Source organism: Clostridium sp. UBA7791 (genome assembly GCF_002480755.1).
GTDB classification, from domain to species: Bacteria; Bacillota; Clostridia; order Clostridiales; family Clostridiaceae; genus Clostridium_J; species Clostridium_J sulfidigenes.
In genome coordinates, this window is sequence record NZ_DLCT01000005.1 from 777260 (window position 1) to 834930 (window position 57671).

58 protein-coding genes (2 of these 58 running past the window's edge) are annotated in these 57671 nt (G+C 31.1%); 57 read left to right on the top strand and 1 reads right to left on the bottom strand.

Annotated features, from left to right (window positions below; all coding sequences use genetic code 11):
- The 53 genes from B3Z56_RS09110 to B3Z56_RS09370 all read left to right on the top strand — a co-directional run.
- Nucleotides 1–4012, top strand: the 3' portion of a protein-coding gene (locus B3Z56_RS09110) for a PolC-type DNA polymerase III (RefSeq protein ID WP_346876468.1). It extends 320 nt beyond the left edge of the window; the window shows 4012 of its 4332 coding nt (coding positions 321–4332); its start codon lies beyond the left edge, outside the window; the stop codon is at nt 4010–4012.
- Between the two features lie 121 nt (nt 4013–4133).
- Nucleotides 4134–4265, top strand: coding sequence for a hypothetical protein (locus B3Z56_RS09115; RefSeq protein ID WP_346848367.1), 132 nt, complete (start codon nt 4134–4136; stop codon nt 4263–4265).
- A gap of 271 nt (nt 4266–4536) precedes the next feature.
- Entirely contained in the window at nt 4537–4998 is a 462-nt protein-coding gene (gene rimP, locus B3Z56_RS09120; RefSeq protein ID WP_150843841.1) for a ribosome maturation factor RimP, read from the top strand.
- 16 nt (nt 4999–5014) lie between these two features.
- Complete coding sequence (nusA, locus tag B3Z56_RS09125) at nt 5015–6100, top strand: transcription termination factor NusA (RefSeq protein ID WP_035132801.1); 1086 nt, start codon at nt 5015–5017, stop codon at nt 6098–6100.
- Nucleotides 6101–6116: 16 nt separating this feature from the next.
- Nucleotides 6117–6386 (top strand): RNase P modulator RnpM, encoded by a 270-nt coding sequence (gene rnpM, locus B3Z56_RS09130; RefSeq protein ID WP_035132803.1) that lies wholly within the window; start codon nt 6117–6119, stop codon nt 6384–6386.
- Nucleotides 6376–6690 (top strand): ribosomal L7Ae/L30e/S12e/Gadd45 family protein, encoded by a 315-nt coding sequence (locus tag B3Z56_RS09135; protein ID WP_346848368.1) that lies wholly within the window; start codon nt 6376–6378, stop codon nt 6688–6690. The genes rnpM and B3Z56_RS09135 overlap by 11 nt, the downstream gene beginning before the upstream one ends.
- Nucleotides 6691–6707: 17 nt before the next feature.
- The gene (gene infB, locus B3Z56_RS09140; protein WP_346848369.1) at nt 6708–8792 is read left to right on the top strand and encodes a translation initiation factor IF-2; all 2085 of its coding nucleotides are present in this window, start codon (nt 6708–6710) and stop codon (nt 8790–8792) included.
- Nucleotides 8793–8810: 18 nt separating this feature from the next.
- The gene (gene rbfA / locus B3Z56_RS09145; RefSeq protein ID WP_035132809.1) at nt 8811–9173 is read left to right on the top strand and encodes a 30S ribosome-binding factor RbfA; all 363 of its coding nucleotides are present in this window, start codon (nt 8811–8813) and stop codon (nt 9171–9173) included.
- Nucleotides 9163–10137: a bifunctional oligoribonuclease/PAP phosphatase NrnA gene (locus tag B3Z56_RS09150; protein WP_346848370.1), complete on the top strand. Its 975-nt coding sequence runs from the start codon at nt 9163–9165 to the stop codon at nt 10135–10137. The genes rbfA and B3Z56_RS09150 overlap by 11 nt, the downstream gene beginning before the upstream one ends.
- Nucleotides 10124–11011 carry a tRNA pseudouridine(55) synthase TruB gene (gene truB, locus B3Z56_RS09155; RefSeq protein ID WP_346878626.1) on the top strand — a complete coding sequence of 296 codons (888 nt, stop codon included), beginning with the start codon at nt 10124–10126 and terminating at the stop codon, nt 11009–11011. Before B3Z56_RS09150 ends, truB begins: the two co-directional genes overlap by 14 nt.
- An 11-nt stretch (nt 11012–11022) precedes the next feature.
- Nucleotides 11023–11988, top strand: coding sequence for a bifunctional riboflavin kinase/FAD synthetase (locus B3Z56_RS09160; protein ID WP_346848371.1), 966 nt, complete (start codon nt 11023–11025; stop codon nt 11986–11988).
- A 146-nt stretch (nt 11989–12134) separates the two neighbouring features.
- Nucleotides 12135–12398: a 30S ribosomal protein S15 gene (rpsO, locus tag B3Z56_RS09165; RefSeq protein WP_035132815.1), complete on the top strand. Its 264-nt coding sequence runs from the start codon at nt 12135–12137 to the stop codon at nt 12396–12398.
- A 109-nt stretch (nt 12399–12507) separates the two neighbouring features.
- Nucleotides 12508–14616, top strand: coding sequence for a polyribonucleotide nucleotidyltransferase (locus B3Z56_RS09170; protein ID WP_346878627.1), 2109 nt, complete (start codon nt 12508–12510; stop codon nt 14614–14616).
- Between the two features lie 188 nt (nt 14617–14804).
- On the top strand, nt 14805–15080 hold the full coding sequence (locus B3Z56_RS09175; protein WP_035132817.1) for a YlmC/YmxH family sporulation protein: 276 nt from the start codon (nt 14805–14807) through the stop codon (nt 15078–15080).
- A 13-nt stretch (nt 15081–15093) separates the two neighbouring features.
- The gene (gene dapG / locus B3Z56_RS09180) at nt 15094–16281 is read left to right on the top strand and encodes an aspartate kinase (protein WP_346876473.1); all 1188 of its coding nucleotides are present in this window, start codon (nt 15094–15096) and stop codon (nt 16279–16281) included.
- Nucleotides 16282–16334: 53 nt separating this feature from the next.
- Entirely contained in the window at nt 16335–17177 is an 843-nt protein-coding gene (locus B3Z56_RS09185) for a ClpP family protease (RefSeq protein WP_346878628.1), read from the top strand.
- 153 nt (nt 17178–17330) lie between these two features.
- The gene (locus tag B3Z56_RS09190; protein WP_346878629.1) at nt 17331–19640 is read left to right on the top strand and encodes an FtsK/SpoIIIE family DNA translocase; all 2310 of its coding nucleotides are present in this window, start codon (nt 17331–17333) and stop codon (nt 19638–19640) included.
- Between the two features lie 75 nt (nt 19641–19715).
- A complete protein-coding gene (gene rimO / locus B3Z56_RS09195; RefSeq protein WP_346878630.1) occupies nt 19716–21035 on the top strand; it encodes a 30S ribosomal protein S12 methylthiotransferase RimO in 1320 nt (439 codons plus the stop codon).
- Between the two features lie 238 nt (nt 21036–21273).
- Nucleotides 21274–21816, top strand: a complete 543-nt coding sequence (gene pgsA / locus B3Z56_RS09200) for a CDP-diacylglycerol--glycerol-3-phosphate 3-phosphatidyltransferase (RefSeq protein WP_346848509.1) — start codon at nt 21274–21276, stop codon at nt 21814–21816.
- A gap of 164 nt (nt 21817–21980) precedes the next feature.
- Nucleotides 21981–23015, top strand: coding sequence for a recombinase RecA (gene recA / locus B3Z56_RS09205; RefSeq protein ID WP_035128736.1), 1035 nt, complete (start codon nt 21981–21983; stop codon nt 23013–23015).
- A gap of 389 nt (nt 23016–23404) precedes the next feature.
- Complete coding sequence (gene rny, locus B3Z56_RS09210; RefSeq protein ID WP_051823775.1) at nt 23405–24958, top strand: ribonuclease Y; 1554 nt, start codon at nt 23405–23407, stop codon at nt 24956–24958.
- A gap of 198 nt (nt 24959–25156) precedes the next feature.
- The gene (locus B3Z56_RS09215; protein WP_035128739.1) at nt 25157–25426 is read left to right on the top strand and encodes a stage V sporulation protein S; all 270 of its coding nucleotides are present in this window, start codon (nt 25157–25159) and stop codon (nt 25424–25426) included.
- A 375-nt stretch (nt 25427–25801) separates the two neighbouring features.
- A complete protein-coding gene (locus tag B3Z56_RS09220) occupies nt 25802–26995 on the top strand; it encodes a pyridoxal phosphate-dependent aminotransferase (RefSeq protein ID WP_346848378.1) in 1194 nt (397 codons plus the stop codon).
- A gap of 23 nt (nt 26996–27018) precedes the next feature.
- A complete protein-coding gene (locus B3Z56_RS09225; protein WP_035128745.1) occupies nt 27019–27273 on the top strand; it encodes an HPr family phosphocarrier protein in 255 nt (84 codons plus the stop codon).
- A 68-nt stretch (nt 27274–27341) separates the two neighbouring features.
- Complete coding sequence (locus B3Z56_RS09230; protein ID WP_346848379.1) at nt 27342–28316, top strand: tyrosine-type recombinase/integrase; 975 nt, start codon at nt 27342–27344, stop codon at nt 28314–28316.
- 69 nt (nt 28317–28385) lie between these two features.
- Nucleotides 28386–28874, top strand: coding sequence for a hypothetical protein (locus B3Z56_RS09235; protein ID WP_346848380.1), 489 nt, complete (start codon nt 28386–28388; stop codon nt 28872–28874).
- 163 nt (nt 28875–29037) lie between these two features.
- Nucleotides 29038–29802 (top strand): SPOR domain-containing protein, encoded by a 765-nt coding sequence (locus B3Z56_RS09240; RefSeq protein WP_346848381.1) that lies wholly within the window; start codon nt 29038–29040, stop codon nt 29800–29802.
- Nucleotides 29803–30009: 207 nt separating this feature from the next.
- Entirely contained in the window at nt 30010–30270 is a 261-nt protein-coding gene (locus B3Z56_RS09245) for a DUF4321 domain-containing protein (RefSeq protein ID WP_035128757.1), read from the top strand.
- 9 nt (nt 30271–30279) lie between these two features.
- Nucleotides 30280–30855 (top strand): Maf-like protein, encoded by a 576-nt coding sequence (locus tag B3Z56_RS09250; RefSeq protein ID WP_346878631.1) that lies wholly within the window; start codon nt 30280–30282, stop codon nt 30853–30855.
- Between the two features lie 12 nt (nt 30856–30867).
- Nucleotides 30868–31554 (top strand): RadC family protein, encoded by a 687-nt coding sequence (radC, locus tag B3Z56_RS09255; RefSeq protein WP_035128763.1) that lies wholly within the window; start codon nt 30868–30870, stop codon nt 31552–31554.
- An 18-nt stretch (nt 31555–31572) separates the two neighbouring features.
- On the top strand, nt 31573–32580 hold the full coding sequence (locus B3Z56_RS09260; RefSeq protein ID WP_346848383.1) for a rod shape-determining protein: 1008 nt from the start codon (nt 31573–31575) through the stop codon (nt 32578–32580).
- A gap of 3 nt (nt 32581–32583) precedes the next feature.
- Entirely contained in the window at nt 32584–33429 is an 846-nt protein-coding gene (gene mreC / locus B3Z56_RS09265; protein WP_346848384.1) for a rod shape-determining protein MreC, read from the top strand.
- Nucleotides 33416–33931 carry a rod shape-determining protein MreD gene (gene mreD, locus B3Z56_RS09270; protein WP_346878632.1) on the top strand — a complete coding sequence of 172 codons (516 nt, stop codon included), beginning with the start codon at nt 33416–33418 and terminating at the stop codon, nt 33929–33931. The genes mreC and mreD overlap by 14 nt, the downstream gene beginning before the upstream one ends.
- Before the next feature lie 7 nt (nt 33932–33938).
- Complete coding sequence (locus tag B3Z56_RS09275) at nt 33939–36785, top strand: penicillin-binding transpeptidase domain-containing protein (RefSeq protein WP_346878633.1); 2847 nt, start codon at nt 33939–33941, stop codon at nt 36783–36785.
- Between the two features lie 158 nt (nt 36786–36943).
- Nucleotides 36944–37576: a septum site-determining protein MinC gene (gene minC / locus B3Z56_RS09280; RefSeq protein WP_346848387.1), complete on the top strand. Its 633-nt coding sequence runs from the start codon at nt 36944–36946 to the stop codon at nt 37574–37576.
- A gap of 16 nt (nt 37577–37592) precedes the next feature.
- On the top strand, nt 37593–38402 hold the full coding sequence (gene minD / locus B3Z56_RS09285) for a septum site-determining protein MinD (protein ID WP_346848388.1): 810 nt from the start codon (nt 37593–37595) through the stop codon (nt 38400–38402).
- A 2-nt stretch (nt 38403–38404) separates the two neighbouring features.
- Nucleotides 38405–38674, top strand: a complete 270-nt coding sequence (minE, locus tag B3Z56_RS09290; RefSeq protein ID WP_150843815.1) for a cell division topological specificity factor MinE — start codon at nt 38405–38407, stop codon at nt 38672–38674.
- Between the two features lie 74 nt (nt 38675–38748).
- Complete coding sequence (rodA, locus tag B3Z56_RS09295; protein ID WP_346878634.1) at nt 38749–39855, top strand: rod shape-determining protein RodA; 1107 nt, start codon at nt 38749–38751, stop codon at nt 39853–39855.
- 11 nt (nt 39856–39866) lie between these two features.
- Nucleotides 39867–40235, top strand: a complete 369-nt coding sequence (mgsA, locus tag B3Z56_RS09300; protein WP_035128787.1) for a methylglyoxal synthase — start codon at nt 39867–39869, stop codon at nt 40233–40235.
- 237 nt (nt 40236–40472) lie between these two features.
- A complete protein-coding gene (locus B3Z56_RS09305; RefSeq protein ID WP_346848390.1) occupies nt 40473–41288 on the top strand; it encodes a M23 family metallopeptidase in 816 nt (271 codons plus the stop codon).
- A 22-nt stretch (nt 41289–41310) separates the two neighbouring features.
- A complete protein-coding gene (locus B3Z56_RS09310) occupies nt 41311–42159 on the top strand; it encodes a site-2 protease family protein (RefSeq protein WP_346848391.1) in 849 nt (282 codons plus the stop codon).
- A gap of 104 nt (nt 42160–42263) precedes the next feature.
- Nucleotides 42264–44123, top strand: coding sequence for a TIGR03960 family B12-binding radical SAM protein (locus B3Z56_RS09315; protein WP_346878635.1), 1860 nt, complete (start codon nt 42264–42266; stop codon nt 44121–44123).
- Nucleotides 44095–44799, top strand: coding sequence for a TIGR03936 family radical SAM-associated protein (locus B3Z56_RS09320; protein WP_346878636.1), 705 nt, complete (start codon nt 44095–44097; stop codon nt 44797–44799). The genes B3Z56_RS09315 and B3Z56_RS09320 overlap by 29 nt, the downstream gene beginning before the upstream one ends.
- 11 nt (nt 44800–44810) lie before the next feature.
- Nucleotides 44811–46268, top strand: a complete 1458-nt coding sequence (locus B3Z56_RS09325) for an Rne/Rng family ribonuclease (RefSeq protein WP_346878637.1) — start codon at nt 44811–44813, stop codon at nt 46266–46268.
- Between the two features lie 202 nt (nt 46269–46470).
- The gene (rplU, locus tag B3Z56_RS09330) at nt 46471–46782 is read left to right on the top strand and encodes a 50S ribosomal protein L21 (protein ID WP_035128800.1); all 312 of its coding nucleotides are present in this window, start codon (nt 46471–46473) and stop codon (nt 46780–46782) included.
- 2 nt (nt 46783–46784) lie between these two features.
- A complete protein-coding gene (locus B3Z56_RS09335) occupies nt 46785–47132 on the top strand; it encodes a ribosomal-processing cysteine protease Prp (RefSeq protein WP_346876485.1) in 348 nt (115 codons plus the stop codon).
- 1 nt (nt 47133) lies between these two features.
- Complete coding sequence (rpmA, locus tag B3Z56_RS09340) at nt 47134–47436, top strand: 50S ribosomal protein L27 (protein WP_346848395.1); 303 nt, start codon at nt 47134–47136, stop codon at nt 47434–47436.
- Between the two features lie 218 nt (nt 47437–47654).
- Entirely contained in the window at nt 47655–48932 is a 1278-nt protein-coding gene (obgE, locus tag B3Z56_RS09345; RefSeq protein WP_346848396.1) for a GTPase ObgE, read from the top strand.
- Nucleotides 48933–48953: 21 nt separating this feature from the next.
- On the top strand, nt 48954–49247 hold the full coding sequence (gene yhbY, locus B3Z56_RS09350) for a ribosome assembly RNA-binding protein YhbY (RefSeq protein WP_035128811.1): 294 nt from the start codon (nt 48954–48956) through the stop codon (nt 49245–49247).
- Between the two features lie 116 nt (nt 49248–49363).
- Nucleotides 49364–49972 (top strand): nicotinate-nucleotide adenylyltransferase, encoded by a 609-nt coding sequence (gene nadD, locus B3Z56_RS09355; protein ID WP_346878638.1) that lies wholly within the window; start codon nt 49364–49366, stop codon nt 49970–49972.
- Between the two features lie 3 nt (nt 49973–49975).
- Nucleotides 49976–50548 carry a bis(5'-nucleosyl)-tetraphosphatase (symmetrical) YqeK gene (gene yqeK / locus B3Z56_RS09360; protein ID WP_346876486.1) on the top strand — a complete coding sequence of 191 codons (573 nt, stop codon included), beginning with the start codon at nt 49976–49978 and terminating at the stop codon, nt 50546–50548.
- Between the two features lie 59 nt (nt 50549–50607).
- A complete protein-coding gene (locus B3Z56_RS09365) occupies nt 50608–50988 on the top strand; it encodes a RidA family protein (RefSeq protein ID WP_035128819.1) in 381 nt (126 codons plus the stop codon).
- Nucleotides 50989–51054: 66 nt separating this feature from the next.
- Nucleotides 51055–51954 carry an RluA family pseudouridine synthase gene (locus B3Z56_RS09370; RefSeq protein ID WP_346878639.1) on the top strand — a complete coding sequence of 300 codons (900 nt, stop codon included), beginning with the start codon at nt 51055–51057 and terminating at the stop codon, nt 51952–51954.
- A 135-nt stretch (nt 51955–52089) separates the two neighbouring features.
- On the opposite strand, the gene B3Z56_RS09375 is transcribed toward B3Z56_RS09370, so the two are convergent.
- Entirely contained in the window at nt 52090–53385 is a 1296-nt protein-coding gene (locus B3Z56_RS09375; protein ID WP_346878640.1) for a D-alanyl-D-alanine carboxypeptidase family protein, read from the bottom strand.
- Between the two features lie 143 nt (nt 53386–53528).
- Between B3Z56_RS09375 and B3Z56_RS09380 the strand changes: the two genes are divergently transcribed.
- The 4 genes from B3Z56_RS09380 to selB form a co-directional block, all read left to right on the top strand.
- Nucleotides 53529–54227 carry a helix-hairpin-helix domain-containing protein gene (locus tag B3Z56_RS09380; protein WP_346878641.1) on the top strand — a complete coding sequence of 233 codons (699 nt, stop codon included), beginning with the start codon at nt 53529–53531 and terminating at the stop codon, nt 54225–54227.
- 108 nt (nt 54228–54335) lie between these two features.
- Nucleotides 54336–55364: a selenide, water dikinase SelD gene (selD, locus tag B3Z56_RS09385; RefSeq protein WP_346876490.1), complete on the top strand. Its 1029-nt coding sequence runs from the start codon at nt 54336–54338 to the stop codon at nt 55362–55364.
- 48 nt (nt 55365–55412) lie between these two features.
- Nucleotides 55413–56795: an L-seryl-tRNA(Sec) selenium transferase gene (gene selA, locus B3Z56_RS09390; RefSeq protein WP_346876491.1), complete on the top strand. Its 1383-nt coding sequence runs from the start codon at nt 55413–55415 to the stop codon at nt 56793–56795.
- Between the two features lie 76 nt (nt 56796–56871).
- Nucleotides 56872–57671: the 5' end (the start) of a selenocysteine-specific translation elongation factor gene (gene selB / locus B3Z56_RS09395; protein ID WP_346878642.1), read on the top strand. Its footprint extends 1108 nt past the window's final position; the window shows 800 of its 1908 coding nt (coding positions 1–800); its start codon is at nt 56872–56874; its stop codon lies beyond the right edge, outside the window.

Genomic DNA, 57671 nt, shown 5'->3' on the forward strand with positions numbered 1-57671 from the left:
AGTTAAAAAGCTAGAAAATGACAGAATTAATATAGGTATATCCAATGAATTTATATCTAAGATGCTCTGTCATAAGAATATAGATAGATTAATACAAAGCGAAATTTATAATATGTTCAACATTAAAGTAGAAGTAAAAATATACTATGATGAATCGGCTATTGAAGAAGATTATATTCTAGAAAAGCAAATTGAAGAAAAGAGAATAGTAAGTGATATTATAGCAAATAGTCCTAAGATTTCTAGTAGATCTAGTGATAAAGCTAAAGAAAAGCCTAAAGAAACTAAGGGAGATAAAAAAGCTAGTCCTTGGAAGGAGAATTATAGAAAGAGCAAAGAGCCTTTAGATGACAATGTGGTATATGGTAATAGAAATATAAATGAAGAAACCACAGAAATGTGTGAATTAAATATGGGCTCCGGGAGAGTAGCTGTGGCTGGAGATGTATTTAAGGTAAATATATTTGAAGCTAAAAGTGGAAAAATATATCCTTCTTTATATATTACTGACTACACTAGCTCTATAACTATAAAAATATATCCAAGAAGTAATGAAGAAGTAGAAAAGCTGCTGGAAGAGTTAAAACCAGGGGTATGTTGCAAGGTTTATGGGGAAGTAGAAATTGATAGATTTTCTAAAGATTTAGTGATTAATGCAAAGTCTATTGTAAAGTTGAAACCTAGTGAAAGAATGGATGGTTGTGAAGTTAAGAGGATAGAGCTTCATGCTCATACTACCATGAGCTCCATGGATGCAGTGGTTACACCTTCAAGTCTTATTGCTAAAGCTGCTAAATGGGGACATAAGGCAATTGCCATAACAGATCATGGAGTAGCTCAAGCCTTTCCAGAGGCCATGGATGCAGGGAAGAAACATAATATAAAAATTATATATGGAATAGAGGGATATTTAGTTAATGATGGAGTAGGTATAGCTACCGGATGTAGAGGAATAGATTTTAATAGTTCCTTTGTAGTATTTGATATTGAAACTACAGGATTTTCAAGTCACCAAGATCGCATTATAGAAATAGGAGCTGTTAAAATAGAGAATGGACATGTTATTGATAGCTTTAATGAACTTATAAATCCAGAGATGAGCATTCCATATAAAATAACAGAGCTTACAGGTATAAGTAATGATATGGTGAAGGGTTGCAAAACCATAGAAGATGTTCTTCCTAGGTTTTTAGACTTTGTAGGGAGTTCTGTAGTAGTAGCTCACAATGCGGAGTTTGATACGGGATTTATTAAGTCTAAGTGCAGAAATCTTGGGTTGCAATTTAAAAATGGAATTATAGATACATTACCTTTAGCTAGATTTTTATTTCCACAACTTAAAAAGCATAAGCTTAATGTAATATGTGAATACTTAAAGATATCCTTAGAAAACCATCATAGAGCTGTGGATGATGCTAAGGCTACTGGAGATATTCTTTTAAAATCCTTTGATATGTTAAGAGAGAAGGGTTTTAATAATTTAGATGGAGTTAATAAGGAATATTTAAAATCCTTTGATGTAAAAAAAGCTCCTACATACCATGTAATAATTTTAGCCAAAAACCAGAGTGGATTAAAAAATCTATATAAGCTAATATCCTTTTCTAACTTAGACTATTATCAAAGACGACCAAGGCTTCCTAAGAGTCTAATAGAAGAATATAGAGAGGGACTTATTATTGGTTCTGCATGTGAGGCTGGAGAGATATTTAAGGGGGTTCTAGCAGGAAGGTCCCTAGAGGACATGGAACATATAGTGGAGTTTTATGATTATTTAGAAGTACAACCCATTGGGAATAATGAATTTTTAATAAAGAAGAACATGGTTAAGGATGAAGAAGGACTTAGGGATCTCAATAGAAGGGTATGTGAACTTGGAGATTTCTATAATAAAAAAGTAGTTGCCACAGGGGATGTACACTTTTTAGAACCGCGAGATGAAGTCTTTAGAAGAATTTTAATGGCTGGAAAAGGGTTTGATGATGCTGATAATCAACCTCCACTATATTTCAAAACCACTACAGAAATGTTAAGAGAGTTTTCATATTTAGGTGAAGAAAAGGCCATGGAAATTGTGGTGGAAAACCCTGAGTATATACAAAGCTTAGTTGGAGAGGTTAAACCAATTCCAGATGAAACCTATGCTCCTAAAATAGAGGGTGCAGAGGATGATATTAGAAACATGACTTTAAATAAAGTAAAATCCATATATGGAGATAATCTTCCAGAAGTTATTCAGAAAAGACTTGATAAGGAATTAAACTCTATTATAAATAACGGATATGCGGTGCTTTATCTTATAGCACAAAAATTAGTGGCAAAGTCTATCAGTGATGGATATCTAGTTGGATCTAGGGGATCTGTTGGATCTTCATTTGTAGCTACCATGTCAGATATAACAGAAGTTAATGGGCTTCCACCTCATTATGTATGTCCTAATTGTAAAAATAGTGAATTCATTTTAGATGGATCCATAGGTTCGGGAGTTGACTTACCAGATAAAAACTGCGAAAAATGTGGAACTCCTTATATAAAAGATGGTCACGATATTCCTTTTGAAACTTTCTTAGGTTTTGAGGGAGATAAGGAACCAGATATAGACTTAAATTTCTCAGGGGATAACCAAGGTGATATTCATAGATATACAGAAGTTCTTTTTGGAAAAGGTCATACCTTTAAAGCAGGAACCATAGGAACTATTGCAGATAAGACTGCCTATGGATATGTTAGAAAGTATTTAGATGAAAGAGATATAAATACTACTAATGCAGAAATAGAAAGATTAACTATTGGATGTACTGGGGTAAAGAGAACTTCAGGGCAACACCCAGGAGGAATTATGGTTGTACCTAGTGACAATGAAATATTTAATTTTTGTCCAATACAACATCCTGCAGATGATCCAAAATCAGATATAATAACAACTCACTTTGATTATCACTCTATTAGTGGTAGGCTTTTAAAACTTGATATACTAGGCCATGACGATCCTACTATGCTTAGGATGCTTCAAGATTTAACTGGAATAAGTCCTCAAAGTGTACCTTTATCAGACCCAAAGGTTTTGAGTCTTTTCACAGGGACAGAAGCTCTTGGCATAACTCCCGAAGAACTGGGTTGTGAAGTTGGATGTTATGGTGTTCCAGAGTTTGGAACTAAATTTGTTAGACAGATGCTATTAGATACAAAACCACAAACATTTTCTGACCTAGTTAGAATTTCTGGTCTTTCTCATGGTACTGACGTATGGCTTAATAATGCTCAATATTATATAAAAGAAGGATATACTACCCTTAAAGATTGTATATCTACCAGAGATGATATTATGGTTTATCTTATATATAAAGGACTTCCGCCCAAGACTGCGTTTACCATCATGGAGAAGGTTAGGAAAGGAAAGGGTGTATCAGAAGAGTTTGAAGCCATAATGAGAGAACATAATGTTCCAGATTGGTATATAGAGTCCTGTAAAAAAATTAAATACATGTTTCCTAAAGGTCATGCTGTTGCCTATGTAATGATGGCTATGAGAATAGCTTATTTTAAGGTTCATCACCCAAAGGCTTATTATGCAACTTATTTTACTGTTAGAGCAGACGATTTTGATGGTGATTTAGTTATAAAGGGTGAAGAAGCAATGAAAGATACTATGGATGAATTAAATGCTTTGGGGAACAATATAGGTACGAAAGAAAAAGGTCTTCTTACCACCTTAGAACTTTGTTATGAAATGTACAAAAGAGGTATAAAATTTCTACCTGTAGATGTATATAAATCAGAGGCAGTAAAATTTACAATAGAAGGAGATAATATAAGAATTCCTTTAAGTGGACTTACTGGAGTAGGGGAAAATGCAGCAAAGGCTATAGCAGAAGCTAGAAATCATGGAGAATTTATATCTAAGGAAGATCTTCGTATAAGAAGTAAAGCTACAAAGACTGTAGTAGAAGCTTTGGCAAATCACGGAGCCATAGGGGATTTACCAGAAACAAATCAATTAAGTCTTTTTTAACAACTGTTTATTTAAATAATTTAAGTTAGGTGCCATTTCATTAACAGAGTTCTTAGCTTCTTTGAAGCTTAGAAAGCGTTATCCAGGGACGTAGCAGCTCTTTACTCCAATTTCAAATAAAATGGGAGTATTAGAGATGGTAGTCATCGGCATAAATACCTCAAAGGAGCTAAAATCATTGCATATTGAAAATAGCTATGATATAATTGTACTTAATGAGCTAGTTATTATGATAATCTTTGAGGGAGAGTAGGATTTATGCCTACTCTCTATTTATTAAAACGCAACCCCAAGTTGCGTTTTAATTATAAAGTGAACCTTAGTTTGAACTAAGGTTTTACATCTCACTAAAGCTAGTTGAACTCATACCTTAAAGGGTACTGTGGTAATGTAAATATTATCCCATGACTATTTGACCAAATACTTTCAACTTCATAAAAAGATGGAAGTTGTGTAGCAATAAAAAATATTAAGTTTATTACTAAAGATTTAAAGTAAATATAATAAAAAGGAGGAAATGTATTATGAACAGTAGCGGTGTTGTGGAAAAACTCCATAGTAAAATTACTAATATAGTAGAAAAACTCGGATTTGAACTTTATCACTTAGAATATGTACGTGAAGGCGGACAAAATATTTTAAGAGTTTTTATAGATAATGAAAAAGGCGTTGCTTTGGATAACTGTGTAGAAGTAAGTAAGGCTGTTGGAGAAATGCTAGATAAAGAAGATCCTATAACAGAAGAATATAATTTAGAAGTATCATCTCCAGGTATATTTAGAACCTTATATACAAAAGAACATTTTAATAAGTATATAAATCATGATGTAGCTGTAAAACTTTCAGCATTATTTGAAGGAAAGAAAAAATATGAAGGGATATTGAAGGGGTTTGATAGCGAAAATTTAATGTTAGAAATCAATGACAATGAAGTTGCAATACCAATGTCAAAGGTTTCTTTAGTTACGTTAAACCCAACTTTATAAGGAGGATATAAATATAATGAGCACCGGATTTAAGGAAGAATTTATAGATGCTGTAAAACAACTAGTTGTTGAAAAAGGAATTAGTGAGGAAATGCTTTTTACTACTATAGAGGATGCTTTAGTAGCAGCATATAAGAAAAATTTTGCAAAGTCTCATGCCAAGGAGCAAAATGTAAGAGTATGGGTTAATAGAGATACAGGAGAAACTCATGTATACTCATTAAAAGAAGTTGTAGAAGAAGTATATGATGATGTAATAGAAATATCCTTAGAGGATGCTAGAGAAATCAGTGCCAAATATAACTTAGAAGATATTGCGGAAATTGAGGTTACTCCAAGAGATTTTGGAAGAGTTGCGGCTCAAGCTGCGAAGCAAGTTGTTATTCAAAGAATTAAGGAAGCTGAAAGAACTCTTATATATAATGAATTTATAACTAAGGAATTTGACATAATAACAGGTATAGTTCTAAGAAAAGATAGAGGAAATGTATTTATAGATCTAGGTAAACTAGAAGCTGTATTAGGCCCAAATGAGCAAATGCCAGGAGAATCTTATATATTTAATGAGAAATTAAAGCTATATATAGTAGAAGTAAAGAAAAGTTCTAAGGGACCACAAATTGTAGTTTCAAGAACACACCCAGGCCTTGTAAAAAGATTATTTGAGTTAGAAGTTCCGGAAATATACAGTGGAATTGTAGAAATAAAAAGTATAGCGAGAGAAGCAGGCTCAAGAACTAAAATAGCTGTATGGTCTAATGATGAAGAGGTAGATCCTATGGGAGCTTGTGTTGGACCTAAAGGAATTAGAGTTCAAAACATAGTAAATGAACTTAGAAATGAAAAGATTGATATAATAAAGTGGAGTAAGTTACCAGAAGAGTATATTGCTCATGCGCTAAGTCCAGCTAAAGTTCTATCAGTTGATGTAGATGAGGATGGAAAGAGTGCTAAGGTTGTAGTAGATGATAATCAATTATCATTAGCCATAGGTAAGGAAGGTCAAAATGTTAGATTAGCAGCAAGACTTACTGGATGGAAAATAGATATTAAGAGTAAGAGTCAAGCTGAAAGCTTACAAAACGAAGAAAGTAACCTTTAAAGGTAGGTGATATTTTATGAAGGTAAAAAAGATACCTCAAAGAATGTGCACAGGATGCATGGAAATGAAACCTAAGAAGGAACTTATAAGAGTTGTTAAAAATAAGGAAAATGAGATATCTATAGATTTACATGGTAAAAAACCTGGTCGTGGAGCCTATATCTGCAGAAATATTCAATGTTTAGAAAAAGCCGTAAAGACTAAAAGACTAGAAAGAAATCTAGAAACTAAGATAAATGATGAAATATATGATAAACTAAAGGAAGAGATAGTTAATGCAGAATAAATTTTTAAGTTTTCTAGGGATTGCAAAAAAATCTAGAAACTTAGTAGAAGGATATAATGGATGTGAAGAAGAGATAAAAAGAAATAAAATTCATCTATGTATTTTATCCTTAGAGTGTTCAGAAAACACTAAGAAAAAATTTGAAAAATACTGTGATGACAGAAGAGTGCCTGTAATAGGAAATATACCTAAAAATGAATTGGGTATGGCCATAGGTAGAGAAGAAATCAATGTATTAGCAGTAAGAGATAAAAAAATTTGTGAAAATTTAATAAAGTTATGGAAAGAGAATTACGGAATGTAAATTCGGGGGTGAAAGTTTTGTCGAAAATAAGAATATATGAGTTAGCTAAAGAATTAGAAGTTACAAACAAGGAACTTATAAGTGTATTAATGGAAGAGTTCGGTGTGGAAGCTAAGAATCACATGAGTGTCATCGATGAAGAGGATGCTGATCTTATAAAAGAGCTATATGAAGAACAAAAAAAAGAAGCAGCTGAAAAGAAAGAAATCATTGAGGAATATGAATCAAAAATCAATGAAGATATAAGTAAGCAGCAAAGAAAAAATAGCAAAATGAGAAAAGGCGGAAATAAGAGAAACGAAGAAAAGGTTGATGAAACTCCAGATGAAGTAATCGAAATGGAAGAAACTATCGTTGTAAAAGACTTAGCTGATAAGCTAAAAAAACCAGTGGTAGAAGTTATAAGAGCTTTAATATTCCAAGGAGTTATGGCAAGTGTAAACCAAGAGATTGACTTTAACACAGCTGAAAAGCTTGTAGATAGCTTTGGATCTATTGCAGTATTAAAAGAGCAAAATGTTGGTGACATTGCTAAAGAACAAGAGGATGAGATTGATGAGATAGAAGACGAATCATCAGAAGCAAAAGAAACTAAAAGACCACCAATAGTTACAGTAATGGGTCACGTTGACCACGGTAAGACATCATTACTAGATGCAATAAAGAAATCTAAAGTTACAGCAACAGAAGCTGGTGGAATTACTCAACACATAGGTGCTTATACTGTAGATGTAAATGGTGAGAGAATTACCTTCCTTGATACTCCAGGTCACGAAGCTTTCACTTCTATGAGAGCTAGAGGAGCACAAGTTACAGATATAGTTATATTAGTAGTAGCAGCAGATGATGGAATTATGCCACAAACTGTTGAAGCTATAAATCACTGTAAAGCTGCAGAAGTACCTATGATTATAGCTATAAATAAAATGGATAAAGAAAGTGCAAATCCAGATAGGGTTAAGCAAGAGTTAACAGAATATGGATTAGTATCTGAAGATTGGGGTGGAGATACTATATGTGTACCAGTATCTGCTCACACTAAGGAAGGCTTAGATAATCTTCTTGAAATGATTACAATAAATGCTGAAATGTTAGAATTAAAAGCTGATGCTAACAGAAGAGCTAAAGGAACAGTTATAGAAGCTAAATTAGATAAAGGTAGAGGACCTGTAGCTAGTATACTAGTTCAAAATGGAACTTTAAAATCAGGAGATTCTATAATAGTTGGAACTACTTATGGTAGAATCAGAGCAATGATTGATGATAAAGGTAAAACTACAAAAGCAGCTGGCCCTTCTATGCCAGTAGAAATATTAGGACTTTCAGAAGTTCCAGCAGCAGGAGATAGATTTACTGTTGTTAGAGATGAAAAGACAGCTAGAATAATGGCAGAGTCAAGAAAAGAAAAGATTAGACAAGATCATTTCCAAACCTCTAATAGAGTGTCTATGGAAAATCTATATAACCAAATCCAAGAAGGTAAGGTTAAAGAATTAAGCGTAATAGTTAAGGCTGATGTTCAAGGTTCAGCAGAAGCGGTTAAACAATCCATAGAAAAGCTTTCTACAGATAACGTAAAAGTTAGAGTTATCCACGGAGCAGTTGGAGCTATAACTGAAACAGACGTATCTCTAGCTTATGCTTCTAATGCTATTATTATTGGTTTCAACGTAAGACCAGACAATAATGCTATTACAGTTGCAGAAAGAGATAATGTAGAAATTAAAACTTATAGAATTATCTATGATGCTTTGGATGATATTAAATCAGCAATGATTGGTATGCTTGAACCTGAATACAAAGAAGTTATTACTGGACGTTGTGAAGCAAGACAGGTATATAAAATTTCTAACGTTGGGACTATAGCAGGATGTTATGTTCTTAATGGAAAGATAACAAGAAACTGTAAAGTCAGAGTACTAAGAGATGGTATAGTAATTACAGAATCTACTCTTGCATCTTTAAAGAGATTTAAAGATGACGTTAAAGAGGCAGCAGCTGGATACGAATGTGGACTTAGCATTGAGAAATTCAATGATATAAAAGAAGGAGACATTATAGAAGGCTATATCATGGAAGAAATTAAACCAAAACAATTGTAATAGGAAGGAGTGATCTCCATGGCTAACTATAGAGGCGGCAGAATCAATGAAGAGATAAAAAAAGATGTTAGCAACACTATTCAAAACAAAATAAAGGATCCTAGACTTACAGCAATGGTAAGTGTAACAGATGTAGAAGTAACAAGAGACTTAAGCTATGCTAAAGTATTTGTTAGTATATTTGGTACAGAGGATCAAAAGACAGATGCTCTTAAAATTCTTAAAAGCTCAACAGGTTTTATAAGAAAAGAGATAGGAAAAAATGTTAAGTTAAGACATGTTCCAGAAGTTATCATAGAGTTAGATACAACTTTAGATAAAGCTAATCATTTAGAGTCTTTATTTAGAAAGATAAAGGAGAATGATTCTAATGATAACTAGCAATATAGTAGATATCATAGAGAAAAGTAATTCCATAGGAATTACTTTTCATCAATCACCAGATGGTGATTCTCTAGGAAGTGCCACAGCCCTACTTCAAGGGCTAAGGGCACTTAATAAAGAAGCATATATACTTTCAAAGGAGAAAATTCCAGATACTTTTGAGTATTTGCCTTGTAGTGAGGAAATAACAGGATTACTTCAACAGGTAAATGATGGTACAGATTTAATAATTGTATTAGATTGTGGAGATTTCAAGAGAATAAATGCTAATTTAGATGCAGAGAATAGGCAATATAAGCTTGTAAATATAGATCACCATCTAAGTAATGAAAAGTATGGTGATTTTAATTATGTGGATATAAATTCTTCAGCAGTTGGAGAAATAATTTATGACCTATTAAATCAGTTAAAAGTAGATATTACAAAGAATATAGGTAAATCAATTTATACTTCTATTTTAACAGATACAAGTTCCTTTAAGCATTCTAATACTACAAGTAGAACTCATGAGATAGCTGGGGAAATTATTAAAACTGGAGTTAACTTTAATAAAATTCAAAGACAAGTCTTTGAAAATAAAGAATTTAATAAAGTTAAGTTCTTTGGGAAAGTCATCGATACTTTGACATTACACCTTAATAATAAAGTTGTATTTATGGAGATTAATGATGCTATGCTTAATGAAGTAGGCTTAGAATCCATGGATTCTTCCGAGGTTATTCACTTTGGAACTATGATAAGTGGAGTAGAAGTAGTAGCTTTATTTAAAGAAAGTAAGGGTGGAATAAAAGTAAGCTTAAGGTCTAAAGAAATAGTTGACGTTAGTAAAATAGCAGAAAATTTTAATGGTGGAGGCCATAAAAGAGCTTCTGGTCTTTTTTGTGAGGGTTCCATCATTGAAGTAAAGGATAAAATATACAAAATATTAGAAGAAGAGTTGATATATTATGATAGAAAATAATAAACCCTTTGGAGTTTTAAATATAAATAAACCTCTTGGCATTAGTTCCTTTGACGTAGTGAGAAAAATAAAAAAGCTAGCTAAAGAGAAAAAGGTCGGACATGGGGGTACCTTAGATCCCGAAGCTTGTGGTGTGCTTCCAGTATGTATAGGAAGAGCAACAAAGGCCATAGACTTTATCATGGAAGGCGAGAAAGAATATATAGCAAAGGTTAAGTTAGGAGTTGTAACAGATACTTACGATAGAGAAGGAAAAGTACTTCGTGAGAGTAAGGTAGATTCTACAGAAGAAGAAATTACTAAGGTTATAAATAAATTTGTAGGAACTATTGCTCAAGTTCCACCTATGTATTCTGCTCTTAAACAAAATGGGAAAAAACTTTATGAGTTAGCTAGAGAAGGAAAAGAAGTCTATAGAGAGCCAAGGACAGTTACTATCCATAGTATTGATATATTATCCATAGATAGCCCTATAATCCACATAAAAGTTAGATGTTCTAAAGGAACTTACATAAGAAGTTTATGCTATGATATAGGAGAAGAACTTGGTTGTGGAGCTATGATGTGGGAGCTAGAGAGAACAGCTACTGGTCCTTTTACTATAGATAGGAGTGTGGAACTAAAAGATTTAACAGAGGATAATATAAATAATTATATTATTTCCTTAGATGAAGTATTTAGTAAGTTTCCTAAACTTGTAGTTAATGAAAAGTTTGAAAGGTTAATATTAAATGGTGTAACCATAAATGATAGAACTCTTTTAAATAGAATTGAAAAGTTTTGCAAATATGCAGTATACAACAATTCAAATAAGCTTATAGGAATTGGAACAGAAAGCGATTCAGGATTTAAATTAATAAAACTTTTTCTTTAGGGGATATATTTATGAAAATTATACAAGATAATTTTAATGAAGTCATTGAAACTCCTAGTATAATTGTTCTGGGAAGTTTTGATGGTATACATAGTGGTCATAGAGAATTAATTAATAGTGCTAAGGAATTAGCAGAGAAGATTAAATTAACTAAAAATATAGAAGATGTAGAGGTCATGGTATGTACCTTTAAAAATCATCCTTTGTCTGTTGTTAATAAAGAGATTTGTCCAAAACTAATAATGAGCAATGAAGAGAAAGCTATTTTATTTGAAAAACTTCAAGTGAATATATTAAATTTTATGGAATTTAATAAGGAATTCATGTCAATTTCACCAGAACAATTTATTAATAGTTTAAAGAAGCATTATAATGCTAAAGGTATAGTAGTTGGCTTTAATTATCGTTTTGGATATAAAAATTTAGGTGATGTAGGGATTCTTAAAAAATATAGTGAAATATTAGACTATGAACTTTTTGTAGTAGAGCCCATAACTTCAGATGGAGAAGTGGTAAGTAGCTCTGCCATTAGACATAATCTTCAAGAAGGAAATATAGAAAGAGCCAATAAGTTTCTTGGTAGACCATTTATGTTAAGTGGAAATATAATTAAGGGTAAGCAGATAGGTAGAACCATGGGATTCCCTACTGTAAACTTAAATTATGATAAAAAATTCGTAGTACCTAAGGGTGGAGTTTATGGAACTATTGTAGAGTATAAAAATTGCTTTTATAAAGCCATAACTAATATTGGATACAATCCTACCCTAGAAGGTAGTAAATTAAGTATTGAAACTAATATTTTAAATTTTGATAAAAATATATATGGAGAAGAAATTAAACTATATTTTATAGAGAAAATAAGAGAAGAAAAAAGATTCGGATCCATTGATGAACTGAAGAATCAACTATCAAAGGATAAAAATTATGTAAATGGCAAGGATTATTCTATATATATAGATAAAATTCCTAAATAACTAATTTTTACAAATTTTTAATTAGTTTTTCTATTTACAAAATAAATTTAGTTTGATATAATTTCATATGAACCTTATGCTATGTATTCTGAATGCCAACGGGGTACATGGCATATGGCGATTTAACTATTGGAGGTGCATACAATATGGAAAAGGCAAGAAAACAAGAAATAATGCAACAATTTGCAAGAACAGAAGGAGATACAGGTTCTCCAGAAGTACAAATAGCATTATTAACAGAAAGAATTAAAGAATTAACTGAGCATTTAAAAGTTCACAAAAAAGACCACCACTCAAGAAGAGGTCTTTTAATGATGGTTGGACAAAGAAAAGGACTTTTAAGCTACTTAAAGAAGCAAGATATCGAAAGATACCGTGCTATAATTGCTAAATTAGGAATTAGAAAATAATTAAGAGCGGCAAAGCCGCTCTATTATTTTAATTAAATAGCAAAAAAAAGATAATAATAAGTATATATCTATATATATATTTTTTTAATAACCGAAAGGAGGAGATTAAATGACAAATACGTTAAGTACTTCTGTAGCAGGAAGAGAAATGAAGATAGAAATTGGTAAAATTGGAAAGTTATCTGATTGTGCTATGTTTATTAGTTATGGAGAGACTGTAATCCTTGTAAATGTAAATGCGTCTGAAGAACCAAGACAAGGAATAGATTTTTTCCCACTAAGTGTAGAATATGAAGAAAGACTATATGCAGTAGGTAAAATTCCAGGGGGATTTTTAAAGAGAGAGGGAAGACCATCAGAAAAAGCTATACTAAATTGTAGAGCTATAGATAGACCTATAAGACCTCTATTCCCAAAAGGATATAGAAATGATGTTCAAGTGGTTTGTACGGTATTATCTGTAGACCAAGATAATTCTCCAGAAATATTAGCTATGAATGCAGCTTCAATAGCATTACTTTTATCAAGTATACCATTTACTGATGCAGTAGCTACAGTATCAATTGGATTAATCGATGGAAAGTTTGTAGTTAACCCTACATCTAAAGAAAGAGAATTAAGCTCAATGCAATTAACTGTATGTGCTACTAAAGACAGAGTTATGATGATAGAAGCTGGTGGAGATGAAATTCCAGAAGAAACTATGATTGAAGCTATAGACTTTGGATTTAATCAGTGTCAATCTATTATAGCGTTCCAGGAAGAGGCTAGAGCTAAATTTGGAAAGGTTAAACCTGAGCCAGTACTATACAAAGTGAATGAAGAAATCCAAAGTGAAGTAAGAAACTTTGCTTTTGATATGTTAAAAGAAGCTATGTATATCACTGATAAAGATGAAAGAAATCTTAAAGTAAGTGAAATTAAAGCTAGAATAAATGAAGAGTTTTCTGAGAAGTATCCAGAGGGCGGAAGTGACATAGGAGAAGTTGTTTACAATATTCAAAAGGAAATTGTAAGAAACATGTTACTTAGAGATAAGAGAAGACCAGATGGAAGAGAATTTAATCAAATTAGATCTATATCTTGTGAAACTGGACTCCTTCCAAGAACTCATGGAACAGGATTATTTACAAGAGGATTAACTCAAGTAATGACTGTAGCCACATTGGGAGCTTTAGGTGATGTTCAAATCATAGATGGTATTGGAGAAGAAGACTTCAAGAGATATATGCATCACTACAATTTCCCAGCATACAGTGTTGGAGAAGTAAGACCACTTAGAGGACCAGGAAGAAGAGAAATAGGACACGGTGCTTTAGCTGAAAGAGCCTTAGAACCACTAATTCCTTCTATAGAGGAATTCCCATATGCTATAAGACTTGTTTCAGAAGTTTTAAGCTCTAACGGATCTACATCTCAAGCCAGTGTATGTGGAAGTACATTAGCATTACTTGATGCTGGAGTTCCAATAAAGAGGCCAGCAGCAGGAATTGCCATGGGACTTATAACTAGTGAAGATTTAAGTGAAGAGGCTGTAATTACAGATATTCAAGGAATCGAAGACTTCTTTGGAGACATGGACTTTAAAGTTGCTGGTACAGAAAAAGGAATAACTTCAATTCAAGTTGATACAAAAATAAAAGGATTATCTAAGTATTGTATAAGAACAGCTATAGAAGATGCTAGAACAGCTAGATTATATATCTTAGATAAGATAAATGAATGTATAGCTGAGCCAAGAGCAGAGCTATCTCAATATGCTCCAAGAATGTACACTATAAATATAAAACCAGACAAAATTAGAGATATAATAGGACCTGGTGGAAAAACTATTAAGAAAATAATAGCAGATACAGGTGTTAAAATTGATACTAATGATGATGGTAAGATAGTTATAATGTCTACTGATAGTGAAAGTGCTAATGAAGCATTAAGAATTATAAAGGAAATCACTAAAGAAGTAGAAGTTGGAGAAATATACTTAGGTAAAGTTACTAAGATTATGGCTTTTGGTGCTTTTGTAGAGATACTTCCAGGTAAAGAAGGTTTAGTACACATATCTAAATTAGCTAACGAAAGAGTAAATAAAGTGGAAGATGTAGTAGCTATAGGTGATGAAATACTTGTAAAAGTAACAGAAATCGATTCTCAAGGAAGAGTAAATCTTTCAAGAAAAGATGCATTAAAAGATAGTGAAGAGTCTAAAACAGAAGAGTAAATAGAAGTTAAAATAAAAAGGTAAAATACCTTTTTATTTTTTTTATTATAAAACATAAGAACATACTAGTGTATAATTTCATAAATTATATTATAATTGTATTAAGTTTCGTTAATTTACTCATAAATATATAATAGAAAACATATTAATCATAGTAATTTATATAATTATGTATGAGGTGATATGTGATGGAAGAAAAATATAGATATTTAAGTGAAATGGAACGATATGAAATAATAAACATTAATGATGGAGATAAGTATAGTGTCCTGGGCAATAATGATATAGTTATAAATGAAAATGGTGAGCTAAAGCTACTATTACTTGGAGATGGAAAGTCTAGTAAGATGTTTTTTAGAAATAATGAGATGCTGGAAGTTTCATGGGATTATGTAAAGAAGATAGGCTCTAAAACTATAATCATCGATGTTGATGGGGAAACACTAAGAAAATCCCATATATAATATGGAGGTAAGTATGGATATAGTTGTTCAGAAATTTGGTGGTACATCAGTATCTAGTGAAAATAATAGAATATTAGTTACAAAAAAGATAAAAAAAGCTATAAAGGATGGATATAAACCTGTAGTAGTAGTATCAGCTATGGGGAGAAAAGGATCTCCTTATGCAACAGATACATTATTATCTTTAGTTAGTGAAGAATTTAAGATAAATAATCCAAGGGCCTTAGATTTACTTTTGTCCTGTGGTGAAACTTTAAGTACAGTGGTAATGTGTAATGATTTATTAAGAGAAGGTGTAGAGGCAGTTCCACTTATGGGTGGAGAAGCTGGTATAAGGACTGATAATAATTTTAATAATGCATCTATTTTAGATGTTAATCCGAAAAATGTACTAAAGGTATTAGAGCAGGGAAAAGTACCTGTAGTAGCAGGTTTTCAAGGTATAAGTGAAGAGGGGAGCATCACTACCATAGGAAGAGGTGGAAGTGACGTTACAGGGGCAATTTTAGGAGCAGCACTAAAGGCAAAGGAAGTTCAAATATATACAGATGTTGATGGTATAATGACAGCAGATCCAAGAATAGTTTCTAAGGCTTCATTAATTGAGAGTATAAGCTATGATGAAGTATTCCAATTTGCTGATCAAGGAGCTAAAGTAATACATCCTAGAGCTGTTGAAATATCTAGAAAATATAATATTCCATTAGTAATTAAAAATACTCTTAGTGATTGTGAAGGGACTATTATTTCTTCTTATGGTGAGGACAATGAAAGAATTATCACTGGAATTACTCATATGAGTAATAGAGTTCAAATAAGAATTAATGGAGGCTCAAAGGAGCACTGCAATAATATATTTCATATTTTAGCTGAAAATGAAATAAGTATTGATTTGATAAGTGTATTTATAAATGATAAAATATTTACTATAAGTGAAGTAGATTTAGATAAGTTTAAAAATATAGCAGCTAATTATGAAATTGATTATCAGTATACAGAAAGTTGTAGCAAAATATCTATAATAGGTTCAAAGATGAGAGGAATACCTGGAGTTATGTCTAGAATTCTAAAGGCTTTAGAAGAAGGCAATATAGATATTCTTCAAACTGCTGATTCACATACAACTATTTGGTGTCTTGTAGAAAGTAATAAAGTCAAAGATGCTATAAATTTACTTCATAATGAATTTAAATTAGGATAGTATATAAACACCTCTTAATGCACAGAATAAGAAACATTAGGAGGTGTTTTTCCATGATTAATGAAGCGGAAAATAAAAAACATAAGGAAGATAAAGATACTAAATACAAAAAAAATAATAAAAGTAAAGTTATAATAAATGAAGAAAATGATGATGAACAAAATGAAGATGATAACTCTAAAGGGGTAAGTAAGGAAGTTGCAAACTTAAAAGAAGTAGGGGTCATGTCTGTAGCAAAGGCTGATGACAGGATTCAAGTTATACCTATAATAGGTCAAGTTGAAGGTCATAATATTTCTGGTAATCAAACTAAGTCTACTAAATATGAGTTAATTATTCCACAGTTAATAGCTATTGAGAGAGATAGTAATGTAAAAGGTATACTCATAGTATTGAATACTGCAGGAGGGGATGTAGAAGCAGGCTTAGCCATTGCAGAAATGATAACTAGTCTTAGTAAGCCTACAGTATCCATAGTCATAGGTGGAGGACATTCTATAGGAGTTCCATTAGCTACAGCATCAGATTATTCCTTTATAACTCCTTCAGCTACAATGATAGTGCACCCTGTAAGAATGAATGGATTTGTTATAGGTGTACCTCAAACCTTTGAATATTTTAGAAAGATGCAGGAGCGAATAGTTGAGTTTGTAGTTAGAACTTCAAAAATTGATTCAGACGATTTTAGAAGGCTTATGAGTCAAACAGATGAATTACTAAATGATATAGGAACTATATTGATAGGGGATCAAGCCGTAGAATGTGGTCTTATTGATGAAGTAGGTGGAATTAGAGAAGCCTTAGATAAATTAGAAGAGTTAATAAGTGAAGGTGAAAAAAATCAACTAGAAGTAAGTTCAGAAGAAAATATTAGTGAAGAAATAGATAAAATTTAACAATTCACCATTGAGTTGTCAGCAAAATCATGTTGGCAACTTTTTATTTGTAAAAAAATTTGAAATATAGGTGGATTTCAATGTACAATATATTGAGATGGATAAATGGAAATTATTTTCATGAATCTTAGGAAGAGTTTTGGAGGAGATACTATGACTAAAGGAAAAGAGCCTTTAAAAAAGAAAAACAGTAGTAAGAAGAGCACTGTTAAAAATAATAGTTCAAAAGCTAAGAGAGAGAAAAAGGATAAACTTTTTGATTTTAATGGAATTATACTGATAACCATAGGAGTTTTAATATTTTTAGCTTTACTATCAGTTATGTTTTCAGACCCAACATCTTTGGCAGGTTCTATGGGAGTATTTATTAATAGAATTTTTATAGGACTTCTTGGAATTGGTGCCTATGCTTTACCCTTTGTGCTTATATACATGGGAGTAAGTTACATAAAAATAGATAAATATTTAAAGGTAACAAAAAAATCCCTTGGAATTTTAATGTTTATAGTTACTACCATGATTTTTGTTGAGCTTATAGTATTACCTTCTTACTACGTAAAAGGTAATATGGCAAGTGCTATTATAAATCAATTTAAATCTAAGTCTGTACTTCATGGAGGTATTATATCTTTAGTAATTACTGTTCCTATAAGTTCACTTTTAGGAAAGGTAGGTAGCTATATAGTTTTATTTGCTTTATATATAATATCTTTAGTGTTAATTAATAATATTACTATAAAAGAGTTATTTACCTTTGAAAAGGTAGAAAGTAAAAAAAAGTCAAGGGATTTGAAGCAAACAAATATTGCAATTGATGAGGCTATGGAATATGTATCAGCAGATGGGAATACTAGAGACAATGGAAGCAGCGAAGAGTCGAAGATTAAAATTATAGATTTTATGAAGATGGATGAAGAAGAGAATAGATTTGAAGGAAAAATAGAAACAAGTATAGAACAACCTAATAAGTCAAAAGAAAATAGAAATAATATAGAGGATATAGATATTGACATTTCCTTTGGTGATGGAAACAAAATATATGCTTATGAACATCCTGTACCAGAACTCCTTCATAAAAATTTAAGTAGTATAGGTAAAAATAGCGATAAAAAAGACCTCCTTAATAGTGCTAATAAACTTCAAGAAACTTTAGAAAGTTTTGGAGTTGAAGCTAAGGTGATACAGGTTACAAAAGGTCCATCTGTAACCAGATTTGAATTACAACCCCATGTAGGAGTTAAGGTTAGCAAGATAGTTAATCTAGCAGATGATATAGCTCTAAACTTAGCAGCCTCAGGAGTTAGGATAGAGGCTCCAATCCCAGGAAAGGCGGCAGTAGGTATAGAAGTACCTAATAAAGATTTATCAGCAGTATTTTTAAGAGAGGTAATAGAAAGTGAAGAATTTACACTTGCTAAGAAAAATTTAGCCTTTGCCCTTGGAAAGGATATTGCAGGTAATTGTGTAGTGGGAGATTTATCTAAGATGCCTCACCTTTTGATTGCAGGAGCTACAGGGTCAGGAAAAAGTGTATGTATTAATACTCTTTTAATAAGTTTATTATATAAATATACACCTCAAGAGGTTAAATTGCTGTTAATAGACCCTAAAGTGGTAGAACTTAATATATACAATGGAATACCACACCTATTAATTCCAGTAGTTACAGAACCTAAAAAAGCTGCAGGAGCATTAAATTGGGCAGTTAATGAAATGACTAGAAGATATAAACTCTTTGCAGATAATAACGTAAGAAATATTGAAGGATATAACGACTTTGTAGAAAAGGGGATAATAGAAGAAAAGCTTCCATGGATTGTAATAATAATCGATGAGTTAGCAGACTTAATGATGGTATGTCCAAATGATGTTGAGGAATATATAGGTAGACTTGCTCAAATGGCTAGGGCTGCAGGAATGCATTTAGTAATAGCAACACAAAGACCATCTGTAGATGTAATTACAGGGGTAATTAAAGCTAATATACCATCTAGGATATCCTTTGCTGTTTCAAGTCAAATAGACTCAAGAACTATACTAGACTCTTCAGGAGCAGAGAAACTTTTAGGTAAAGGGGATATGCTATATTATCCTGTAGGTGAATCGAAGCCACTTAGAATTCAAGGAGCCTTTGTGTCTGAGGAAGAAGTAGAGACTGTAGTAGAATTTATTCGTAATGGATTAAAGGAATTAGAGTATAAAAAAGAAATCATGGATGAAATAGAAAATAGTGTTTCCAAATCTAAAGGTGGAGAAGATTGTGATGAGTTAATAGATGAAGCTATTAAAATTGTATTAGAAGAAGGGCAAGCTTCAACATCCTTGTTGCAGAGAAGGCTAAAAATAGGGTATAATAGAGCGGCTAGAATTATAGATGAAATGGAAGCTGAAGGGATTATCTCTGGTCGTAATGGAAGCAAGCCAAGACAGGTTTTTGGAAGAGATGATACCATGAGACAATAACTTCTTAATGAAACTTTCATTACAACACAAAAGAAGAGGTTTTAAATAATATATAGATCACTTAGGAGGATAAAGGTGGAAAAATTAAAATTTGGAGTAATAAATTTAGGTTGTGACAAGAATAGAATAGATGCAGAAATTATAATAAGTAGTTTGAAGAGTAGATATGAAGCGGTGACAGATGAAAGGCAGGCAGACATATTGCTAGTTAACACCTGTGGATTTATAGAAACTTCAAAGCAAGAATCTATTGATACCATATTAGAAATGGCAAAATATAAGAAAGATAAATGCAAGGTGCTCATAGCTACTGGGTGCTTAACTCAGAGATATGGTAGTGAGCTTTTAGAACTTATGCCGGAACTAGATATAATTTTAGGTGTAAATGATTATGATAAATTGCATGAATGTATTGAAAAATCTATGAAAACCGGAGAAAAGAGCTGTATTACAACTTATAGTGATACCAATATAAACATTGGTAATAGACAGGTTACAACAGGAGGAAGTACTGCTTATATAAGAATATCTGAAGGGTGTAACAATATTTGTGCCTACTGTGCAATTCCTAAAATAAGAGGAAGATACAGAAGTAGGGATATGGAAGATATCCTTAAAGAAGCTAAAGAGTTAGCTTTAAATGGATATAAGGAGTTAATTATAGTAGCGCAAGATACTACTAATTATGGGGTAGATATATATGGAAAAAAAACTTTACATATTCTTTTAAAAGAGCTAGGTAAAATTAAAAGTATAAAATGGATAAGACTTCTTTATTGTTATGCAGAAGAGCTAACTGATGAAGTTATAAATGAAATAGCTATCAATGATAAGGTGTGTAAGTATATAGATATTCCTATACAACATATCAGCGATGACGTTTTAAAGGCTATGAGAAGAAAAGGAAGAAGGAAAATAATCACTGAAAATATTAAAAAGCTTAGAGATGCAGTTCCTAATATAACTATAAGAACTACTCTTATAGTAGGATTTCCAGGAGAAACAGAAGAGAATTTCTTAGAATTGTTAAATTTTGTCAAAGAAACTAAATTTGATAAGCTAGGAGTATTTACTTACTCTCAAGAGGAAGGTACTGTGGCTGCAGAAATGGAAGGTCAAATAGAAGAAAATATTAAAGAAGAAAGACTTCACTCTATAATGATGGCTCAACAAACTATATCAACAGAAATAAATGAAAATAAAATAGGTAGAACCTATGATGTATTGATTGAAAGTAAAGAAAAAGGAACATATTGTGGAAGAAGTTATGAAATGGCTCCAGAAATTGACGGAGAGGTTTATGTAAAATCTAATAAATTAAGTATAGGTGATTTTGTTAAGGTAAGAATAAAAGATGCACTAGAGTATGATTTAATAGGAGAAATCCTTAAATAATTTTTAGATTTATATATTTATAATAAAAAAATATTAATTAATAATATAGATAAGGATATAAAGTAAAATTAGTATTAATAAACTAAATAATTTTTAGATTTTATTGTATAATGTTTGTATAAGATAAAATAATTACTATTATAGAAAATTTGTTTTTGCTATTTACAATAAGAAGTAAATTTTAATTAGGTAAACAGATTATAGGATTGTTAAATTTCAGGAGTAGGAGATGTTAATGATGAATCTTGCAAATAAGCTTACAGTGCTAAGAATAATGTTAGTTCCGATATTCTTAATATGTGCAATGATTGATACCACCGCAACTAATATTATTGCTTTATCAATATTTATTATAGCTTCAGCAACAGATAAATTAGATGGCTATATAGCTAGAAGCAGAAATCAGATAACTAACTTTGGAAAATTCATGGATCCTCTAGCAGACAAGCTTTTAGTTACCTGTGCTCTAATACTTTTAGTTGAAAAAGGAATTGTTGCTGCCTGGGTAGTAGTTGTAATAATTGCTAGGGAATTTATAGTATCAGGATTAAGAACATTAGCTGCTTCACAAGGCGTGGTAATAGCTGCAAGTAATTGGGGAAAGCTGAAGACTGTAATTCAGATGATAGCTATCATAATGGGACTATTATCTCTAGTATATAATCCAGGGTGGCTTAATATTACAACCCAGGTTACCATATACCTAGCAGCTGTTATAACTATTGGATCTGGAGTGGATTATTTTATTAAAGGAAAAGATATTATAAATATTAATGAATAATGTTTATAATTCTATAACTATGTCAAAAATGGTAAAGAGTTCCTTGAAAGAAATTTAAAGGAACTCTTTACTATAACACTTGACCTGATAAATTAAATACTATATAATAAACATATAAGAACTATTGTTCGTGATGGAAGGATGTGAACCCTAAAGGGGAATTTATGAATAACGATAAATTAAAAGCATTAGAAGCAGCTATGGGACAGATAGAAAAGCAATTTGGTAAAGGCTCAATAATGAAATTAGGGGAAGAGAGCACTTTAAATATAGACTGCATATCTACAGGATGTTTAGGGCTAGATATTGCACTGGGAATTGGCGGAGTTCCAAGAGGAAGAATAATTGAGATTTTTGGGCCAGAATCCTCTGGTAAAACTACTGTAGCTTTACATGTAGTTGCAGAAGCTCAAAAGAACGGTGGTTGTGCAGCATATATAGATGCAGAACATGCCCTTGATCCGGTTTATGCAAAGGCATTAGGCGTAGACATAGATAACTTAATAGTATCTCAACCAGATACAGGTGAGCAGGCTCTTGAAATTACAGAAGCCTTAGTTAGATCTGGTGCAATAGATATAGTAGTTATAGACTCTGTTGCAGCCTTAGTTCCAAAGGCTGAAATTGAAGGTGAAATGGGAGATGCCCATGTAGGTCTTCAAGCTAGACTTATGTCTCAAGCTTTAAGAAAACTTACAGGTTCTATAAACAAATCAAAATGCTCTACTATATTTATAAACCAATTGAGAGAAAAAGTTGGAGTTATGTTTGGAAATCCAGAAACAACTCCAGGAGGAAGAGCTCTTAAATTCTATGCCTCTGTAAGAATTGATGTAAGAAAGATAGATACTATTAAACAAGGAGAAACCTTCTTAGGAAATAGAACTAGAGCTAAGATAACTAAGAATAAAGTTGCACCACCATTTAAACAATCAGAATTTGATATTATGTATGGTGAAGGAATATCTAGGGTTGGAGATATATTAGACATTGGTGTTAAAGAAGAAATTGTCCAAAAAAGTGGCGCTTGGTTTGCCTACGGAGACGTAAGACTAGGCCAAGGAAGAGAAAATGCTAAAAACTTTTTTAAGGAAAACCCAGAAATTGCCAATGAAATAGAAAATAAAATAAGGGAAAAATACTCTTTGCCATTAAATAACAATCCAGTAAAAGTTGAGAATAAAGTAGAAGAAAAGTAAATTACTTTATTAAATCAGATAAAAGATATGTGAAGCTTTAAGTAAAAATATATAACTTAAGCTTTACATATCTTTTTTAATTAAAATTTTAAATATTGTGTATGAAATATACAAATAAATGTATAATTAAAGTATGTGATATTTTAATGTAAAAATTAAAGGTGATATTCTAATTAAAAAATTTTTTTTAAAGGTTCAAGTCGAGCCTAAGAGCTAAGTTGAGAGAATTTGTAGTATTTAGTAATAACCTTGACAATGATGTTAAAGTAATATAAAATGAATACAAATACTGGTTTAATATAAGAGGAATTGAATAGAATATGCACCTTTTCGAGCTTTCATTTTACTGCTAATATATGTCATAAAAAAAGCAAAGGAGGTGTTGGAAATTGACTGAACCAAGTCAAATTATTTTAATAATAGCTATTGCGCTAGTTGTTTGTTTAGTCGCTATTTTTGTTTTTATTTATACAAGAAAGAATATATCTTTAGCTAATGTATCTAAATCAGAGGAAGATGCTAAAAAGATTTTAGGTGAGGCACAAAAAGAAGCAGAATCTAAAAAGAAAGAAGCAATCCTTGAAGCTAAAGAAGAAGTTCATAGATTAAGAGCTGATTTTGATAAAGAGTCCAGAGAAAGAAGAAATGAAATTCAGCGATTAGAAAGAAGGGTTCTTCAAAAAGAGGAAACTTTAGATAAGAAAACCCTATCAATAGAAAGAAAAGAAGAAGTATTATCTAAAAAACAACAAGAGGTTGAGACATTAGAATCAGGAATACAAGAATTATATAATAGTGTAAGAGAAGAATTACAAAGAGTAGCAGGATTAACCTCAGAAGAAGCAAAGCAAATACTATTAGACGAAGTAAAAAAAGAAATTAAACATGAAACAGCAATAATGATTAAAGAAATTGAAGCTAAAGCTAAAGAAGAAGCCGATAAAAAGGCAAGAGAAGTTATAACATATGCTATACAGAGATGTGCAGCAGACCATGTAGCTGAATCTACAGTACATGTTGTATCACTTCCTAACGATGAAATGAAGGGAAGGATTATTGGGCGTGAAGGTAGAAATATAAGAGCCCTTGAAACTTTAACTGGAGTTGATTTAATAATAGATGATACTCCGGAAGCTGTTATTCTTTCAGCTTTTGATCCTATTAGAAGAGAGGTAGCTAAAATTGCCTTAGAAAAACTAATAGTTGATGGAAGAATACACCCAGCAAGAATTGAGGAAATGGTTGAAAAAGCGAAAAAAGATGTTGAGAATGACATAAGAGAAGAGGGCGAGCAAGCCACCTTCGAAACTGGTATCCATGGATTACATGTGGAAATAATCAGACTTTTAGGAAGATTGAAATATAGAACTAGTTATGGTCAAAATGTATTAAAACATTCTATAGAAGTTTCATACTTAGCAGGTCTTATGGCGTCAGAGCTTGGAATGGATCCTACCATGGCAAAAAGGTGTGGATTATTACACGATATCGGCAAAGCTGTAGATCATGAAGTAGAAGGACCACATGCACTAATAGGTGCTGAGTTAGCTAAAAAATGTCATGAATCTCCAATAGTTGTAAACGCTATTGCAGCTCATCATGGAGATGTAGAGTATCAATCTCTAGAAGCAGTACTAGTTCAAGCAGCAGATGCTATATCAGCAGCTAGACCAGGTGCCAGAAGAGAAACTCTAGAAGCCTATATAAAAAGATTAGAAAAATTAGAAGAAATCGCAAACTCATATGAATGTGTAGAAAAGTCATATGCAATTCAAGCCGGAAGAGAAATCAGAATTATGATTAAACCAGATGATGTTGATGATGCAGGTGCTATTGAAGTGGCTAGAGATATTGTGAAGAAAATAGAATCAGAACTAGAATATCCAGGCCAAATAAAGGTTAATGTTATCAGAGAAACAAGAGCAGTAGAATATGCAAAGTAAAATTAGGTAATGAAAAAGGTGAGTCTCCTATTTAATAGGAGGCTTTTATTTTTGTCTATTATATTAAGTGAAACTATAATTTGCAATAATCTAAAATTGTATTTTCAATAAAAGGAATTTTCAATTAAATGTAGAAATAATATATAGGATTCTAATAATATTAGTTTAATAAGTAGTAATAGTAGTAGGAGGTTTAATATGGAAGTATTAAAAGTTTCAGCAAGATCTAATCCTAATTCAGTAGCAGGAGCTCTGGCAGGAGTACTAAGACAAAGTAGTGGGGCAGAAATTCAAGCTATAGGAGCAGGCGCAATCAATCAAGCAGTAAAGGCTGTAGCTATAGCTAGAGGATTTGTAGCGCCCAGTGGAATGGACCTGGTGTGTGTACCAGCATTTACAGATGTAGAAATTGATGGTGAAGAAAGAACTGCAATTAAATTGATAGTACAATCTAAAAATAATTTTTAGGTTATAAAGACATGAAATTAAAAATTTAATTTCATGTCTTTAGTCTTTATATGTAGGTAAATAAGCTTCAGAACTTTGGACAAATGTTATAAAAAGTTAGTATGTAAATATAAAAAATGAGAATAATAATAGTAAGTTAAAATTACCATATAATCTTTACACTATATAGAATAAGTGTTATTATACAGATATGAAGTATATCTTTCATATGAAGTTCTAATGCATTTTAAAATTCATTAGATGTAGAATATCCAACTCGTTTATTATATTTTTGAGAATATAATTGAATGAAAAGGTTTAAATAATATTTCTTTTATTTGGATAGTTTTAATTATTTTATATTGTAAAGAATAAATATTAATGGGGGTAGTTATAATGATGCTATCAAAAAAAGCAATGGAAATTTCACCATCACTTACATTAGCAATTACAGCAAAGGCTAAAAAGATGAAAGCAGAGGGGATTGACGTTATAGGCTTCGGTGCAGGAGAGCCAGATTTTAATACTCCAAAAAATATACAGCAAGCTGCTATAAAGGCAATTGAAGCAGGTCAAACAAGATATACAGCGGCTTCAGGTATAATTGAATTAAAGGAAGCAGTTGTAAATAAGTTTAAAAAAGATAATAACTTAACTTATAAAACTTCTCAAATTATTATTTCAACAGGAGCTAAACAATGTTTAGCAAATATTTTTCAAGCTATATTAAATCCGGGAGATGAAGTTTTAATAGGTGCTCCATATTGGGTTAGTTATCCAGAACTTGTACAATTGGCTGATGGAGTTCCAACTTTTGTTGACACAGAAGAAAGTAATTCTTTTAAACTAACAATTGAATCTTTAGAAAAAGCAGTAACTAAAAAAACTAAAGCTATGATACTAAATAGCCCTAATAATCCAACAGGAACAGCTTATACGAAAGAAGAGTTAGAGAAAATTGCAACTTTTGCACAAAAACATGATATAATAATTATATCAGATGAAATATATGAAAAACTTTTATATGGAGAAAGTGGTCATATTTCTATAGCAAGTTTATCTGAAGATGCTTATAATAGAACAATAGTAATAAATGGGGTTTCAAAAGCTTATGCTATGACTGGATGGAGAATTGGTTATGCAGCAGCTAGTGAAAAGATAACTTCATTAATGTCAAACATACAAAGTCACACTACTTCAAATCCATGTTCAATATCTCAATATGCATCTGTAGAAGCTTTAAATGGAGATCAAAGCGAAGTTGAAAAAATGAAACAGGAATTTAAAAAGAGAAGAGATTTTATGGTAGATAAAATTAATTCTATAAATAACTTATCCTGTGTTAAACCAGAAGGTGCATTCTACGTTATGGTAAACATATCAAAGGTGTTAAATAAGGAAGTGGACGGAAAGATTATAAAAGACTCTCTTACATTCAGTGACTTACTTCTTGAGAAGGAGAAGGTTGCAGTAATACCTGGTATTGCTTTTGGAGTAGATGATTTTATAAGATTATCTTATGCTACATCTATGGAAAACATAGAAAAAGGATTGAATAGAATAGAAGACTTTGTTAATGGCATAAAATAATTTCTCGTAAATGAGGTGATAATATGCTAACAAAGGAAATAATCATTAATAATCCACAGGGATTGCATGCAAGACCAGCAACTTTATTAGTTCAAAAGGCTACTACTTTTAAGTGTGAAGTTACTATAGAATGTAATGGTAAAGGAGCTAATGCAAAAAGTCTCATTGGAGTATTATCCTTAGGAGTTAATAAGGGATATACAGTAAAAATTATAACTAACGGAACTGATGAGGAACTTGCACTTACAGAAATCATTTCTACTGTAGAAGGATTATAATTCAAATAAAAGAACTGCTTAGGCAGTTCTTTTGTTCTATAGTAGCCTTTGTAAAGGAGGAGGATTTTATGAATGAAATAATATTACATAGTAAAAAGGAACTTTATTTAGAAAAAAATAAACATTTTATTCAATGCTTCCTAGATATTAAGGGTGGAAGAAGTAAATATACAGCTATTAGCTATGAGAAAGACATAAAGGATTTTTATAATAAGTCTGATGTAACTGAAATAACCATAGAAAATATAAGAGAAATAAATATATTTCATGTTCAAAAATTTATCCTTGATTTGCAAAATCAAGGATTATCTTCTGCAACTATTAATAGAAAGATATCATCGCTTTCTGCTCTTTATAAGTGGCTTATGAAGTATGAAGATAATTACAGTGATATAAGAATTATTAAGTATAATCCTTTTGCTAATGTGAAGGAAGAAAAACCTATTGTAACTAATAAAGTTACAGAATTTTTGACTGAGGAAGAAAGTAAGATTTTACTGGGAAGTATTGATACTACAACTGTACTAGGACTTAGGAATAAAGCTATATTAGCATTAGCACTCACCACTGCACTAAGAAAATCAGAAATGATAAATATAAAAATATGTCATATAAAAAAGTATGGAGAGTATGATGTTATAGAAGTCACTAGAAAAGGAAATAAAAAAGATTTAGTAAAGCTTCAACCTAAGGTGAAAAGTTTAATTGAAAAATACATTTTAGTTACAGGAAGAGATAAAGAAGAGTATAACAATAGTTATTTATTTATAGGACACTCCTCTAATAATAGAAATGGAGAGAAGTTAAATCCTAGTACTTTAAACTATATGCTTAAAAATATATGTAGTAAGTGCAATATAAATAAAAAATTAAAAGTTCACTCCACTAGACATACAGCTATAACTATGGCCATTACTCAAGGAGCTACCATAGAAAAAGTTAGAGAATTTGCAGCTCATAGTAGTATTGCTACTACCAATAGATATGTTCACTCTATAGACAAGCTTAAAGATAATCCAGGAGATAATATGGATATAATATAAAGTTATAGGAATTTATTAGAGGCTAAAGGCATACATTTTTAATGTAATATAAAAAATGGAGGTATGTTCATGGCTTTTGATAATGAATATGAATTTGTACCCTTGGCGCCTATGACACATAATTCTTTGCCCGATGAAATGAAAGATTTCATATCTGTATGTGGTATGATGGGAATAATGCCAAGAAATAATTTTATACATCCAATGCAAAAAGAGCTGGCTCAAGTTATAGATTTAAAAGAAACTAATGAGGACATAGATATTCCTGCGGAGACTTATTTAGATGAAGACTTTGAAGATGATGTAGAGAGATATGTAGAGGAGAATGGAAATAGATTATTGAAAGACTTTGATGATGAAAAAGACTTTAATTCTACACCGGTTTCATCAAAAGAAGATAATAATGATGAACTTATGAGGATAGAAAAAGTTATTAAATCCATAGAAAGAAATAATCTAGGAGTATTCAAATTTTTAGAAGTTAATGGAATGCCTTATGACAAGGCAAAAAAATTTATTAGAAGAGTAGTAAGGCTATCAATTCGTTATAATGAATAACATGAATAAAAAAATCGACTATGTCGATTTTTTTAATTTTTATAATAAATTATATAGTAATATTTACCTTTAATTATATATATAAATTAATAGGACACATTATTTTAAGGTTTAAATTTTAAATTATAAATTAATGTTTATTAATTAGAAATGGGGGTATAAAATGAAGTACACAAGATACAATATTAAATCTAAACCAAAGAGTAGTAACAGTTTTTTATTTTATTTAGCTATAACCTTACTTTTGGCATTACTATTAGGAACTTTTATATTTAAATTTGTACTTAAAGACTCAGGTAAAATAGGCTTTATTAAGGGTATAGATATAAATAATTCTGAACAACAACAAAATAGTGGTAAAGTACCTGGTAAAAGTGAAGTAAAGGAAGAAGGAAATTCAACTGGAATAAAGGAAGAAAAAGCTGTGTCAGAATATAATTTTTATATACTACAGTGTGGTGTATTTAAAGTTAAAAGTAACGCTAATGAAACATTAAATAAATTATCAGCCTTTGGTAATCCTTTTATAGGGCAAGAGGGAGAGCTATCTAAGGTGTATTTTGGAATGTATTCTGATAAAAACATAGAAAATGGAGCTTCAATATTAAAAGAAAAGGGAATAGATAATACTAAAGTAACTATAAATATACCTATGGAAGATAATTCTACAAAACAATTTTGTGAAATTGTAGATAGTTTGTTGCAAGTTGTAAATAAGACTTCAGAAAGTGGTGTAAAATCTATTAATACCAGTGAACTTAAAAAGTGGATAGATGGATTGGAGAAAATAGATGAGAACATGAAACAATACAATGAAGTTAATTCTTTGAAGGAATATATAAAGGCTCTTCCAGATGAAGTAGATAAAAATAAGGATGGAGAAGTATTAAAATATGTTTATGACCAGCTAATAAAGTTTAAAAAATAAGGTATATATTATTTTTAATAAGTTGATATAAGGCTATCTGTGAACAAAAGTTCACAGATAGCCTTAATTTATAAAAAAAGTTTAAAAAATTTGTTATAGTCTTGTGTAAAAAAATATTAAATGTTACACTATATTAGATATAAAATGTTATATTGGTTAATACAAATAGTATATTGCACATTTTAAATATACTGGGGGATGTTTTTTATGGGAAAATCATATAAAACCGCTAAAGAGTATGTATTTATAACTCTTCTGGGGGCTATTTCTGGAAGCTTTATTGGAGAATTTTTAGGAAATACTTTTAAAGCCTTAGATTTTTTAGGAAAAAACTACTTTATAGGATTAAAAAATCCTTTAGTCATTGATTTAAAGGTCTTAGAATTAACTTTTGGACTAGGATTTGGTTTGAATTTAATGGCTATAGTAGGTATGGTTTTAGCAATAGTATTATTTAAGAGATTCTAGGAGGAAGTTATGGATATAGTATTAGCTTCTGCATCACCAAGAAGACAGGAATTATTAAAAAGGTTAGTAGATAATTTTAAAATAGAGATTAGTAACTTTGATGAGTATTCTGTTGAATTTCAAGGTGATATAGATAAACATGTGTGTGATTTAGCTGAAGGAAAAGCTAGAAATATTTTGAATAAAGTGCAGAAAGATAGTATTGTCATAGGCTGTGATACTGTAGTATATTTAAATGGGAAAATTCTTGGGAAACCAATAAATGATAAAGATGCATTTGAAATGCTAAGGTCACTCAGTGGAAATGTACATAAAGTTTATTCCGGGCTAGTTTTAATAAACAGTAAAACCAAGGAATTAATAAGAAAAAGCGTTTGTACTGAAGTTAAATTTATGAACCTATCTGAGGATATGATACTTAGGTATATTGAATCAGGTCAATGTAATGGTAAAGCTGGTGCCTATGGGATACAAGATAATGCTGCTATTTTTGTGGAGAATATTAATGGCTGTTATTACAATGTAGTAGGATTGCCTTTAAATACTTTATATTTATCACTAAGGGAGATGGGGGTAAATCAATAAAGGAGTTAGTTTATGAACTATAAATTAAAGATTAAAGATTTACCTAAAAATGAAAGACCTAGAGAAAAAATGTTAAGGTATGGGGCAGAATACCTGTCTAATTCTGAACTTTTAGCCCTTATATTGAGGACTGGAACAAAGGAAGATAGTGTTTTAAATCTATGTGATAGGTTATTATCTCATTGTGGAGGCATAAATGGAATTTCCAGCCCCAGTATTAATGATTTAAAGCAGGTAAAAGGAATAGGGGAGGTTAAAGCTACTCAAGTTTTAGCCCTTGCAGAGCTAGCTACCAGATTTAATTCTTTTAAATCCGGTGAAGAGCATATTGTAAGTAGTCCTAAAGATGTGTCTAATTATATGATGAGACAAATGAAAGGTTTAAAAAAAGAATATTTTAAGCTAATTATGTTAAATACTAAAAACATAATTATATCAGTTAAAGATATTTCTATAGGAAATTTAAATAGTTCCATTGTTCATCCGAGAGAAGTCTTTATAGAAGCTATAAAGCTTAGTAGTGCATCAGTGATATTGTGTCACAATCATCCATCAGGTGATCCAACACCTAGCAAAGAGGATATACTAATAACTAAAAGACTAAAGGAGTGTGGAACATTACTAGGAATAGAAGTTTTAGATCATATTATTATTGGTAACGAAGCTTATATAAGCTTAAAAGAAAAAGGTATTATATAGATTGAGAGGAGAGTTTTTATGGGTTTTTTTGGAAGTACTAGAGACATTGGAATAGATTTAGGAACTGCAAACACATTAGTATATATTAAAGGAAAAGGTATCGTACTTAGAGAACCTTCCGTTGTAGCAATAAATAAAAATACAGGAAAAGTTTTAGCTGTAGGTAATGAAGCTAAAAATATGATAGGTAGAACACCAGGAAATATTGTAGCTATAAGACCAATGAAAGATGGAGTTATAGCAGATTTTGATGTAACTGAAAAAATGCTTAGACATTTTATTGAAAAAGTTGGAGGTAAAAATTCCTTTAAAAGTCCAAGAATCGTAGTTTGTTTCCCATCTGGGGTAACTGAAGTAGAGAAGAGAGCGATTGAAGAAGCAACTAAGAGTGCTGGAGCTAGAGAAGTTGGATTATTAGAAGAACCAATGGCAGCAGCTATAGGTGCTGGACTTCCAGTTGGAGAACCTACAGGAAGCATGGTTGTAGATATCGGTGGAGGTACTACAGAAGTAGCAATAATATCTTTAGGTGGAGTTGTTACAAGTATGTCATTAAGAGTTGCAGGTGATGAATTAGATCAAGCGATTATAGCATACATAAAAAAACAATATAACTTAATGATTGGTGAGAGAACTTCAGAAAATATAAAAATACAATTAGGTTCAGCTTATGAGGTAGAAGAAAAGGCAGAGAATATGCAAATTAGAGGAAGAGATTTAATAAGTGGTCTTCCTAAAGTAGTAGAAATAGGTGAAGATGAAGTAAGAGAAGCTTTAAGAGAACCTGTATACTCTATTATAGAGGCTATAAAAACAACACTAGAAAAAACACCACCAGAACTTGCAGCAGATATTATGGATAAAGGTATAATGCTTACAGGTGGAGGAGCCTTATTAAAAGGATTAGATGCACTAATAGCCCATGAAACCCATATGCCAGTAAATATAGCAGAAATACCATTAGATTGTGTAGCTGTAGGAACTGGAAAAGCATTAGATAATGTAGATATTATGAGTAGAAGATAAAAAATGAAGATATTCAAGAATAAGCTGGCAGTAATAGTTATACTACTGTCAGTGTCCTTTTTGGGGTTAATTGGTTATTCAGTTCAAAAAGACAAGATGTCCATGGTGGAAAATGGTGTAGGAAGTGCTATAAACTCTGTTCAAGGTGTTGTTTATAAAATAGGTAGTAAAATAAAAAGTTCTTTTAGTTTAGTACTTAATATAGGAAATATAAAAAGTGAAAATGATGAGTTAAAAAAACAAAATGAGAAGTTGAAATTTAATGCTATTCAAAATGATATTTTAAGAAAAGAAAATGACAGACTTAGAGGCATGTTAAACTTTGCTGATGCAAATGGTCAGTATAATTATATAGGTGTAGATATTTTGGGTTTAGTTGGAAATAATTTTTTGGATGGATATGTAATCAATAAAGGCGAAAAAGATGGAATAGAAAAAGGTATGATTGCATTGGAAGGAGAAGGACTAGTTGGTCAAGTTACTAGCGTTGGTAGTAATTGGAGTATAGTTCAATCTATTTGTAATGAGAATATGGCTGTAGCAGGATATGTATTGAGCACTGAAGAAAGTAATGGTATTGTAAAGGGTTATAAGGGAAATGAAGATAAATTTCTTACGGAAATTACAGGACTTTCCTTAGATTCAAAAATTAAAGAAGGGGACACTATACTAACCTCTGGACTAGGTGGCATATATCCAAAAGGAATTAAAATAGGAGAAGTTCTAGAAATTTATGAGGATAGAGCAAAGGTTGTAAAGAGTGCAATTGTGAAGCCTGCAGTAGATTTTAATAAGGTAGAGCAACTTGTAATTATAGTGCCAAAGGAAAAAAGAGATGTTAAAAACTAATAATAAATTTAAAAAAATATTATATTTATTTTTAATAATCACCATTCTTTTTATTTTTGATAATACCATTATAACTTTTTTTGCTATTAAAAATATATATCCAAGCGTTCTTTTTGTATTTATAGTTTGTTATTCCATGATAAATGGATATGATGAAGCAACAATTATTGGTGTTATAACAGGGATTCTTCAAGATATTTATTTTCCGGGAGTCATGGGAATTAACATGTTAATAAACATGTTAATTTGTTTAATGGCAGCTAAAATTGGAAAAGGAATTTTTAAGGATAAGGTTATAATACCTATTTTTTCAACATTCCTACTAAGTTTACTAAAGAGTATTGCTATTTTTGCTATATTTATATTAATAGGAGCTAGTAATAATTTTTTACACTTAATCATATATAAAGCTATTTATGAGATGATAATAGCTTTACTGATATATAGGATTATACTTAAGTTTAGTGAAACCAAAACTATAAAAAAGGAATGGAGATTCTAAAAAAAGTATGAAAAAAAATAAAAAAATAATTAGAAATAAAAAAAATAAAAAAAATAAAAAAAGTTTTTCAAGATATAATTTATTTTATATAGCTATGGTAGTTATCTTCATTGGAATTACTTCAAGATTACTTTTTTTACAAATAGTAATGGTAGAGGATTATAGAGAAAGAGCAAATAGCAATAAATATAAAACAGTATCCGTTGCAGCAGCTAGAGGAGATATAGTAGATAGAAATGGTAAAGTTTTTGCCGAAAGTGTACAAAATTATGTATTACAATTTAGTGAAACTGAAGAAAGTAAAAAACATTTCTTTAAAACTATGTCTAGAGTTTTTGAAATATTAGATAAAAAGCAAATACCAATTGTAGATGAATTTCCTATAATTATAAATAATGAAGGAAAGCTAGAATATAACTTTAAAGCTACCGATGAATCAAGCAGAAAATGGCTAGAACTTAGATTTAAAAAGGATAGAGGTTTTTTAGAGCAGGTAGTAAAGAAAGAATATGGTGAGGGTAAGAAGGTTTCAGAGCTTACAGATGAACAAAAAAAAAATATGGATGCTTTGTTATTACAGATAACTGCAGAAGAGGCCTATAAAACTTTAGAGAAAGATTATGGTGTAGATAGATACTATGAGTTAACCCTTCATGAAAGAAGAAGATTTTTACTATTAAAAGATGCTATGAAGATGCAAAGTTTTTCAGGGTATAGCCCAGTAGTAATTGCAAACACTTTAGATCAAGAAACAGCCTTTGTATTTGAGCAACTACAACCAGATATGCCAGGTATAATAGTTGATACTCAGCCTATGAGAGCTTATCCTAATGGAGAGTTGGGTTCTGCATTTCTAGGATACATGTCTCAAATTAACCCTTGGGAACAAGAAAAATATGAAGAAAAGGGTTATGATGTAAGTACTGATGACATAGGAAAAGCAGGTATTGAAGCAGCTTATGAATCCTATTTAAAGGGAACTAAGGGACAAGAGAGTATAGAAATTAATAAGCAGGGACGTAGAGTTAGAACTCTAGGACAGGTAGAAGCTTATCAAGGAAAAACTGTGCAATTAAATATTGATATGGATGTACAAAGAGCTGCAGAAAAGGCACTAGATGAAGTGATGACTAATCTTCAAAAGAGTGGAAAAAATTATTATGGAGATAGTACTAACGCCACTAGAGGAGCAGCTGTAGCCATAAGTACTAAGGGGGAAGTGTTAGCCCTTGTTAGTAAACCAGGCTTTGATCCTAATATATTCACAGACCCTGGAAAATTAACTACTGAATTGTCACAACAATATTTTAACCCAGATTTAGAAGCTATGGGAAAAGAGTATATAAAAAAAAGAGGTCTTGCAAATATAAAGGGCATTTTAACAGATAAGGAATTAACTTTAAGTTTAGCAGAAAGAGAACAACTATTGCTTGATAGAATGTTCCCAATAGATAAAAGTATACCAGGAAATACTACAAGAAGAGAAGATAGATATGATATATTCCCTAAACCTTTTTATAATTACGGAACCTTATCGTTAGTTCCACCAGGATCTACCTTTAAACCGGCTACTGCGCTTGCGGGGTTAGAGGAAGGTGTTATTACTGAAGACACTACAGTTATAGATGATGGATATTATACTAAGAGATATTCAAGTTATAAAGGAGCATGTTGGATATATAATATGCATGGTGGCTCTCATGGACGTACAAATGTGAAAAAAGCTTTAGAAGTTTCGTGCAACTATTTTTTCTATGACGTAGCTGATCGTCTTTTTGTGAAAGGCGGAGCAGAGAATAATCCTAAAAATGCTTTAGATTTAATAGCAAAATATGGTTGGCAACTAGGGCTAGGATTACCGCAAGGTAGCGATTTAAAAGCTTCTACAGGTATAGAAATTGAAGAAAATTTTGGTCAAATATATAATTATGAATCAAGTAAAAATGTTCAAGCCAATACATTTATAAATCGAATGGCTGAAGACTTACAAAAAGGAATTAGCTCAGTGAATGCATCATCTCACTACAAGCCTTTTGATATTACTCAACAAGATGAGAGTGGTAGCAGAAAAGAATTAGAACAAATAAAACTTACTAACTCTAAGAAAAAGACTTTAGTGGATACTATTAGGGGTGAAATGAAAAAAGATGAAAGATCTGACTATGATAGTATTATGAAAATATTGAAGCCTTTAGTTGAAGATATTATTAACACTAACGAAGATATAAAGGCATTAGGATATTCTGAAGCAGATATAGATAATATTGTTCGTGCAATGTATAATGCTATAAATGATACTAATGTATATATTAAATCCGCAGCTAATGCCTATGATGCATCCATAGGTCAAGGTATGAATCAATTTACACCACTACAACTAGCTAGTTACCTTGCTACCCTTTTAAATGGTGGAGAAAGATATGAAGTAAAGCTAGTTGATAAAATCATTGATAGTAAGACTAAAGAAGTAATAGAAGATATAGAACCAAAACTTATAAGTAAAGCTAGTTTCAATAAGGCAAATATCGATATTATTAAAGAGGGAATGGGAAAGGTTACTCAAGGAGAAGATGGTACATCATCTACAGTATTCAATGGGTTTCCTATACGTACTGGAGGTAAAACAGGTACATCTAATATAATATCAACTGAAGAGATGCAAAAAGCTACTGGAAGGGATGCAGCTTCTGTATATGTAGGCTTTGCACCCTTTGATAATCCAGAGATTGTAGTATGTTCTATAGTATTTGATGCTGCCCATGGTGATGGAACTATTGCCAAGGCAATGTTCGAAGCTTATTTTAAGGAAGAAATATTAAAAACTAATCCTAATTATGAATTTAAATATAAATAAAGAAAATAACAAATGGATTACCATTTGTTATTTTTTTAAAGGAATATTGTTATATAATAAGTATTTCAACAAAAAAATTATTTTTTCTCAATATAAAGAAGGAATTTAGGCTCTATACGTTGAAATAGTAAGAATATCTCGATATGTGGAGGTTGCATATGCAAGATGATGGTATAAAATTTAAAGGCGAAAAAGATGGACTTAATTTAGTTGTAAATATTAAACTCTTTAGCTCTATAGAAAGCTTAATTGAAGCATTGAGAGTAAAGCTTCGAAAGGGTAGAAGGTTCTATAAGGGTGCCTCCATTAAAATAACTGTAGATATGAGGCAGTTGGAATCTAGAGATTTAAGAGCAATAAGAGACTTTTTATCAACGGAATTTATGATAAAGGATTGCTCCTTTATAAATTTAGAAGATAGTAATAAAAAGGTTTTTAATGGTATACATGAAGGAAAAACTAAATTTGTCAGAAAAACTATAAGAAGTGGTCAAAGATTTGAATATTCAGGAAACATAGTTATTGTAGGAGATGTTAATTCTGGAGCAGAGGTATATGCCGCAGGAAATATAGTGGTATTAGGCTCTGTTAAAGGTAGTGTGTATGCTGGGATTAATGGTAATAATGGTGCTATAATAGCAGCCTTTGCATTAACACCACAAATAATGCAAATTGCTGATCTTATCACTAGATCTCCAGAAGATATGGACAAACCTAGGTATCCAGAATTGGCAAGAATTAAAAATGGAAATATTGTTTTAGAACCATATTCAATAAATAAATATATTTAATCGGAGGTATTAGTAAATGGGAGAGGCTATAGTTATAACATCTGGGAAAGGTGGAGTAGGAAAAACTACTACTACAGCAAACATAGGTACAGCTTTAGCATCAATGGATAAAAAAGTAGTTGTTATCGATGGAGATACAGGATTAAGAAACTTAGATGTTCTCATGGGACTTGAAAATAGAGTGGTATTTACATTAGTTGATGTTATTGAAGAAAAGTGTAGATTGAAACAAGCACTTATAAAAGATAAGAGGTTTAACAATTTATTTCTTCTTCCAACAGCACAAACAAGAGATAAAAATGATGTAGATATAAATGAAATGTTAAGAGTAGTAACCCAGTTAAAACAAGAGTTTGATTATGTAATTTTAGACTGTCCTGCGGGTATTGAACAAGGTTTTGAGAATGCCATTGTAGGGGCAGACTGGGCTATTGTTGTTGTAAATCCAGAAATCACATCTGTCAGAGATGCAGATAGGGTTATTGGAAAATTAGATGCGAAAGGGATAGAAAGACAGGAACTTATAGTTAACAGAATGAACTTTGATATGGCTAAGAATGGGGAAATGTTGACTATAGAAGATATAAAGGAGTGTTTAGCTATTAAAGTTATAGGGGTAGTTCCAGATGATAGAAAAGTAACCATATCTACTAATAAAGGTGAGCCTATAGTGTTAGACAGTTCTGCTTATGCTGGTCAAGCCTTTAAGAATATAGGAAGTAGAATTTTAGGAGAAGAAGTACCATTCCTAGATTTTAATGAATTATACGGTCAAAAAGGATTTATGGGTGCAATAAAAAAATTATTTGGAGGAGGTAGAAATTAGATATGGACTTGTTTAAAATTTTTTCAAGCAAAGTATCTTCAAAGGATATTGCTGCAGATAGATTAAAACTTATTCTAGTCCATGATAGAGCTACCGTTTCGCCAGATTTTTTAGAGAATATTAAAATGGAGTTGCTTAAGACTATATCTAATTATGCAGAAATTGAAAGTGGAGAAGAGATTGAAATAAGAATAACTACTAGTGATGAATATGATGGGAACTCCCCAGCTTTAGTGGCTAGTATACCTATTAAAAAAGTTAAGAGAAGGTAATCAAAAAAGCTATGTTTTCATAGCTTTTTTTCCTTGTTATGATATAATAGGAACAGGTATGGAGGGAGATGCAAATGAATAAATTATTAGAAAAATTTAAAATTAATGATAAGTTAATTAAAAATATAGATTTTAGTATTTTAATTGTAGTATTTTTAATTGTAGCCTTTGGTATAGTTAATATTTATTCTGCCATTGGAGCTAAGTATGCCATGCTTCAATTTGCTTGGATGATTGTAGGTATGATAACTATATACTTCATATTAACTTTAGACTATGTTCAACTTTTAAATTATGCCCCTGTTATATATTGGGCAGCGGTTATACTTTTGCTTTTCAATGATATAACCGGTAAAGCGGTAAATGGAGCTAATGCATGGATTCAAATAGGAAATAGAGCCATTCAACCTGGAGAGTTTGCCAAAATAGGTATGATTCTTATGGTTGCAAAGGTTATAGAAGATGCTGAAGGGGATATAAATAATTTAAAAACATTTTTTAAGGTTTTATTTTATGCAGTAATTCCAGTGATACTAATTGTAATACAACCAGATATGGGACTTACCATGGTTTCGTTTTTTATAATGTTAGGTATAGTGATTGTAGCAAACTTAAATTGGAAGGTCATAGTTGGAGGACTTACTGCATTAACAGCTGCTGTTGTAGGATTCTTTTATTCACCTTTTATGAAACCATATTGGAAATTAAGGTTTTTAGCAGTTATTAACCCGGAAGACTATGCACAAACAGAAGGGATGCAGTTAATTCAATCTAAAATAGCCATAGGTTCTGGTGGAATATTTGGTATGGGATTTATGAATGGAAAACAATATAAGTTTGTACCAGAAAACCATACAGACTTTATCTTTGCTGTATTAGGTGAAGAATGGGGATTAGTTGGCGCTCTAGTACTTATGATGTTATATGGAATACTTTTATGCAAACTTATAAATATAGCAAAGAACTCAAAAGATATAGCTGGAGGTATTATAGTGGTAGGTGTAATAGCATCTATACTATTTTCAATAATTCAAAATATCGGGATGACCATTGGATTACTTCCTATATCAGGTATAACATTACCTTTTGTTAGTTATGGTGGAAGTTCTATGTTAACTTATTTTATATCTTTAGGATTAGCTTTAAATATAGGTATGAGAAAGAATAAAATTAATTTTTAGGAGTGATTTAAATGAGAGTTGCATTGGTTGCACACGATAAAAAGAAGGATGACATCATTGATTTTGCTAAAAGATATAAGGATGTGCTAAAGGATCATGAACTTTATGCTACAGGCACTACAGGGAAACTTATAAATGAAATAGTTGGTCTTCCTATATATAGATTTTTATCAGGCCCCTTAGGCGGCGACCAACAAATAGGAGCAAGACTTGCAGAAGGAAATATGGATATGATAATTTTTTTAAGAGATCCTCTTACAGCTCAACCCCATGAACCTGATGTAACAGCCCTTATAAGACTCTCAGATGTTCACTGTATACCTCTTGCAACTAATATAGGTACAGCAGAAGTATTCATGAAGGCTTTAAAAAACAGATAATAAAATTAATAATAATATTAATAAAATAAGCTGTCTCAAGACAATTTGTCAATCTTTTTAAAATGTTGAATTTGTACTTTAATATAAGTCCATGATTAACATTATTTTAGGATTGGCATATACTGAGACAGCCTTTTTTTATTATGCTCTTATGAAAATAAATTTTCATACCCATCATAAAGTTAGTTTTTTTTAATATATATAAATTAGTAATAATAAATTATGGGGGGATATTTTATGGGAATTTATAATGAATATTATCAAAAATATTATTCTAATATGAAAAAACAAACAGGAACCAGTGAGTATAAACCTACAAAATATAGTGGAAATAGTACTAAAGGTAGTAACAATAAATTAAATAGTAGAAGAAATACCTTCCCCATTTATTTAAACATTTTTGGGAAAGGCTTTGCTAATATATTGATTATTCAATGCGTAATAGTTCTAGTTCTTCTAGCTGGACTATTTCTCGCTAGAACATATCCTAACAGTTACGTTAATAAGGTATATGATAAGAGTATAGCAATTATAAATAATGGTTTATTGAAGGAAAAAAATATTACTGTGGAAAATATAGTCCAAGCATTTAAAGAGAAAAATATATTGGATGTATTTAAGGAAGAAAAAATAACTGAAGTTTTTAATGAAGTAAAGTCTATGGTTAGTTTTGAAGAAAAGAAAGAAAATTATATAAAAGAAAACTATGTAAACCCCATAACCATAAAGGATAAAAATCAAATCACTATAAAAGATAATAGACTTTCTTTAAGCCTAACTAATGAAAGTGATATAAAGGCATCCTTTCCAGGAAAGGTAAAGAGTGTCACTGAAGGAAAAGAAATTACTTTAATCCTAGACTATGGTGATGGTATTGAGATGAAATATTATGGTCTAAGCGGTAGCAAAGTTAAAATTGGAGATGCTGTTGATACAGGAGAAGTTATCGGTACAGTTAAGGGAGATGAAGGCAATATATTAAGTATAGAAGTATTTTATATGGGAAATATTTTAAACCCAGAGAAATGCTTTAATTTTGAAACTATGATATAGCAAGATTATTAGGGGGAAATCATTGATACGAATAAGCAAATACTTAATACCCTATATAATTTTAATATTGATTATAGGATTTAAAAGTGAGTTAATTATAGGTTTTATAATCATAATCATCCATGAAATTATTCATTTAATAACAGCAAGAATATTAGGTTATTCAGGATTTTCTATAGATATATTACCAATAGGTACTACACTAAAATTAAAGGAGCTAGAAGAGGCAACTCCTAAGGAAGATATTATTATATCCTTAAGTGGTCCAATAGGGAATTTTTTAATTGCTTTAACTAGTTATTTTTTAGGCAGATATTTTTCTAATTCTAATTTTATTGAATTTTGCAATTATAATTTAGTTATAGGCATATTTAATCTTATACCAGCATTTCCTTTAGATGGAGGTCGTATATTAAGAGATATTCTTAATATTAAGCTCATATATAAAAAAGCTAATAAGATTGCGCTAAATATAAGTATAGTAATAGGATATATATTTGGAGCAATCTTTTTAATGGGATTATGCATGGAGCGACTGGTTTTAGATTTTGCCTTTTTTTCTATATTTATATTAATGATTTCCTATAAGGAAAAAGGGAGGATAGCTTATATAATAATGGGATATATCATCAAAAAAAAGGAAAAGCTAATAGGTAGAGGATACCTAGAAAATAAAAGTATTTCTGTTTATTACAAAATAAATATATTACAATTAATAGAATTAATAGATAAAAACAAGTATAATGTATTTACTGTACTTGATGATGAAATGAACATGATAGGAGTTTTATATGAAGAGGACATATTAAATGGAATTAAGGAATTGGGAAATATAACTCTTGAAGAACTTCTAGAAAGCTATGAAAAATAGTATAGTTACTTGAAATATTATATAGTTGTGCTAAAATGAAACTTAGCTTTAGCGGATGTAAAATCCTCTTAAGCTAAGTTGAATTAACTTAAGGAGGATACTCAATGAATAAAATTTCCGACGATATTTTGTACAGAGTTGAGAAACCAGCTAGATATATAGGTGGAGAATTAAACTCATATAATAAAGATAAAAACAGTGTAGATATTAGATATGCTTTTTGTTTCCCAGATGTTTATGAAGTGGCAATGTCCCACTTGGGAACAAAAATTCTATATCATCTTATGAATGAGAGAGAGGATACCTTCTGTGAAAGATGCTTTGCACCTTGGCCAGATATGGAAAAACTACTAAGAGAAAATAACATTCCACTAGGAACTCTTGAAACTAAGGATTCCCTTAGTGAATTTGATATTTTAGGATTCACTCTTCAATATGAAATGAGCTATACTAATATTTTAAATATGTTAGATATGTGTAATATACCAGTTAGAGCTTCAAAAAGGGGAGAAGAATATCCTATCATCATGATGGGAGGTCCTTGTGCTTATAACCCTGAGCCTTTATATGATATAGCTGATGTCTTCATATTAGGTGAAGGAGAAGAAGTTACCCATGATGTTTTAGATGTTTATAAGGAAATGAAGGGTAAATCAAAGGCCGAATACCTAAGAGCTATTTCAAAGATTCAAGGAGTTTATGTACCATCCATTTATGACGTAAATTACAATGAAGATGGCACTATTAAGGACATGACTCCAAAGTATGAGGATGTACCTAAAACTGTTAAAAAGAGAATAGTTTCAGATTTTAATGCTAACAATTCTCCAGAAAAATTCATAGTTCCTTATACAGAAATTATCCATGATAGAATAGTTATAGAGACCTTTAGAGGCTGTACAAGGGGATGTAGATTCTGCCAAGCAGGAATGATATACAGACCAGTTAGAGAAAAAACCACAGAAAAGCTTATGGAAGAAATTGATGTTCTAGTAAAAAACACAGGTTATCAGGAGATTTCTCTAAGTTCCTTAAGTATTTGTGATTACTCTAATATCCAAAACTTAATATTTTCTTTAATTGAAAAGTATGGAGAAGAAAAAATAGGAGTATCTATACCATCAATTAGAATAGATGCCTTCTCTGTAGATTTAATAAAGGAGATACAAAAGGTAAGAAAGACAGGATTAACCTTTGCTCCAGAAGCTGGAACTCAAAGGATGAGAGATGTAATAAACAAAGGGGTAACAGAAGAAGACTTATTAAGATCTGCTAGAAATGCCTTTGAATCAGGTTGGTCAACTATAAAGCTATACTTTGTTATAGGACTTCCTTACGAAACCGTAGAAGACGTAGAAGGAATTGCACATTTAGCAGAAAAGGTAGTAGAGGAATACTTCCATGTACCTAGGGATGTAAGAAAGAGGGGCTTAAGAGTTACAGTAAGTACTTCTATATTAGTACCAAAGCCATTTACACCTTTCCAATGGGCTCCAATGAATCAAGTGGCTGAAGTGAGAGAAAAAATTTCAAGTCTTAGAGATGCTATAAAAAGTAAGGCTATTAACTACAATTGGCATGAATCGGCACTTAGCTACCTAGAAGCAGTATTTGCAAGAGGGGATAGAAAACTTTGTGATGTTCTAGTGAAGGCCTTTGAAAAGGGCGCTAGGTTTGATGGCTGGAACGAGTATTTCAACTTTGAATTGTGGCAAGAAGCTTTTGAAGAATGTGGGGTAGATGGAGATTTCTATGCTTATAGAGAAAGAAGTTATGATGAAATCTTACCATGGGACTTCATTGATATAGGAGTAAGTAAAAGCTATCTAATAAGTGAAAATGAAAAAGCTAAAGAAATGGTTTTAACACCAGACTGTAGAGAGAGATGTACAGGATGTGGAATTAATACTAGCTTTAAGGAAAGGGAGTGCTTTCATGGTGCGTTATTTAATAAAATACACTAAAGAAAGTGAAATAAAGTTTTTATCTCATTTAGATTTAATGAGAACTATACAAAGAGTTATAAGAAGAGCAAAACTACCAATAGAGTATTCTAAGGGGTTTAATCCTCATATGAGCATATCTATAGCACAACCCCTATCAGTAGGGGTATATTCTACAGGAGAATACTTAGATGCAGTGTTTATTGAAGCATTTGATGAAAATGAAATTCTAAAGACTTTAAATGAAAATACAGTAGGTGGAGTTAAATTTTTATCCGTTACCAAGGTAGCCAGAAAAGAAGGACAGAAAAATCAACAAGCAATGGCTACCATAGATGCAGCTAAATATATAATAAAGTTTAAACTTCAGGATGAGTCTGCACTAGATATAGATTCTTTATTGGATTTAAGTCAATGGACAATTTTAAAGAAATCTAAATCAGGAGAAAAGGAAACAGATATTAAGCCTTTAGTTAAAGAAATAAAGTACTCCATAGATAATAAAATGTTAACTATAGAAGGACTTCTTAGTTGTGGAAGCAGAGAAAACCTATCAGCAAGTTTACTTAGTGAATTTATAAAAACTCATGTAAAGGGAATTAAGGAAGATGCCTTTGTTGATATAAAAAGAGTAGAAATGTATGCTTTTAAAGGAAAAGAACTACTTACACTTCAAGAGTATTTTGCACAGTACTAGGAGTTGATTTAATGAAAAAAATATTCATTGAAAGACAAAATACATTATTAAAGATTGCAGTGAAATATGGTGATATTCTTAAAGAGTGCTTTATAGAAGAAGATACAGAAAGTCCTAAGGTAGGAGACATATATAGAGGTGTAATTAAAAATATAGTACCTTCTATTCATGGTGCTTTCGTAGACATAGGTTATGAAAAAAATGGATATCTTTCCCTAGAAAAAAATCAGCATATAAACACCTTAAAAAAAGGTGATGAAGTTATGGTAGAGGTAGTAAAGGAAGAGATAGATAAAAAAGGTCCAAAGGTAACTAGAAACATCTCCTTACCAGGAGCCTATGCAGTACTTACTAAAGAACATAGCCATATAGAAATTTCAAAAAAGATTAAAACACCAAATTTTAAAGAATTAATAGAAGAAGATATATCAAAACCTGAGGATGTTGGAATAATAATTAGAACAAAAGCAGAAAATATTGATATAAACATTTTAAAGGAAGAAATAAGTGAGTTAATACATAGATATGAAGAAATATGTAATAAGTTTGCTTACTCATCTAAAGTAGGAGCTCTTTATAAAGATAATGGGATTCTAAGTAGGGTCTTAAGAAATTATACTGAAGGTGGAGCTGAGATAGTAGTTGATAATTATGAAGATTACCTTTACTATGAAAAGTTAATTAAAGAAAAGCGCTTAGAAAATCTTCATCTAAGTTTTTATGAAGGAGCTTTATCCATATTTGATAATTATGGCATAGAAAAAGAAATTTTAGCGTTAAGACATAATAAAATTAACTTATCCAGTGGTGGTAACATTGTGTTAGAACGTACTGAAGCCATGAATGTGGTGGATGTAAATACGGCTAAAAACATAAAGCCATCCTTAAAGGAAAAAAATATTTTAGTAACTAATATGGAGGCTGCTAAGGAAGTAGTAAAACAGATAAGACTGAGAAATCTAGGTGGGATAATAGTAGTAGATTTTGTAGATATGAAATCTCATGAAGATAAAGCTGAAGTTTTAAAAGTTTTACAAGAAGAGTTTAAGGATGATAAGCATAATACTAAAATATATCCTTTCACAGAATTAAATTTAGTTCAGATAACTAGAAAAAAATATGGCAAATCCATATGTGATTATGTTTTTAATTCCTGTGTTTATTGTAAAGGTACAGGAGAAAAAGTATCTTTAGAATATATATTAAGCATTTTAAAAGGTAAAGTGAAAAAAATAAAATCAGAGCAGGGAATTAAAAATATCTATATAGAACTAGATAGAAACTATGAGAATGAAATAAACAATGATATTGTAACTTTTGTGGAGAAATTAGATGGGCTAGACTGTGATATTTTTATTAGATTTCAGGAAAATCTAGATAATTTTAAAGTTGAATCTTTAATTTTTCATAGCCAAATTGAAGCTATGCAAGAATTAAAAGTATTTTCTGCAAAAACTAGATATAAGTAATAATTTTGAAAAACATGGTAGTATTAGAGGTGATAGTCATCAATAAAAAAATACCATAAGTTGCTTTACAATCATCAGCGTATGTGTTAAAATGTCATTTGTAGACCGCACACATAAGGTTTTTAAACTAACTTATAAAATTTTGTAAAGAATTTGTAAGTTATACCTGAGATGGCGAGACTGGATTGAGGAGGTGTATTTAATGTACGCAGTTTTACTTACTGGAGGAAAGCAATACAGAGTTCAAGAGGGAGACGTTTTATTCGTTGAAAAACTTGAAGCTGAAGTTGATTCAACTGTAGAATTCGATAAAGTTTTAGCAGTTGGAAAAGAAGACGGTTTAGTAGTTGGAAAGCCTGTAGTTGAAGGAGCTAAAGTTGTTGCTAAAGTAGTAGCACAAGGAAAAGCTAAGAAAGTTATAGTTTTCAAATATAAGCCAAAGAAAGACTACAGAAAGAAACAAGGTCATAGACAACCATTTACTAAAGTTGTAATTGAGAAGATTGAAGCTTAATTATGATTAAGGTAACTTTCAAGAGAATAAAGAGCATGTTAGTATCATTTCATGTATATGGGCATGCTGAGTATTTTGATGTTAAGCAAAATACAACTGTTTATGATGATGTTGTTTGTGGTTCTGTAAGTAATTTAGCCCAGGTAACAATCTTAGGAGTGTTAGAGGTGCTAAAGTTAAAACCTACATATATCGCGGAAGAGGGAAATATAGCTTTAGATGTATCTAAGTTATCTCATGTGGAAATAGAAAGTACACAAGTCCTACTAGAAACGATGTTATTGGGATTAAAGAATTTAGAAATTAGTTATGGAAAATATATCAAAGTTGTAGTAGAGGAGGTGCAGTGATATGTTACTAATAAACCTTCAGTTATGTGCTCATAAAAAAGGAGTAGGTAGCTCTAAGAACGGTAGAGATAGTGAATCTAAGAGATTAGGGGTTAAACGTGCAGACGGACAATTTGTACTTGCAGGAAACATCCTTGTAAGACAAAGAGGAACAAAAATTCACCCAGGTACAAACGTTGGTATCGGTGGAGATGACACTCTTTTCGCTAAGGTTGATGGAGTTGTAAGATTTGAAAGAATGGGTAAAAGCAAGAAAAAAGCTAGTGTTTATCCAATCGATGTAGAAATTGCAATAGCTGAATAGTTAATTAAGCACCCGTAAGGGTGCTTTTTTATGACATAGGACAATTATTTACTCATAGGGCAATTATTTATTCTATGTTATAAAAAAACATCCCTAGGTGTTAATTAGTTTTAAAATAAAACATAGGTAAAATTATTATTTTTGTAAATAATAATAATATACTCATACTTAATTCGTAAAAATATCAAAGGATATTTTGTTAGGAAGGTGAAATAATAATGTTTATAGATACAGCCAAGATTTTTGTACAGTCCGGAGATGGTGGTAATGGTTCCATTCATTTTAGAAGAGAAAAATTTGCTCCACTAGGTGGACCAGATGGTGGAGATGGTGGAGACGGTGGAAGTGTCATATTAGTAGTAGATAGTAATATGACTACCCTATTAGATTTTTCTTATCACCGTAAATTCGTAGCTCCGAATGGAGGAAAGGGTGAAGGCTCTAAATGCTACGGAAGGGGTGGAGAAGATATTATTATCAGAGTTCCAATGGGAACTATAGTTAAAGACTTTGAAACAGATAAAGTTATGTGTGACTTAGCTCATGATGGCGATAAATTTGTAGTATGTAAAGGTGGAAAAGGCGGAAAAGGAAATGCAAAATTTTGTACTCCTACAAGACAGGCGCCAAACTTTGCAGAGCCAGGTATGCCAGGAGAAGAAAGATGGATTAAGTTAGAACTTAAACTTTTAGCAGATGTAGGACTTCTAGGATTCCCTAATGTAGGAAAATCAACACTTTTATCCATGGTATCTAAGGCTAGACCAAAGATAGCTAACTACCACTTTACTACTATAAAACCAAACCTTGGAGTAGTAGCTGTGAAGGGTATAGAACCTTTTGTTATTGCTGATATACCAGGTATCATAGAAGGAGCAGCAGAGGGAGTAGGATTAGGATTAGAGTTCTTAAGACATATAGAGAGAACTAGAATGCTTATTCATGTAGTTGATATTTCTGGAGTTGAAGGAAGAAATCCTATAGAAGACTTTAAAAGAATTAATGAAGAACTTAAAAAATATAGCATAAAGCTATGGGATAGACCACAGATAATTGCAGCAAATAAATCTGATATGCTCTATGATGAAGAAGTTTATGAAAACTTTAAAAAAGAATTACAAGCTATGGGCTATGATAAGATATATAAGATATCTGCAGCTACCAATGAAGGTGTAGATGATCTTATGAAGGCTGCAGCTGAAATGCTTAGCACAATTCCTGTTAAGGAATTAGAGATTTCAGAAGAGGATAAATTTATTCCTGAAGAAAAGAGATTTACATATGAAATAAATGAAGTCGAAGAAGGTATATTTGAGATTACAGGATCCTTTGTAGATAGATTATTAACTAGTGTAAATGTAAATGAGCCAGATTCATTAAGATACTTCCATAAAGTTTTAAGAAACAAAGGAATTATCGATGAGTTAAAGGATATGGGAATACAAGATGGTGACCTAGTAAGATTAAATGATTTTGAATTTGAGTTCTTATTATAAAATTAGGGGGAAATAAATAACATGATAACAACAAAACAAAGAAGCTATCTTAGATCTCTTGGAAGTCAATTAGCACCTATATTCCAAGTAGGAAAAGGTGGCATAGAAGAAAACTTTCTTAAGCAGATAGATGGGGCTCTAGAATCAAGAGAGCTAATCAAGATAAAAACTTTAAATAATAGTGGGATTACAGCAAGAGAAGCTTCAGAAATTTTATGTGAAGAATTAGGTTGTGAAGGAATTCAAGCTATAGGAAGTAAATTAGTTATCTATCGAAAATCTAAGAAAAATCCTAAAATAGAACTTCCTAAATAATATACATTTAATAGAGTTTTAGAAACCTTTAAATATATGTAACTTTTAAACGAGTATTCCAATTGCAGTTGGTAAAATACTTCATATATGGTATTATAATTTAAAGAGGTAATAGCATGAAAAAGGCGATTTTTGGAGGAACTTTTGATCCTATACATATAGGACATATTCATATAGCTTATGAAGCACTATATAATTTAAGCCTAGATGAAGTCATATTTATGCCAAATGGTCGACCGCCACATAAAAGGGCTAGGGCTGTGACAGAAGAGAAAATTAGGTATAAAATGGTTTATCAGGCCATAAAAGGTGAGAAAAAGTTCTCCATAAGTGATTTTGAGATGAAAAGTGACAGTTTAAGTTATACTTATAATACTCTAATGCAGTTTAACCATAGAGAACCTTATACTCAATGGTATTTCTTAGTTGGAGTAGATAGTTTAATGACTTTAAGGCAGTGGAAAAATATTCACATAATATTAGATAACTGCACTTTAGTTGTGTTTTCTAGAACTGGATATGCTATGGATGATGTATTAAAAATGAAAAAGGATTTAGAGAAAGAGTATGGCAAAGAGATAATCTTGTTAGAAATGTCTCTTTTAGATATATCATCTACAGAAATTAAAAAGAAAATTTCAGAAGATAAAATGGTTAATTACCTTCTTCCCAAAGGGGTAGAGGAGGTAATTAATCAATATAATTTATATAGAAATAAGGTGTAAGGTATGTGGCAGGAAAATAGAATAAAAGATTATATAAAAATTCATCTTACCAAGGAGAGATATAACCATAGTTTAGGTGTAATGAAAACTAGTGAAGACCTTGCAAAACATTATGGTATAAATCCTAATAAAGGTAGAATAGCTGGGCTTTGTCATGATTGTGCTAAAAATTTTTCTGCCAATGATTTAATTAATAAAGCAAGGAGTAATGGAATAATTATTTCAGATATATATTACAAATCTCCTCAGCTTTTACATGGTTTAATTGGAGCATACATATCAAAGGAAATGTTCCATGTGGAAGATGAAGATATTTTAAATGCAATAAAATATCATACTACAGGACGAGAAAATATGTCAACATTAGAAAAAATAGTTTATATTGCTGATTGTATAGAGCCTTCAAGAAATTTTAAAGGTGTGGAAGAATTAAGAACTTTAGCCTATGAGGATTTAGATAAAGCTCTTTTAAAATCCTTTGACGATACTATAATGTATATTTTATCTAGAAACTCAATAATGCATATAGATACCATTAAAGCTAGAAATTATTTGTTAGTTACTAAAAGAAACTGATATTACTAGGTAAAAATTATCTAATAATATATAATAATTTAATTTGGGGAGGCAAAAAAATGGATAAAATCATAATCAACACTGAAAAAGCACCTGCAGCTTTAGGACCATACTCACAGGCAGTAAAGGTAGGAAATTTACTATACACTTCAGGTCAATTACCAATAAATCAAGCTGGAGAATTAGTAAATGATGATATACAAAAGGCTACAGCTGTGTGCTTAGAAAATGTTAAAGCTATTCTTGAAGAGGCTGGTACGTCCTTAGATAAAGTTGTAAAAACTATGGTATTTATAAAGGATATGAATGACTTTGCAGCCATGAATGAAGTATATGGAAAGTATTTCAATGCAAATCCACCTGCAAGATCTTGTGTTCAACCAGGTAAATTACCAAAAGATGCTTTAATAGAAATAGAAGTAATAGCAATAGTAGAATAATTAAGTATATGATTAAGCCTCCTACACAAGGAGGCTTAAATATTTATAAATAGAGGTGACTAGAAGATGAGTTTTATTACATATAAGGTAGGAAAAGAAGGCCAGGATGTGAAGATAAGAGACTACATGAAGGAGAATTTAAATCTTTCCGGTAGATTCATTCGTGGTTCCGCTATGGATAGAAGATTAAGAGTAAATGGTAAGGAAGTAAAGCTTAACTATAAACTTCAAGAAGATGATGTTATTGAAGTTACTGTTAATGCAGAGGAAAGCCAAAATATAGAAGGTGAAGATTTAAACATAAAGGTTATTTATGAAGATGATGATCTATTAATAGTTGATAAGCCTTCTTTTATGGTAGTTCACCCAACTAAAAGTCATCCTATGGGAACCTTAGCCAATGGAGTTATTCATCATTTTAGAAGTAATAATGATAATTCAATAGTAAGATTAGTTAGTAGATTAGATAGAGATACTTCTGGACTTATTATGATAGCTAAAAATCAATTTTCTCACATGAATTTAGCAAAATCCATGGAGAAGAATTTAATTAAAAAGTCTTATTTAGCTATAATTCATGGAAACCTTGAAAATCAAGAAGGTACTATAGACTTACCTATAGGAAGATCTACAGATGAAACAATAAAAAGAGCAGTTTTAGAAGATGGTCAAAGAAGTATTACTCATTACAAGATAAAAGAGAGCTATAAAGAGGGAACTTTAGTAGAATTGGTCTTGGAGACTGGAAGAACCCATCAAATAAGGGTACACTTAAGCTATGTAGGATGTCCTATATATGGAGAACAACTCTATAGTGATTTTAATGATGAAGAATTAATAAGTCGTCAAGCTCTACATGCTTATGCTCTAACATTGCCACATCCTCGAAGTGGTGAGATTTTAAACTTTGAAAGTACTCTGCCAGAGGATATGACAAAGCTTATACATAACCTTCAATCCAAATAGAAAATTCATAGCCGGAGACCTAGCAGCTCTTTACTCCCATGTTGAAAAAGATAGGAGTATTAGAGTTGGAAGTCATGGGATAAAGAAATGGTGCTTCATTAGTTAATAATGCAGCACCATTTATATTTTGGTAAATTAATATTTATTTTTGTATGAATTATAAGAAGAGAAAAGTTTTTTTCGTTTTTTGGCTAATCTTCTTTTCTTAATAATATATATAATAGCCAATATTAGAAGAATAATTCCTAAAACTATTCCACCTATAATCATAAATAGATTTTTATAGCTTATAGTGTTATCTTTTGTAGTAACTAAATTTCCAACTACAGGAAGCACTTCTTCTTCGTAATCACTACCACTTAAAACCTCACTGGTATAGCTTTGATCATTATAATTGACTACAACAGTAGTAATAGGCTCACCCTTATTAAAAAATTTATTACTAAGAGTATCCTTATTAATTACTATTGATGGCTTTTCTTTAGAACTATTATCCTTTGTATATAGTATGTTTTTATCAGCCAATAAAGGAATAATCGAACCATTAGTAGTTTCGTAAGTACCTATTTCTTCACCTTTTGAAAAAGCTTTTTCAGTGGAAAAGTTTTTAAAGGCCCAATCAAAAAGTTTAGGAGTTTCATCATAATAGGCTTTATTTTCATCAAATAATATTGCTATTATAAACTTGTTATCCCCTTTACAAGCAGAAGCTACAAAAGAATGACGAGATTCATCAGTATAGCCTGTTTTACCAGCAATGGCATCTGGATAATAGCATTCATAAGCATCGTGAAGTAGTCTATTATCGTTCCAAAGAGGTCTTTTTTCTTTAAAAATATTTGTAGGCTGTAAGAAGGTAGATTTAGTTTTAGATATTTCAATATATTTTTCGTGATTTAATAATTCTTTTTCCATAAGAGCTAAATCATAAGCTGTAGTTCTATGTTTATCATCATAAAGTCCATGAGGATTTACAAAGTTGGTATTTTTACAGCCCAGTTCCTTTGCACGTTGATTCATTAATACGGCAAACTCTTCAATGGAGCCAGAGATATGCTCTGCTAGAGCAGCAGCACAATCATTTGCAGAAACCATTATTACTGAATATAACATTTCTTCTACAGTCATCTTTTCTCCCACATCTACATAGATTTTTGAACCCTCAATGGTAGGAGGAAATTCACCTACAGTTACAACTTCATCTAGATCACAATTTTCTAGAGTTAGAAGTACTGTCATTAGTTTTGTTGTAGATGCTGGTGGATAAGGTTTATTTTCATCTTTACCATAGACCACTGCCCCAGTATTAGCATCCATAACTACCACGCTTTTACCAGTTATTGAAGGTGGGTCTGAGTATGCATATGCATTACCATAACTTAATAGGGTTATAGCAAAAAATGATAATATGATAAATAATAGTTTTTTCATAGAAATCTCCTTACTATACATATTTAATTTTTATCTAGTAACTTTTTTAACACATAATACATAATTATATCAAAAAAAAGTTGGAAGTACGATAATAATTTATAAAAAATATGGATAAGATGTTAATTGAGAGGTGTATTAAAGTGAAATTAAAAGAAAAAATAATTGGAGCATTATCCATATTAATACTTAGTATTATATTTTTGGTAGCAGGATACATAATTAATCACAATAAAGAAGAAGAATATAAAGAGGTATTCCTTGATGAACAACAGTATTTTCAAAGCCAAAATTCAAAAGGTAATGGAGAAAATGAAAATACTGAGAATAAAGATAGTAATAAAGATAGTAATAAAAAAGATAGTGAAAATCAAGAAAATATAAATGATAATAAAATAGTTGTAGATATAAAAGGTGCAGTGAAAGCTCCTAAAGAATATGAATTAAAAGCAGGTTCTAGAGTAAGAGACTTAATTGAAATAGCAGGGGGACTGACACCAGAAGCAGATGAGGAAAAGATATATTTTTCTAAAATACTAGAAGATGAACAATGTATTAAAATATATAAAATAGGCGAAGAAGTATTAGATTCAGAAATTGAAGTTGAAGAACAGCAGGAAAAGGATACAGGAGCTGTAGATTCAAAAGGAAAAATAAATATAAATAAAGCAACGGTGGATGAACTAATGACCATTCCAGGTATTGGTCAAGTAAAAGCTCAAAGTATAGTAGATTACAGAAATGAAAATGGAAAATTTAAATCCGTAGATAAACTGACAAATATAACGGGTATAGGAGTAAAAACCTTAGAGAAATTGAGAGATAAGGTAGACATAAAATGAGTATTAGTATAGAATTATTAAAGAATTAGTATAATTTTTAATACTAAATAAAGTTAAATTTAATAAAAAATAGTGTTTGTTTTTATTATAAAATAAGGAGGTAAAACCATGTCAAAAAGATTAACAGAACTTTCAAAGACCTCTGGATGAGCAGCGAAAATAGGGCCGGAGACCCTTTCAAAAATACTAGACAAATTACCTAAAATGTCAAATGAAAACCTATTAGTAGGAATAGAAACTTCTGATGATGCAGCAGTTTACAAGCTAACAGAGGATATAGCAGCTATTCAAACCTTAGATTTCTTTACACCAGTGGTAGATGATCCTTATACCTTTGGAGCCATAGCAGCTGCAAATTCCCTAAGTGATGTTTATGCCATGGGAGGAAAGCCTACAGTAGCCATGAATATAGTTTGCTTTCCTAATTGCCTTAATATAGATATATTAGGAGAAATTTTAAAAGGTGGCGCTGATAAAGTCATAGAAGCAGGTGCCGTAGTGATTGGTGGACATACTGTTGAAGATGACGAACCTAAGTATGGGTTATCTGTTATGGGAATAGTACATCCTGAAAAGGTCCTTAAAAATCATGGTTGTAAGGTGGGAGACGTACTTATATTAACAAAGCCTATAGGTACAGGAATTGTTAATACAGCTATAAAGGCAGAAATAGCATCAAAGGAAGTATATGATGAAGCTGTAAAGGTTATGAGTACCTTAAATAAATATGCAGGTGAAATTATAGTAGATTACAACATAAATGCATGCACAGATGTTACTGGCTTTGGAATAATGGGTCACGGATATGAGATGGCATCAGCTTCTGATATCACTATAAAGTTATTTAAAGATAAAATTCCAGTGATTAAAGGTGCTAGAGAATATGCTGAGATGGGGTTAGTGCCTGCAGGAACCTATAACAATAAAGGATATTTAGATGGCAAGTATAAATTAGAGGATATTCCAGAATGGTTAGAGGATGCTTTATTTGATCCACAAACCTCAGGAGGTTTATTAATATCTACTCCTCAATATCAAGTTCAGTCTATGATGGAAAGATTAATGAAGTTAGATATAAAACCTGCTATTATTGGTGAAGTAATTGAAAAGGGTGAAGTACCCCTAGTGGTGGAATAGATAGCCATACATAAGTTGTATCTTATTAAAATGCATGGGAGAAGTAAAATGAATAAGGAATTATTAAGAAAATTACCTAAGATAGATGAACTTTTAAAACTTCAATCAGTAAATAAGTTAATAGAAGACAATTCTAGAACCATAGTTTTAGAATCCTTAAGGGAAGCCATAGAATTTTATAGAAATGGTATATTAAAAGGCAATGTAGATAGTTTAAATACAGAGCAAGTACTAGATTTTGCAGTTCATACTCTAGAAAGCAAAAACAAAATGCACCTAGAAAGGATGATAAATGCCACAGGAACTGTTATACATACTAATTTAGGTCGTTCACTTTTAGGAAAAAAAGCTATAGAAAATGTGATAACAGTGGCAGGTAGCTATAATAATTTAGAATATGACATAGAAAGTGGGAAAAGAGGTTCTAGATATTCTCACATAGAAGAAATTATTAAAAAGGTTACTGGAGCAGAAGCTGCCATGGTAGTAAATAACAATGCAGCAGCTATAATGTTAGTCCTAGATACCTTAGCAAAGGAAAAGGAAGTCATAGTTTCTAGAGGAGAACTAGTAGAAATAGGTGGCTCCTTTAGAATACCAGAGGTTATGAAGTTTAGTGGAGCTAAGCTAGTGGAAATAGGAACTACAAATAGAACTCATCTATATGATTATGAAAATAATATAAGAGAAAATACAGGAGTACTTTTAAAGGTTCATACCTCTAACTTTAAAGTTTTAGGCTTTACAGAAGGAGTGTCCTTAGAGCAGCTTGTAGAACTGGGAGAAAAGCATGAAATTCCGGTGGTAGAAGATATAGGTAGTGGAGTTCTTATAGACTTTGGTAAATATGGTTTTACCTATGAACCTACCGTGCAAGATAGCATAAAAAAAGGTATTGATGTAGTAACTTTTAGTGGAGATAAAATGCTAGGTGGTCCACAGGCGGGAATCATTGTTGGGAAAAAGAAATATATCGATAGAATGAAAAAGAATCAATTAACTAGGGCCCTAAGAGTTGACAAAATGACTTTAGCAGCCTTAGAAGGTACCTTAAAATATTATATAGATGAAAAAGAAGCTATAGATAACATTCCATCTTTAAATATGATTTTGATGCCTAAGGAAGAAGTTAAGAAAAAATGTATACTTCTAAAGAGAAAGCTACAAAGTAAGACTCAGGACTTTAAATTTTATATAGACAAAGGCGAATCCATGGTAGGTGGAGGGTCTATGCCTACAGAAAAAATTGAAACCTATGTAGTTAAAGTAACCAGTGAAAAATTTTCTCCGGAGGATATGGAGAGAAAACTTAGATTAGGGGAAACTCCACTAATAGCTAGGATTTATAATGATGAGCTAGTTTTAGATGGAAGAACCTTATTTAAAGAAGATTTTGATGAAATAGTACAATGTTTTAAGGCTATAGAGTAGATTAGATCAATCAGGTGGGTTACTACCTACCTGCTCTATTATAAAACAGATGCTTTGAAAGGATGAAGTAAAATAGATGAAGCATATAATTATAGGTACTGCTGGACATATTGACCATGGTAAAACTACCTTAATTAAAGCTCTTACAGGAAGGGAAACAGATACTCTACAAGAAGAAAAAAATAGAGGAATATCTATAAATTTAGGATTTACCTATTTTGACTTACCTTCAGGGAGAAGAGCAGGAATAATTGACGTACCAGGCCATGAAAAATTCATTAAAAATATGTTGGCAGGAATAAGTAGTATAGATGTGGTGTTACTTGTAATAGCTGCCGATGAAGGAATAATGCCGCAAACCAGGGAACACTTTGAAATATTAAAACTTTTAAATATAAAAAAAGGCATAGTAGTATTAACCAAGTCAGATTTAGTGGAAGCTGATTGGTTAGATATGATAAAGGAAGACATAAAGGAAGAATTTAAGGATACTTTTTTAGAGGATGCACCTATTCACGCAGTATCCTCTAAGACTAAAATGGGTTTTGAAGAATTAATTGTAGATATAGATAAATTAACAGAAGAAGTAGAAGCAAAGGATACAGAAGGTCATTTTAGATTACCAGTAGATAGATCCTTTAGTATAAGTGGTTTTGGTACAGTGGTAACTGGAACTATAATAAGTGGAAAGGTATCCCTAGGTGATACCGTGGAGATATATCCAGGTAAGGTTAAGGCCAAGGTTAGAGGAATAAGAGTACATGATGTGCCTTCAGAACTTGGAGAAGCAGGACAGCGTTGTGCCATAAATCTTGCCAATATTAAGGTGTCAGAGGTACAAAGAGGTAATGTGGTAGCTAAGGAAGATATTATGGA

Excerpts from the sequence above, each read along its gene's own strand:
- B3Z56_RS09320 (WP_346878636.1), top strand. The coding sequence starts at position 44,095 with ATGGTGCGTTATTTAATAAAATACACTAAAGAAAGTGAAATAAAGTTT.
- rpmA (WP_346848395.1), top strand. The coding sequence starts at position 47,134 with ATGTTACTAATAAACCTTCAGTTATGTGCTCATAAAAAAGGAGTAGGT.
- selA (WP_346876491.1), top strand. The coding sequence starts at position 55,413 with ATGAATAAGGAATTATTAAGAAAATTACCTAAGATAGATGAACTTTTA.
- minC (WP_346848387.1), top strand. The coding sequence starts at position 36,944 with ATGCAAGATGATGGTATAAAATTTAAAGGCGAAAAAGATGGACTTAAT.
- B3Z56_RS09225 (WP_035128745.1), top strand. The coding sequence starts at position 27,019 with ATGCTAACAAAGGAAATAATCATTAATAATCCACAGGGATTGCATGCA.
- B3Z56_RS09245 (WP_035128757.1), top strand. The coding sequence starts at position 30,010 with ATGGGAAAATCATATAAAACCGCTAAAGAGTATGTATTTATAACTCTT.
- B3Z56_RS09150 (WP_346848370.1), top strand. The coding sequence starts at position 9,163 with ATGATAACTAGCAATATAGTAGATATCATAGAGAAAAGTAATTCCATA.
- B3Z56_RS09220 (WP_346848378.1), top strand. The coding sequence starts at position 25,802 with ATGATGCTATCAAAAAAAGCAATGGAAATTTCACCATCACTTACATTA.
- B3Z56_RS09170 (WP_346878627.1), top strand. The coding sequence starts at position 12,508 with ATGACAAATACGTTAAGTACTTCTGTAGCAGGAAGAGAAATGAAGATA.
- recA (WP_035128736.1), top strand. The coding sequence starts at position 21,981 with ATGAATAACGATAAATTAAAAGCATTAGAAGCAGCTATGGGACAGATA.
- B3Z56_RS09240 (WP_346848381.1), top strand. The coding sequence starts at position 29,038 with ATGAAGTACACAAGATACAATATTAAATCTAAACCAAAGAGTAGTAAC.
- B3Z56_RS09260 (WP_346848383.1), top strand. The coding sequence starts at position 31,573 with ATGGGTTTTTTTGGAAGTACTAGAGACATTGGAATAGATTTAGGAACT.
- minE (WP_150843815.1), top strand. The coding sequence starts at position 38,405 with ATGGACTTGTTTAAAATTTTTTCAAGCAAAGTATCTTCAAAGGATATT.
- rnpM (WP_035132803.1), top strand. The coding sequence starts at position 6,117 with ATGAAGGTAAAAAAGATACCTCAAAGAATGTGCACAGGATGCATGGAA.
- nusA (WP_035132801.1), top strand. The coding sequence starts at position 5,015 with ATGAGCACCGGATTTAAGGAAGAATTTATAGATGCTGTAAAACAACTA.
- B3Z56_RS09315 (WP_346878635.1), top strand. The coding sequence starts at position 42,264 with ATGAATAAAATTTCCGACGATATTTTGTACAGAGTTGAGAAACCAGCT.
- B3Z56_RS09250 (WP_346878631.1), top strand. The coding sequence starts at position 30,280 with ATGGATATAGTATTAGCTTCTGCATCACCAAGAAGACAGGAATTATTA.
- pgsA (WP_346848509.1), top strand. The coding sequence starts at position 21,274 with ATGAATCTTGCAAATAAGCTTACAGTGCTAAGAATAATGTTAGTTCCG.
- B3Z56_RS09215 (WP_035128739.1), top strand. The coding sequence starts at position 25,157 with ATGGAAGTATTAAAAGTTTCAGCAAGATCTAATCCTAATTCAGTAGCA.
- rplU (WP_035128800.1), top strand. The coding sequence starts at position 46,471 with ATGTACGCAGTTTTACTTACTGGAGGAAAGCAATACAGAGTTCAAGAG.
- B3Z56_RS09235 (WP_346848380.1), top strand. The coding sequence starts at position 28,386 with ATGGCTTTTGATAATGAATATGAATTTGTACCCTTGGCGCCTATGACA.
- B3Z56_RS09365 (WP_035128819.1), top strand. The coding sequence starts at position 50,608 with ATGGATAAAATCATAATCAACACTGAAAAAGCACCTGCAGCTTTAGGA.
- B3Z56_RS09275 (WP_346878633.1), top strand. The coding sequence starts at position 33,939 with ATGAAAAAAAATAAAAAAATAATTAGAAATAAAAAAAATAAAAAAAAT.
- rimP (WP_150843841.1), top strand. The coding sequence starts at position 4,537 with ATGAACAGTAGCGGTGTTGTGGAAAAACTCCATAGTAAAATTACTAAT.
- mreD (WP_346878632.1), top strand. The coding sequence starts at position 33,416 with ATGTTAAAAACTAATAATAAATTTAAAAAAATATTATATTTATTTTTA.
- B3Z56_RS09370 (WP_346878639.1), top strand. The coding sequence starts at position 51,055 with ATGAGTTTTATTACATATAAGGTAGGAAAAGAAGGCCAGGATGTGAAG.
- rbfA (WP_035132809.1), top strand. The coding sequence starts at position 8,811 with ATGGCTAACTATAGAGGCGGCAGAATCAATGAAGAGATAAAAAAAGAT.
- B3Z56_RS09115 (WP_346848367.1), top strand. The coding sequence starts at position 4,134 with ATGGGAGTATTAGAGATGGTAGTCATCGGCATAAATACCTCAAAGGAG.
- B3Z56_RS09185 (WP_346878628.1), top strand. The coding sequence starts at position 16,335 with ATGATTAATGAAGCGGAAAATAAAAAACATAAGGAAGATAAAGATACT.
- rpsO (WP_035132815.1), top strand. The coding sequence starts at position 12,135 with ATGGAAAAGGCAAGAAAACAAGAAATAATGCAACAATTTGCAAGAACA.
- rodA (WP_346878634.1), top strand. The coding sequence starts at position 38,749 with ATGAATAAATTATTAGAAAAATTTAAAATTAATGATAAGTTAATTAAA.
- obgE (WP_346848396.1), top strand. The coding sequence starts at position 47,655 with ATGTTTATAGATACAGCCAAGATTTTTGTACAGTCCGGAGATGGTGGT.
- nadD (WP_346878638.1), top strand. The coding sequence starts at position 49,364 with ATGAAAAAGGCGATTTTTGGAGGAACTTTTGATCCTATACATATAGGA.
- B3Z56_RS09230 (WP_346848379.1), top strand. The coding sequence starts at position 27,342 with ATGAATGAAATAATATTACATAGTAAAAAGGAACTTTATTTAGAAAAA.
- B3Z56_RS09135 (WP_346848368.1), top strand. The coding sequence starts at position 6,376 with ATGCAGAATAAATTTTTAAGTTTTCTAGGGATTGCAAAAAAATCTAGA.
- B3Z56_RS09375 (WP_346878640.1), bottom strand. The coding sequence starts at position 53,385 with ATGAAAAAACTATTATTTATCATATTATCATTTTTTGCTATAACCCTA.
- B3Z56_RS09325 (WP_346878637.1), top strand. The coding sequence starts at position 44,811 with ATGAAAAAAATATTCATTGAAAGACAAAATACATTATTAAAGATTGCA.
- yhbY (WP_035128811.1), top strand. The coding sequence starts at position 48,954 with ATGATAACAACAAAACAAAGAAGCTATCTTAGATCTCTTGGAAGTCAA.
- yqeK (WP_346876486.1), top strand. The coding sequence starts at position 49,976 with ATGTGGCAGGAAAATAGAATAAAAGATTATATAAAAATTCATCTTACC.
- mreC (WP_346848384.1), top strand. The coding sequence starts at position 32,584 with ATGAAGATATTCAAGAATAAGCTGGCAGTAATAGTTATACTACTGTCA.
- B3Z56_RS09160 (WP_346848371.1), top strand. The coding sequence starts at position 11,023 with ATGAAAATTATACAAGATAATTTTAATGAAGTCATTGAAACTCCTAGT.
- dapG (WP_346876473.1), top strand. The coding sequence starts at position 15,094 with ATGGATATAGTTGTTCAGAAATTTGGTGGTACATCAGTATCTAGTGAA.
- radC (WP_035128763.1), top strand. The coding sequence starts at position 30,868 with ATGAACTATAAATTAAAGATTAAAGATTTACCTAAAAATGAAAGACCT.
- mgsA (WP_035128787.1), top strand. The coding sequence starts at position 39,867 with ATGAGAGTTGCATTGGTTGCACACGATAAAAAGAAGGATGACATCATT.
- B3Z56_RS09305 (WP_346848390.1), top strand. The coding sequence starts at position 40,473 with ATGGGAATTTATAATGAATATTATCAAAAATATTATTCTAATATGAAA.
- minD (WP_346848388.1), top strand. The coding sequence starts at position 37,593 with ATGGGAGAGGCTATAGTTATAACATCTGGGAAAGGTGGAGTAGGAAAA.
- truB (WP_346878626.1), top strand. The coding sequence starts at position 10,124 with ATGATAGAAAATAATAAACCCTTTGGAGTTTTAAATATAAATAAACCT.
- B3Z56_RS09175 (WP_035132817.1), top strand. The coding sequence starts at position 14,805 with ATGGAAGAAAAATATAGATATTTAAGTGAAATGGAACGATATGAAATA.
- B3Z56_RS09335 (WP_346876485.1), top strand. The coding sequence starts at position 46,785 with ATGATTAAGGTAACTTTCAAGAGAATAAAGAGCATGTTAGTATCATTT.
- B3Z56_RS09190 (WP_346878629.1), top strand. The coding sequence starts at position 17,331 with ATGACTAAAGGAAAAGAGCCTTTAAAAAAGAAAAACAGTAGTAAGAAG.